This window comes from Sphingopyxis sp. SCN 67-31 (assembly GCF_001725095.1).
In genome coordinates this window covers 112065-168889 of sequence record NZ_MEFH01000056.1, presented here as the reverse complement: position 1 = coordinate 168889, position 56825 = coordinate 112065, and the positions used below count along the sequence as shown (strand labels likewise).

The following is a 56825-nucleotide window of genomic DNA, read 5'->3' as shown; positions in this document are numbered from 1 at the left end:
GATCACCGCGGACCTGCATGGCGAGAAATTCTTCGTGCGCGTGCCCGACGCCAAGACGGGGAAGGTCGTGCTGGCGGCGACGCCGCTGTTCCTTGCGCTCGTCGTCATCAACCTCGCCGATCTGGTGTTCGCGGTCGACAGCGTGCCCGCGATCTTCGCGATCACGACCGACACCTTCATCGTCTATACCTCGAACATCATGGCGATCCTCGGCCTGCGCGCGCTCTATTTCGCGCTCGCGGCGATGGTGCATCGATTCCACTATCTGAAATATGCGCTGGCGCTGGTGCTCGTCTTCATCGGGTCGAAGATATTCGTGGCCGATTTCCTGCTCGGCAGCGCGAAATTCCCGCCGCTGGCGAGCCTGGGAGTCACCGTCGCGCTGATCGCCGGGGGCGTGCTGTGGTCGCTCGTCATCAGTCGCCCGTCCGACTCGGCCGTGCGGTGACGGGCCGGCTGTCGCGGCCCGCCGCTCATACGGCGAGGAGAAGCGTGTCCTTGTCGCTCGGCGCGGCGGGCTGGAACATCGGGAGCGGCTCGAACGCCTCGTCGGTGACCTCGGTCTCGCCAAGCCCGTCGAGCTTGAACTGACCGAGGCGCTTTTCCTCGTCCGACCGCCAGTTCTTGTTGAGATTCAGCGCGCTGACGAACAGCGCCCCGTGCCGCTCGAACATCTGGTGCGGGGCAAGGGTCATGGCGTCGCCATTGTAGCGCGTGGACACGATGCGTCGCCGTGCGATCGCTTCCATCATTTTCAGTCGTGTATCGTTCATCGGCCCAGGGAGAGGTGGTTTCGTTGTGCGGTGCACCATACACCCGCCGCGGCGGACCTGGCAAGCATCGCTTGATCGCTCGTCCGCCCGGTCGCCCGCAGTTGCGGACGAATGCCGTTCGGATTGGCTTAACACCATATTAGCAAGGCCATATTTATGACAATCCGATGACCAGGAAGGGGCAGGGGGACCTGCTGACGTTGCTGCTTGCGGCCGTCACGACATTGTTGATCGAAATGGCGCTCGTCGAACGCAAGTTCGCGCTGTTCGGCGGCGGCTTCGGCCAGTCGCAAACGCTGGATACGCCGGCCGAGACCGTCCTGTTCCTGCTCGGTGCCGTCGGTGCGCATGCGCTGCTTTTCGGCCTGTTCTTCCTGTTGCTGCGCCGGCTGCACGGACGCGAATACGACCCGCTGATTTTCCGGTTCAACCTGCTGTTTTTCGGCGTCGCCGGCTTTCTCGCCGCGCTGACCGCCAAGTTCGAGCTTTTGTCCTATTTCAGCGATGCGGTCAGCTTCCAGTTGATCCGCAATCTGGGCGGGGGAAGCCTGTTCGACGCTTTCCTGTTCGTGTTGAATGAAGGCGCGCTGATGCTGATCGGCCTCGGCGGCGCGCTGATCCTCTATGGGATCGTCGTGGTCCGCCTGCGCCGTCGCGGCAATCGGACCCTGCTGCCGGCGGGTCGCTCGCAGCTGCGCTGGGCGGTGCTGGCGCTGGCGGTCGCGATGCCGGCGATCGCCGCGCAGGCCAACGGGGTGCCCGACGCGCGCGACGGCCTGCGCCGGATGACCGCCTATGGGCTGGTCAACCGGCTACTCGAACAACTGACCGATTTCGACCGCGACGGATATAGCTGGTATTCGGCGCAGATCGACCGGCATCCCTTCGATGCGTCGCGCCATCCGCTGGCGCTCGACATTCCGGGGAACGGGATCGACGAAGACGGCTTCGGCGGCGATTTCGTCTTTGTCGGCGCCGATCCGGCGACGCCCGCGCCGAAACTGCCGGCGAAGCGGAAGCATCTTGTCATCATCGTGCTCGAAAGCACGCGCGCGGACGCGCTGACGCAACGGGTGAACGGGCGGCCGGTGGCGCCGAACCTCGCGGCGCTGGCGCGCGCGGGAAGCAGCTTTCCGCACGCCTACAGCCACGTCGGCTTCACGACGGCGTCGCTCAAGAGCCTGTTTTCGGGCGCGCTCGATCCGCGGGTGGGAGACCCCTCCTTATTCTCCGACCTCAAGGCCAATGGCTATCGCATCGGCGTCTTTTCGGGCCAGCCCGAAAGCTTCGGCAATATTTCGGCGGTGGTCGGGATGCGCAAGGCGGCCGACATATTCGTCGACGCCGAAACGCTGGCGCACGAACGCGCCTTCGGCTTCGCCGCCAAGGGCTCGCTGCTCGTCGACGAGACGAAGATACTGGCGGAATTCGATCGGCGGATGGGCGATCCGGGACCGTGGGCGCAGCCGACCTTCGTCTATTTCAATTTCCAGTCGCCGCATTTCCCCTATCATCATCCGGGCATGCCCGACATGCTGGGTGTCGACCCGCTGCCGCGCGGCGACATTTCCGCGGCCAACGCCCGCCGCGTTCAGCAGACCTACTGGAACGCCGTCGCCTATGCGGATTCGCAGATCGGCGCGATCGTGGCTCGCCTGAAGGCGCTGGGGACTTGGGACGACACCGTGCTGATGGTCACCGGCGATCATGGCGAGGCATTGTTCGAAAACGGATTCCTGGGACATGGCCACGTGATCGAGCCCGCGCAAACCCATATCCCGTTCGTACTGAACGTGCCGGGCCTCTCCAGCGACCGGCCGCTCGGCCTCAGCGACATGCGGTCGATCCTGCTCCAGGCACTGGGCGGTGCGCCCGCGCCCGACAACGACGCTCCGGTTTTCCTGCACATCGGAGCGGTCGATACGCCCGCCGCGATCGGTATCGTCGAACCGGGCGGCGTCTTCACGACGCTCGCGCTCGGGACCGAGGAGATATGGTTTTCCGACAGCGGTCGGCGTGCGCGCTACGGCGATCTGAACGGTGCGGACAAGGCCCGCGCCGACCGGCTGGTCAACGAATGGGCGCGACAACGCTGGATGCGCCATCTGGCGACCCGCAAGGCGGCGCGAAGCTCGCCATAGCCGCGTAGCGCCGGGAGCGGGCGCGCACGGAGAAAACAATCGCGTATCGCATAAAAATGCCCGCCGGAGGTCGAACGACTTCCGGCGGGCAGGCTTTCCTCCCCAGGAAAGCTCGGGAGGCGCGGGGCGTTTGTGCAAGGCACCCCGCGCCGAGAAGGGTGGCGCGGGGGGCAACGAAAACCCCCGCGCCTAGAGCGGTTATCGATCCGATTGCATCGGATCGGCCGCTCTAGATTCTTGTTTTTCCGCATTTTCTGAATCGTCAGGCGATTCCACCTGACTGGAAAATGCTCTAGCTCGATCGTCAGGCGGCGAACTGGTTCATCGTATTGTCCTTGCCGCCCGCCTTCAGCGCGGCTTCGCCGGCGAAATAATCCTTGTGATCGTCGCCGATGTCGCTGCCGGCCATGTTCTGGTGCTTCACGCAGGCGATGCCCTGGCGGATTTCCTGACGCTGGACGTTCTTGACATAGCCCAGCATCGCTTCCTCGCCGAAATATTCCTTCGCCAGATTGTCGGTCGACAGCGCGGCGGTGTGATAGGTCGGCAGGGTGATCAGATGGTGGAAGATGCCGGCCCGCTTCGCGGCGTCGCGCTGGAAGCTGCGGATGCGGTTGTCGGCCTCGACCGCCAGCTCGGTGCCGTCGTAATCGACGCTCATCAGCTTCGCCCGGTCATAGGCACCGACATCCTTGCCGTCCGTCTGCCACGCGTCGAACACCTGCTGGCGGAAATTCAGCGTCCAGTTGAAGCTGGGCGAGTTGTTGTAGGCGAGCTTCGCATTGGGAACCGCCTCGCGGATACGGTCGACCATGCCGGCGATCTGCTCGATATGCGGCTTTTCGGTCTCGATCCAGATCAGGTCGGCGCCGTTCTGCAGGGCGGTGATGCAGTCGAGAACACAGCGATCCTCGCCGGTTCCGGGGCGGAACTGATAGAGGTTCGAGGGCAGGCGCTTCGGGCGCAGCAGCTTGCCGCCGCGGTTGATCAGCACGTCGCCCGGATTGCCCGCGCCCGTCACTTCCTCGCAATCGAGGAAGGCGTTGTACTGATCGCCGAGGTCGCCCGGTTCGCGGGTGAAGGCGATCTGCTTGGTCAGCCCGGCGCCCAGGCTGTCGGTGCGCGCGACGATCACGCCGTCGTCGACCCCCAGCTCCATGAAGGCATAGCGCAGCGCGCGGATCTTCTGCAGGAAATCCTCGTGCGGCACGGTGACCTTGCCGTCCTGGTGGCCGCACTGCTTTTCGTCCGACACCTGATTCTCGATCTGCAGCGCACAGGCGCCGGCCTCGATCATCTTCTTGGCGAGCAGATAAGTCGCCTCGGCGTTGCCGAAGCCCGCGTCGATGTCGGCGATGATCGGCACGACATGCGTTTCATGGTTGTCGATCGCGTGCTGGATCTGCTTCGCCTTGACCTCGTCGCCGGCTTCGCGCGCCGCGTCGAGCTCGCGGAACAGGCCGCCCAGTTCGCGGGCGTCGGCCTGCCGCAGGAAGGTGTAGATTTCCTCGATCAGCGCCGGAACGCTGGTCTTTTCATGCATCGACTGGTCGGGCAGGGGGCCGAACTCGCTGCGCAGCGCGGCGACCATCCAGCCCGACAGATAGATGTAGCGGCCCTTGACGGTGCCGAAATGCTTCTTGATCGCGATCATCTTCTGCTGCGCGATGAAGCCGTGCCAGCAGCCGAGCGACTGGGTGTAGTTGGCGGGATCGGCGTCATAGGCCGCCATGTCGGCGCGCATGATCCGCGCGGTGTAGCGGGCGATGTCGAGGCCGTTGCGGAACTTGTTCTGGGCGCGCATGCGAGCGACGTTTTCGGCGCCGATCGCATCCCAGCGGCCGTCCTGATCGCGGATGAGGCGGCCGGCCTGCGCCATGTCTTCGGTATAGCTCATCTTCACTGTCCTCGGCTGCGCCCCGGTGGGCGATGAATATGCCGCCCTTGTGCCGACCCGCCGCCCGGATTGGAAAAGCTTTGTGAATATTTCTTGTGAATAAAGCGAATGAAGTGCATTGCAGCGTGTAAATCAGTAAAGAAAGTTACATCATGGCGGAGCGGCGGGTGTTCGCGGGACCGGCGGTGCGCAAGTTGCGGCGCGATGCCGGGTTGACGCAGGCGGCGATGGCCGAGGCGCTGGGCATCTCGCCGAGCTACCTCAATCTGATCGAGCACGGCCAGCGCCCGCTGAGCGCGACGGTGATCGTCCGGCTGGCCGAGCGTTTCGGCTTCGACGCGGCGAAATTGGGGGCGGAGACGGTGCCGGGCGGGCTCGCCGCGCTGCGCCGCCGTCTGGCCGACCCGCGCTTCGCCGATCTCGACATCGGGTCGCGCGAGGTCGAGGAATGGCTGGAGAGCGCGCCGGCGACCGCGACCGCCTTCGTCCGGCTGTTCGACGCGGCGGGCGATGCGACCGCCCCCGCCGCCGCCGAAGCGCCCGAGGTCGACGCGGTTCGCCGCGCGATCGAGAAATGGCGCAACCACTTTCCCGATCTCGATGCGCGCGCCGAGGAACTGGCCGACGAACTGCGGCTCGCGGGGGGCGACCTCTATGGCACCATCGCCGAGCGGCTGCGCACGCGTCACCAGCTTGGCATCCGCATCCTGCCCGCCGACGTCATGCCCGACCGGCTGCGCTGGCTCGACTGGCATGCGCGGCAGCTGATGCTGAACGAGCTGCTGCGCCCCGCCTCGCGCACCTTTCAGGCCGCGGCGACGCTGGCGCAGATGGAGGCGAAGGACGAGATTTCCGCCCTTGTCGCGGGCGCAGAGTTCGCCGAACCGGCCGCCGCGCGCCTGTTCGAGCGGCATCTGATCCAATATTTCGCGGCGGCGCTGATGATGCCCTATGGCCGCTTCCTGCGCGCCTGCGACGCGACGGGTTACGACCTGCTGCTGCTCCAGCGGCGTTTCGGCGCCGGGTTCGAGCAGGTCGCGCACCGGTTGACGACATTGCAGCGCGTCGGCGCACGCGGGCTGCCCTTCTTCATGCTCCGCATCGACCGCGCGGGGCAGGGGTCGAAACGCTATGCGGGCGCCAGCCAGTCGCCGCTCGTCGATGGCGATGCGCGCTGTCCGCTGTGGGGCGTCCACGAAGCCTTCGCGCGCCCCGGCGAGGTGATCGCCGACCTTGTCGAGCTGGAGGACGGGTCGCGCTGGTTCACGCAGAGCCGCTCGGTCGCGGCGCCCGGCGCGACGGGAGGGGGCACGCCCGCGCGCTTCGCGGTGTGCATCGGGGTCGACGCCAAGGTCGCCGCGCCGCTGGCCGCCGCGCGCGGCATCGACCTGATGCGCAGTCCCGCGACCCCGATCGGCCTCGGTTGCCGCCGCTGCACGCGCAGCGGCTGCGTCCAGCGCTCGATGCCGCCGCTCGGCCGTCCGCTGCGATTCAGAGAGGGCGAGCGCGGTGTCAGCGCCTTCGATTTCGCGGGGGATTAGAGCATCGAGTCTTAAAATCTGACCCATCGTCCCGAACGGATAGGGGTGTTGCAGGTTTATGCACGGTTTCTCTTTTCCGTCTCCCTGACCTTGTCTGGCAATGATCCCTTTTCGACAAGTCACCGTCCCCGGCGAAAGCCGGGGTCCATGCGAGGTAGCGCTGTGTCATCTGGACCCCGGCTTTCGCCGGGGAACGGCTCCTGACTTGTCCGAATGGTATATATGCCGACTTGTTTCAGAGCCCGCCCCGGACCCGATCGGGGTCCATGGTCCGCCCTCGCCTGAAAGGCGGCGCAAAAGGAGAGGTCCGCCCATGGATGCTGAAACGAGTTCAGCATGACGAAGGATGTGGCAGCACGCCAAACCCCGAATCCCCACAGGTCTCAGGTCACGAACCGATAGACACGAACGGCTGAGACCGTGCGGTTCTTCAGGCCTTTTGCGCCGCCACCCAGCGGTCGATCATCGATCCGAGGACGTCGATCGGCATCGCGCCCGCCGCCAGCGCGGTGTCGTGGAAGGCGCGGATGTCGAACTTGTCGCCCAGCGCCGCGCGCGCCCTTTCGCGCGTTGCGACCCAGCGCGTCTGTCCGACCATGTAGCTCGTCGCCTGACCGGGCCACACGCAATAGCGTTCGACTTCGGTGACGTTCGAGGGTTCGGGCGTGCCGAGCGCCTCGTTCATATAGGAGATCGCCTTCTCGCGGCTCCAGCGATAGTGGTGCAGGCCGGTGTCGACGACGAGCCGCGCGGCGCGGAACATATAGGATTGCAGGTAACCGAGACGGCCGAAGAGGTCGCCGTCATAGACCCCCATTTCGTCGGCAAGCTGCTCGGCGTAGAGACCCCAGCCCTCGGTATAGACCGAATAGACGGGCAGGCGGCGCAGGCGTGGGATACCCGTCGCTTCCTGCGCCAGCGCGATCTGGTGATGATGGCCTGGCGTCGCTTCGTGATAGGTCAGCGTCGGCAGCGTCCATGATGGATTCTCCGCGGTATCGCGCAGGTTGATGTAATAGGCGCCGGGGCGCGAGCCATCGAGCGCCGGAATCTGGTAATAGCCGCCGGCGGCGCCGTCCTCGATCTCCGCCGGGACGCGACGGATCTCGACCTTCGCCTTGGGCAGGCGGCCGAACATCTCGGGCAGGCGGCGCTGCATCTCCTCGATCTGTTCGTTGAGCTTGGCGATCAGTTCCGTCTTGCCGGCGTCGGTGTTCGGATAGATGAAGCGCTTGTCCTCGCCGAGCGCGCGCAGCCGCTCGGCGACCGTTCCACCGGTCATGCCCTGTTCGCGGAAGATCGCGTCGGCGCGCGCGGTCAGTTCGGTCATGCGTTCGAGCCCGAGCTGGTGGATGGCTTCGGCCGACATTTCGGTCGTCGTCGCGAAGTTCAGCGCATAGGCGTAATATGCGTCGCCCTTCGGCAGCCGCCAGACGCCCGCGTCGTGGGTCGCCCGGGGACGGACGCGCGCCAGCTCGGCCGCCTGGCGGCGCATCGCCGGATAGATTTTGCCTGCGACGATCGCGGCGCAGCGGCGTGTCCAGTCGCCGGGGATATGTTTTGCGTCGGTCCTGGCCTTGAGATTGGCGGTGAGGCCGTTGGCCTCCGCGGCAGGCGCCATGATCTTTTCGTAGAGGCCGAGGGTGCGGTCGATGACGAAATCGGGCGGAATGATCCCCGCCGCATGGTCGGTCTTCATCCGGTTCGTCTCGTTGTCGAGCTGGACCGCGAAATCCTCGCAACGCGCCAGATAGGCCTCGGCATCGGCCGCATCGGCGATGCTGTGCTGGTTGACGAGGAAGTCGGGGATCGAGCGGTAGGTGCCGCTGAGCTGGGTGACCGGGTGCGGCTCCGGCCAGCTGTGCAGACCATAGGTGAAACTGTCATAGGCCTTCACATAATGGTCCCACGGTCCACGGAAGGTCTCGTAATTGACGAGGTCCATCCCCGACAGCTTCGCCGCGTCGATCTTCTCGAGCGCGGCAAGGCCGAAGCGATAGAGGTCGTGGCTGCGCTCGATCCCGGCGGGCGAACGGTCGGCGAGGCGCGACTTGGCCGCGGCGTGCGCGCCCTTGTCGAGCCCCAGCGCGGTGGCGAACTCGGGGTCGTTCTCGACCAGCATGTCGAACAGGCGCTCGTAGAGGGCGTTCAGCCGTTCGCCCTCGCTTTGCGCCGGATCGGCGAGCATCGCGCGGGCGGGGGAACGCGCGGCGCCGAGCGCGGAGGCGGCGGCGAGCGTGGCGATGAGCGTGCGGCGATCGAGCATGGAAATCTCCGGGAGAAAAAAGCGTCGGAGATCGTTCTAGCCGCCCCGGTCAGCGCTGTATTGTAATCAGTTGACGCGCGCGCCACCGGCCGGGCGTGACGCCGCTGATGCGCGCAACGGCCCTGGTCATGTGCGCCTGATCGGTGAAATGCAGCCGGTGCGCGATGGCGGCGAAGGATTCGCCGCTCGCCCGGGCGGCGGCGAGCGCCGCGCGGGCGCGGACGTCGGCGCGATAGGCCTTGGGCGTGCAGCCATAGGCGACGCGGAACCCCCGGCTCAGCGTTTCGGCCCGCACGCCGTGCATCTCCGCCCAATCGGCGAGTGCAAAAGGGGTGAGTGCCCGCAGGTCGCGAGCGAGCAGGTCGGGCCAGTCGCGCGCGGCCGCCGGCAGGGCGGTGAAATCCTCGACGAGCAGTGCCGCTGCCGCCGCGGCGTCGCGGCTCGCGAAACGAACCAGTGCATCGGGATCGCGCACCCGTCCGCGGACGTGCGGCGCGCCAGCGAGCGTGGGCGGCAGGTCGAGGATCAGCACGCGCGCGCCTCGCGCCTCGACCCGGTCCAGATGCGATTCGAAGTCATGGTGGATCAGCGCGTCGCCCGGCCCCACGTCGAAACGACCCTCGTCGCCGGCTTCCTGATAGCCGCCTTCGAGGACGATCGCGACATAGGCCGTGTCGTGACAATGGCGACCGCGCAGTTCGTTCGGTACGTGGGCGAGCAGGCCCAATGGTGCGGCGGCGAAGGATGGGCGCGCGATCATCGCTGCGGTCTATCGTTTGACGCATCGGCGGTCATCCCCGAATAGCCCGGCGACAAGTGTAAAATTAACCGACAGTTGACGCCTCTCCGCTAGAATCGCGCGACGAAAGGGTTCGCCGCACTCCATGTTCCGTCTGTTCAAGCATTATGTGCCGCATGCGGTCGTCTGGCTGGCGCTGATCGAGTTCCTGGCGCTGCTGGGATCGGCGGAGGCGGCGTGGCATCTCTATGCCCATTTCGCCGATTTTGACGCCGGGAGGCTGGCCGGACGGTGGCTGCCGCTGACGACCTTCGCGCTCGCCAACGCGCTCGCGCTGATGGCGACCGGGATGTACGGGTCGGAGGCGCTGCGATCGATGCGGTTCGCGACCGCGCGGCTGCTCGCGGCGATCTCGCTGGGGGTCATCTTCCTCTCGGTCGTCGGCTTCCTGCTGCCGACCGCGACGCTGTGGCGGGTGAACAGCCTGTATGCGATGGCGCTGGCGATCGCGGCGCTGTTCCTGATCCGCCTGGGCATGACGCGGGTGGCGGGCGCGGAGACCTTCAAGCGGCGCATCCTGGTGCTCGGCGCCGGCACTCGCGCGGCGCGGCTGCAGGCGCTGGCCGATGCGCCCGGCAGCGGCATCGCGATCGTCGGCTTCGTCGCCATGTCGGACATCGAGCGCAAGGTGAAGGACGCGGTGCCGCGCGAGGCGATCGACAATCTGTCGGAGCATGTCGTCGCGCTCGGCGCCGGAGAGGTCGTGCTGGCGATGGAGGAACGGCGCGGCGCGCTGCCGCTTGCCGACCTGCTGCGCGTCAAGACCGCGGGGGTCCATGTCAACGACATCGCGAGCTTCATCGAGCGCGAGACGGGGCGCGTCGATCTGGCGACGACCAACCCCAGCGCGCTGATCTTTTCCGACGGTTTTTCGGCGGGGCAGCGAATCTCGCGCGTCGGCAAGCGGATATTCGATATCATCGCTAGCATCGCGGTGCTGGTGGTCGGCCTGCCGCTGATCCTGATCGCGGCGATCGCGGTGAAGATCGACAGCCGCGGACCCGCCTTCTATGGCCAGTCGCGCGTCGGCCTGTTCGGCGAGCCGTACCGGATCTGGAAGATCCGGTCGATGCGCACCGATGCCGAGGCGGCGGGGCAGGCGGTCTGGGCGAGCGAGAACGACCCGCGCGTCACCCGCGTCGGGCATGTCATCCGCAAGCTGCGCATCGACGAACTGCCGCAGCTCTGGTGCGTGCTCAAGGGCGAGATGAGCATCGTCGGCCCGCGCCCCGAACGGCCGGGCTTCGTCGCCGAACTCGAACGCGAGCTGTCCTATTATGCCGAGCGGCACATGGTGAAGCCGGGGCTCACCGGCTGGGCGCAGATCAATTATCCCTATGGCGCGTCGGTCGAGGATGCGCGGGTGAAGCTCGAATACGACCTTTACTATGCCAAGAATTATTCGCCCTTCCTCGACCTGCTGATCCTGCTCCAGACGGTGCGCGTCGTGCTGTGGCCGGAGGGGGCCCGCTGACATGGGGGCGCTGTCGGCCCTGTCGGACCTGCTGGCGGGTCTGGCGCTGCTCGGCTTCGTCGGCGCGCTGATCTGGCTGCTGACGCGTCCGCGCGCGCGCATGGCGGTGCTGATGCCGGCGCCGGGGCGGCTGACGATCGCGGCGGCGGCGATGGCGCTCTGGTGCGCCGCGCTATATCTGTCGGGCGCGGGGTCGCCGCCGACGCTCGCGGCACAGGCGCTGCGCGACCTGGCGATCCTTGGCTGGCTCGCCGGGACGTTTCGGACCGCGGCGGCGCCGACCTCGCAAGCGCTGCGCCTGATCCAGCGGCTGCTTGCGGCGCTCTGTCTCGCGATGCTGGCGGGCGGCGCGGCCGCATGGCTCCACGACGGCGGCACCGCGGCGGCGTGGCTGAAGCCGACGCTGACGATCGTCGCGATGGTCGTGGCGTCGGGCGGGCTGCTGCTGATCGACGGCGGCGCCCGCCACGCCGGCGGCCGGATGCGGATGCCGACCCTTGCCGTCGCGGGGGGCTTCGCGATGCTGTGGGCCTATGAGCTCAATATCCAGTTGATCGGCACGCTGACCGGGCAGCGCGCCTCGACGCTGATCGCGCTCGTCCCGGCCGTAGCGCTGCTGATCCTGCCCACCTTCGTCATCGCCGCGATGGACATCGGGCGCGAGCGGATGCGGCTGTCGCGGCCCGCCGCGATGCGCGCCGTCCTGCTCGTCGGCGGCGCCGCCTATCTGATCCTGATCGCGCTGGCGGGCGCCGTGGCGCGGCTGGTCGGCGGGGATTATGGCGAGCTTGCGCAAAGCCTTTTCCTGCTCGTCGCGCTCGGCGCGGGCGGGCTGCTGTTCGCATCGGCGCGCGCGCGCGCGTGGCTGTCGGTCACGATCAGCAAGCATTTCTTCGAGCATCGCTACGACTATCGGTCCGAATGGATGCGCTTCACCGCGACGCTGGCGCAGGTCGAGGAGGGGGGCACCAGCCTGCATCGGCGCGTGGCCAAGGCGCTGGCCGAACTGACGGGAAGCCCGGCGGCGCTGCTGATGCTGCCCGACGCGCAGGGCGGCTTTCACGTCGCCGAGCATTGGGGCTGGCCCGTCGCGATCGACGAGGATGCACGGCTGCCGCTGCGCACCGCCTTCATGTTGCAGGAAACACAGCATATCGTCGACCTCGAAGCGGTGCGCCACGGGCGCGCCGACGATGCCGAGGCGCTGGCGATGCCCGACTGGCTGATCGCCGATGCGCGTGCCTGGGTCGTCGTCCCGCTGCTGCATTTTCAGCGCATGATCGCGGTCGCCGTGCTGCACCGCCCGCCCGCGCTGCGCGCGCTCGACTGGGAGGATTTCGACGTGCTGCGGATCGCGGGGCAGCAGGCGGCGAGCTACCTGGCCGAATCGCAGAGCCAGCAGGCGCTTTCCGAGGCGCGCCGCTTCGACGAGTTCAACCGCCGTTTCGCCTTCATCATGCACGACATCAAGAATCTGGCGAGCCAGCTTTCGCTGCTCGCGCGCAATGCCGAGCGCCACGCCGACAAGCCCGCGTTCCGCGCCGACATGGTCGAGACGCTGACAATCTCCGCGGGGCGGCTCAGCGATCTTCTGACCCGGCTGGCACCGCGCGAGCGCGCGCGGGCGGCGAGCGTCGAGCGCGTGCTGGTCGAGCCGATCCTGACCGATGTGGCGGCCGGGCTGCGGCCGCGCGGCGACCTGTTCGTGGGCTGCGATGCCGGGCTCGCCGCGCGCGGCGACGGCGCGGCGATCGCCCAGATCGTCGAGCAGCTCGCCGCCAATGCGCTCGACGCCTCGCCCAAGGGCGCCACCGTGCAGCTTGTCGCGGCGAGCGAGCAGGGGCGGGTGCGGATCGACGTGATCGACCGCGGCGCGGGGATGAGCCGCGCCTTCATCCGCGACGAACTGTTCAAGCCCTTCGTATCGACCAAGGAGGGCGGCTTCGGCCTCGGCGCGTTCGAGGCATTGCAGATCGCGCAGGCGATGGGGGGCATGATCGACGTTTCGAGCGAGCCGGGAGAGGGAAGCCGGTTCACGCTGTGGCTGCCGCTTGCCGGCGGCGCGGCGGCGGATGAAGCGACCGGAACGATGATGACGAAGGTGGCGACGCGATGAGCGACAGGGGGGGGGAGCCGCGTGCGCTGCTGGTGGTCGAGGACGATCCCGGCCTGCAGGCGCAGCTCAAATGGGCCTATGACGATTATCGCGTGCTGATCGCGGGCGATCATGACGCCGCGATCGACCTGCTGCGCGCCGAGGAGCCGGCGGTGGTCACGCTCGACCTGGGCCTGCCGCCCGACGCAGACGGCACGCGCGAGGGGTTTCGCCTGCTGAAAGCGATCCTCGAAATGAAACCCGATACGAAGGTGATCGTCGTGTCGGGGCACGGCGAACGCGCGAGCGCGCTGGCAGCGATTGCGAGCGGCGCCTGGGATTTCTATCAGAAGCCGATCGCCATAGAGGAACTGGGCCTGATCGTTCGCCGCGCCTTTCATGTCCACGATCTGGAGGCCGAGAATGCCCGGCTCGCGGGCGAGGGCGCGAACGACAACCGCGTCCTCGGCGGCATGATTACCGGCGCGCCCGAGATGCTGAAGGTCGCGCGCACGATCGAGCGCGTCGCCGGGCTCGACGTTTCGGTCATGCTGCTCGGCGCGAGCGGCACCGGCAAGGAGTTGCTGGCGCGCGGCCTGCACGAGGCGAGCCCGCGCCGCGACGGCGCCTTCGTCGCCATCAACTGCGCCGCGATTCCCGAGAATCTGCTTGAAAGCGAGCTGTTCGGGCATGAGAAGGGGGCCTTCACCGGCGCCGTCAAGACGACCGAGGGCAAGATCGAACTGGCGCACGGCGGCACCCTGTTTCTCGACGAGGTCGGCGACATCCCGCTGCCGTTGCAGGTCAAGCTGCTGCGCTTTCTGCAGGAGCGGACGATCGAGCGCATCGGCGGGCGCAAGCCGATCGCGGTCGACACGCGTATCGTCTGCGCGACGCACCGCGACCTCGACGCGATGATCGCCGCGGGCAGCTTTCGCGACGATCTCTATTACCGGCTGGCCGAGATGGTGGTGCGGATTCCCGCGCTCGCCGAACGTCCGGGCGACGCGGTGCTGCTCGCGCGGCATTTCCTCCACCAATATGCGCCGGCGATGAACTCGGGCGTCCGCGGCTTTGCGCCCGACGCGCTGCAGGCGATCGACGAGGGGCGGTGGCCGGGCAATGTCCGCGAGCTCGAAAACCGGATCAAGCGCGCCGTCATCATGGCCGACGGCAAGCTCGTCACCCGCGACGACCTTGACATGGCGGCGGCGGGCGACGGGGGCGAGGAGGCCTATCTGAACCTGCGCAGCGCGCGCGAGGCGGCGGACCGGGTCGCGATCCGCCGCGCGATGACGCAGAGCGAAGGCAATATTTCGCTGGCGGCGAAGCTGCTCGGGATCAGTCGTCCGACGCTCTACGACCTCCTCAAGCAATATCAGATGCAGGGGTGAATGCGCGTCCGGGGGGCCTGGATCGGCGCGCTGTGCGGGGCGGCGCTGCTCGCGGGGTGCGGGGGTCCGCGTCCGCAGGACCCGCGCGCGACGCTCGAGGAACGCCGCGCTGAGTTGCGCGATGCCATCGCCGATGACCCCGCCGCGCTCGACGCGCGGACCGAACTGGCGCGCGTCGCGATCGCGCTGCACGACGGCGTCGCCGCCGAAGCCGCGGTCAAGGCCGCACTCGCGGCGGGGGGCAATGCCGAGGTGCTGCGCCCGCTGCTCGCGCGCGCCTATGCGATGCAGGGCGACGGGCGGCGGGCGCTGCAGACGCTCGACGCCGGCCCGATCGCGCCCGAGGCGATCGGCGAGGCGGCGTGGGTGGCGGGCGACGTCCATCTCGACAATGGCGACCTGGGCGCGGCGCGCGATGCCTTCGACCGCGCGGTGCGCGAACTGCCGCGCGAATCGGCGCTGTGGGTCGACGTCGCGCGCTTTCGCGACGCCAATGCGGACACGCTCGGCGCGCGCGACGCGGTCGACTATGCGATCGAACTCGATCCGCAGAACAGCGGGGCGCTGGCGTTGAAGGCCAATCTGGTGCGCACGCAGCAGGGCCTGGTCGCCGCGCTGTCCTGGTACGACAAGGCGCTGGCGATCGACCCCGACAATGCCGGGGCGCTGATCGACCAGGCCGCGACCTTCGGCGATCTCGGGCGCTACCGCGACATGCTCGCGGCGCTGCGCCGCGCCGCGGCGGTCACGCCGGGCGATCCGCGCCTCTATTATCTGCAGGCGGTGCTGGCCGCGCGCGCCGACGATTACCAGTTGGCGCGCAGCCTGTTGCAGCGCACGCGCGGCGAGATGGACGATCAGCCCGGCTTCATGCTGCTCAGCGCGGTCGTCGAGTTGCAGCTCGGCGGCGAGGCGGTGGCGGCGAGCTGGGCCGAGCGCCTGCTGATGGCGCAGCCCGACAACGGGACGGCGCGGCGTATGCTGGCGGCGGCGAACTGGGCCGATGGTGATGCCGACGGCGCCGGCGAGGCGCTGGCGCCGCTGGTGGCGCGCGCCGATGCCGACAGCTGGTCGCTGCTGCTCGCGGCGCGCGTCGCCGCAGAGCAGGGCGCGCGCGCGGCATCGGCGGGCTATATGGCGCGCGCGGCCGCGCTGACGCGGGGCGATGCGGCGCCCTTTGCGGTCGACGACGACTATGGGCTCGTCGCGATGCGCGCCGACGCCGCGCCGCTCGACCCGGCGAAGGTGATCCCCGCCATCGGCGCGGACATCGAACGGGGGCGCGGCGGCGCGGCGATCAATCGCGCGCGGGCGCTCCGCGATGCGAATCGGGGGGTCGCCGACGCGCATATCCTGCTGGGCGACGCCGCGATGGCGGGCGGGCAATATGAGCTGGCGATCGAAGCCTATCGCAAGGCGCGCGACCTCGACGCGAGCGAGCGGACGACGCTGCGCCTCGCCAATGCGCTATACCGCGCGAACGATCCCGCGGGGTCGGGCGCCGCGATCCTCGCATTGCGCGACAGCCAGCCGTCGAGCATCGCCGCCGACCGGCTGGCCGGGCACCTTGCGATGGACCTCGAGCATTGGGACCAGGCGATCGCGCATTTCGAACGCGTCCGCCGGCGCATCGGCAATCGCGACGTCGTGATCCTGCGCGAGCTGGCGCGCGCGTGGGCCGCGAAGGACCGCGACGACCGCGCGCTGCCGCTGATCGCGCTCGCCTACCGGCTCCAGCCGCTGAACGGCGATATCATGCTGATCTATGCCGACCTGCTCAAACGCCAGGGCGACCGGCAGGCGGCGGAGGACCTGCGCGACAAGGCCGACCAGATCGGGCGCTGAGCATCGCGCCGCGACCGGCGAGCCGGCGAATCAGGCGTCGGTCAGGTCGAGCAGCGCGCGTGCGTCGAGGCCGATGCGGCGAATCTGCTGCGCGACCGGCGGCCAGATGTTGGTCAGGAAATCCTCGCGCATCAGGGTGCGCAGCCGGTCGGTCGCCCCCTCGGCGACGAACATGCCGACGCCGCGCTTCACCGTGACCAGCCCCTCGTCCTGAAAGGTCTGATAGGCCTTGGCGACGGTCAGCGGATTGGCGCCTTCCTCCGCCGCGAGCGAGCGGACCGACGGCAGCATGTCGCCATCGCGATAGGTGCCGTCGAGGATCGCGTTGGCGATGACATCGCGCAGCCGCTGGTAGACCGGTTTCGATTGATCGAGCATGCCGACTTAATGCCATAAGACAGCATCACAGTCAAATTGCGATCCTTGCGCGATGCTTTTCGATGGCGAAACTATATGTCCCAGTCGCGGACGACATCGCCATATTCCGGTCGCGGCCGTTCATCGAGCGGCCTGGCCGGCGTGCCCAGGAAGAAATAGCCGACGATCGTATCGCCCTCGCGCGCGCCGAACGCCGCCGCGACCGGCGGGGAATAGGCCGCCCAGCCGGTCAGCCAGCTTCCGACGAAGCCATGGGCATGCGCCGCGTGGAGCAGGTTCATGCCGACCGCGCCCGCCGACATCTGTTGTTCCCAGCGCGGAATCTTGCTGTCGGCGACCGGCGTGGAGAGCAGCACCAGCAACGTTGGCGCCTGATGCGCGAACTGGTCGAGCGCGGACAGGTCCATCCCCTCGGCGCCCGGATGCTCGTCGATCCACGCCCGCTTCAGCAGCGCCGCAAAGGCATCGCGCTGGCTGTCCGCCACGGTGACGATGCGCCACGGGGCGAGCTTGCCATGGTCGGGCGTGCGCAGGGCGAGCGACAGGATCGCGCGCAGTTGCGCGGCATCGGGACCCGGCGCGACCATGTCGCGCGCCTTGCCCGAACGGCGTGTCGAAAGATGGGCGAGCAGCGAGGAGGTGTCGTTGAACATGCCCGCGCATGTGGGCTTTTTGCGAAGCTTTCGCAAGAGCGCGCCACGGCCCGGACTGGTTACGCGCGCAATTAGATTCTTTCCATACGCAATTTTCGCGCTAGGTTGTCGCATTCGCGCGGCGGAGGGGCCGCGGTATACGAAACAGGGAAAAGGGACGCGCGCGCATGAAAGACATGGCCTTGTGGGACGAGGGGGACTGGATCGCGGTCATCGCGCTGGTCATCCTCGGCGTCTTCCTGAGCATCGGCGCGCTCATCGCGGGCAGCAGAAAGCCCGAGTTCGCCGGGCACCCGAAGGGCCTCTACATGCTCTTCTTCGCCGAGATGTGGGAGCGTTTCTCCTACTATGGCATGCGCGCGCTGCTGATCTTCTACCTGACGCAGCACTGGTTGTTCTCCGACGGCAAGTCGAACCTGATCTATGGCGCCTATACCGCGCTCGTCTATATCACCCCGGTGCTCGGCGGCTATCTCGCCGACCGCTATCTGGGGCAGCGCAAGGCGGTGCTGTTCGGCGGTGTCCTGCTCGCGCTCGGCCATCTCTTCATGGCGTTCGAAGGCGACCACGGCATCACCGACGCCGCGACGAAGCAGGCCGATTCCGCGATCAACATCTTCTGGCTCGCGCTCGCGCTGATCATCGTCGGCTCGGGTTTCCTGAAGGCCAATATCTCGGTGATGGTCGGCCAGCTCTATCGCCTGACCGACCTGCGCCGCGACGCGGCCTACACGATCTTCTATATGGGGATTAACGTCGGCGCCGCGCTCGGCACGATCCTCGTCGGCTATCTGGGGCAGAAGGTCGGCTGGTCCTATGGCTTCGGCCTCGCGGGCATCGGCATGATCGCCGGCCTGATCGTCTTCGTGCTCGGCAAGAAGGTGCTGCTCGGCGCCGGCGAGGCGTCCGCGCCGCTGTCGCGCCAGACCGAATGGACCGTCTATGGCGTCGGCCTCGCCGCGGTCGCGGTGATGTGGGCGCTCGTCCAGTATCAGGACGTCATTCAGACGCTGCTCGTCGTATCGGGCTTCTCGCTGCTCGGCTGGGTGCTGTTCCAGGCGTTCAAGCTCGACAAGGAACCGCGCGAACGCATCTTCGCCATCCTCTTCCTGATCGCGCTCAACCCGCTGTTCTGGGGCCTGTTCGAACAGGCGGGCGGCAGCTTCAACCTCTATACCGACCGCTATGTCGATACGGGCGGGGTGCCCGCGTCGGTGTTCCAGTCGATCAACCCGATCTACATCATCCTGTTCGCGCCGGTCTTTGCCGGGCTGTGGCAATGGCTCGGCAAGCGCGGGCTGGAGCCCTCGGCGCCCGCGAAGTTCGCGCTGGCGCTGGCGCAGGTCGGCGCGGGCTTCCTCGTCTTCGTCTGGGGCGCGAACAGCGTTGCGCCGGAAGTCGCGACCCCGGTGATCTTCGTCTTCCTGCTCTATCTTCTCCACACCACGGGCGAGCTTTGCCTGTCGCCGGTGGGGCTGAGCGCGATGAACCGGCTCGCGCCGTCGTTCATGGCGTCGCTGATCATGGGGGCGTGGTTCTACATGACTGCGGTGGGCAATTTCGTCGCGGGCAAGATCGGCGAGGCGACCGGCGGCGAAAGCGGCGACATGACCAAGGAAGCGACGCTCGGCATCTATTGGGAGATCGGCCTGATCACCATCGGCGCGAGCGTCGTCGTCCTCGCGCTGTCGCCGATCGTGAAGAAATGGATGCACCTCGACACGCTGCGCGATCGCGAAGGCGAACTGGCCGGCGCCGAGGAACTGGCCGAGCCGCAGGGCGCCGGCGTCCATCCTGTTACCAATCCGGGAGCATAATATGACAAGGGGCGTAAGGGGCAGCCTGCTGGCTGCGGTGTCGCTGGCGTTCGCGGGATGCGCGGCGTCGAACGGCACGGTGGAGTCGGCGAACGACAAGCCGGCGGCGACGGCGGACAAACCCGCCAAGTTCGACAAGGACCCCTATCCTTCGACCTACAAGCCCTATCCGGGGCAGGCGACCGCGGTGCGCAATGTCACGATCTTCGACGGCGAGGGCGGGCGGATCGACAACGGCACGGTGCTGCTGACCAACGGCAAGGTCGAGGCGATCGGCGGCGCCGACCTGCCGATTCCGGCCGACATCGCGGTCTATGACGGAACGGGCAAGTATCTGACCCCCGGCATCATCGACATCCACAGCCATCTTGGCGACTATCCCTCGCCCAGCGTTCCCGCGCATTCGGACGGCAACGAGGCGACCAGCCCGACGACGCCCGAGGTGTGGGCCGAGCACAGCGTCTGGCCGCAGGACCCGGGGTTCGGCCGCGCGCTCACCAACGGCGGCGTCACGACGCTCCAGATCCTGCCGGGCAGCGCCAACCTGATCGGCGGACGCTCGGTCGTGCTCAAGAACGTGCCCGCGCGGACCGTGCAGGGCATGAAATTCCCCGGCGCACCCTATGGGCTGAAGATGGCGTGCGGCGAGAATCCGAAGCGCGTTTATGGCGCCAAGGGCCGGATGCCGTCGACCCGCATGGGCAATATGGCGGTCGATCGCCAGACCTGGGCCAAGGCGGCGGCGTACAAGAAGAAGCTGGACGACGGCAAGACGGTCGACCGCGACCTGGCGATGGAAACGCTCGCGGGGGTGCTGTCGGGCGAGATCCGGGTACAGAACCACTGCTATCGTGCCGACGAGATGGCGCAGGTCATCGATATGAGCCACGAGTTCGGCTACAAGGTCGCGGCCTTCCACCACGCGGTCGAGGCCTACAAGATCGCCGACCTGCTGCAGCGCGAGGGAATCTGCGCCGCGCTGTGGGCCGACTGGTGGGGCTTCAAGATGGAAGCCTATGACAGCGTGCCGGAGAATATTCCGCTCGTATACAAGGCCGGCACCTGCACGATCGTCCATTCGGACGACGCGAACCAGATCCAGCGGCTCAACCAGGAAGCGGCGAAGGGCCTTGCCGCCGGGCGCCGCATGGGGATCGAGATCAGCGACGAGCAGGCGTGGACCTGGCTGTCCTACAACCCGGCGAAGGCGCTGGGCATCGAGGCGAAGACGGGCAGCCTGAAACCCGGCAAGATGGCCGATGTCGTGCTGTGGAACGGCAATCCGTTCAGCGTCTATACCCGCCCCGAAAAAGTGTGGGTCGACGGGGCGCTGCTGTACGACGCGATGGACCCCAAGCGGCGGCCGGTGAGCGATTTCGAGCTGGGCCAGCCGGGCGAGGGAGATGTGAAATGATGCGCGCGCTTCTGCTTTCCGTCGCCATCGTGGCGGCTTCGCCCGTCGCGGCGCAGGATGTCGCGATCACCAACGCCAAGCTCGTCGTCGGCGACGGCAGCGCGCCGATCGAGGGCGGCACCGTCGTCGTGCGCGCCGGCAAGGTCGTCGCGGCCGGCGCGGGTGTCGCCGTTCCCGCAGGGGTAGAGGCGGTCGACGCCGGCGGCCGCTATGTGACGCCGGGGATCGTCGCGGCGTTCAGCCGCGTCGGGCTGGTCGAGGTCGATGCCGTGCCGGGCACCAACGACCGCGCCGCGGCGCGCACGCGCTTTTCGGCCGGGCTCGACATTGCGCCCGCGCTCAACCCGATGGGCTCGCCGGTCGCGGTGAACCGCGCCGCGGGCGTCACCCGCGCGATCGTCGCGCCGAGCGGCAGCAGCAACCTGTTCGCGGGGCAGGGCGCCGTCGTCGACCTGGGCGATGACATGGCCATGGTGACGCGGCCCCGCGCCTTGCAGTTCGTCGCCTTCGGCGAGGATGGGTCGGCAAAGGCGGGCGGCAGCCGAGCCGCGACCTTCCTGCTGTTCCGCGAACAATTGCTCGCGGCGCGCAGCTATGCGCGCAATCCCGCGGCGCTCGCCGAATGGGGCAATGACGCGATGATCCAGCGCGCCGATGCCGATGCGCTGGTGCGGGTGATCGACGGCACGACGCCGCTGTTCGTGCGCGTCGACCGCGCCGCCGACATATTGAACGTGCTGGGGCTCAAGAGCGATTTCCCGGCGCTGAAGCTCGTCCTCGTCGGCGCGACCGAGGGATGGCTGGTGGCGCCGCAGATCGCCGCCACGAAGGTGCCGGTGATCCTGTCGCCGCTCAGCGACCTGCCCGACAGCTTCGAGCGGCTGGGCGCGACGCAGTCGAACGCCGGGCGGCTGAAGGCGGCGGGGATCGACGTGTCGGTCGGCGTGTTCGACGACGACGATGCGCACAAAATGGGGTATACGACGCAATATGCCGGCAATCTGGTGGCGCTCACCCGCCAGCCGGGAGCCAGCGGGCTGAGCTGGGACCAGGCCTTTGCCGCGATCAGCAGCGCCCCGGCGCGCGCGATCGGCATGGACGGCGCCATCGGGTCGCTGAAACCCGGCCGGGTCGGCGACGTGGTGATCTGGGACCGTGACCCGCTCGAACTCGGCAGCCGCCCGACGGCGATCTGGATCGACGGCAAGCGCCAGTCGTTGACGACGCGGCAGGACCGGTTGCGCGACCGCTATGCCACGCCGCAGGAAGGGGCGCTGCCCAAGGCCTACGATCGATGACGTAGCGCCGGCAGGGCGCGCAGGAGGGAGACCGACCCCGTGGAACCGATGTCGCTGTTGATCACGACCTGCGTGCTCTTCGTCGGTTCGCACCTCCTGCTCTCGCATCCGCTGCGCGACCCGCTGGCCGGGCGGCTCGGCCCGCGCGGTTTCCAGATCGTCTATTCGGTCGTCGCCTTCGCGACGCTGGCGATGGTCGTGCAGGCGTGGCGCGGCATGCCGCCCGAACCGCCGCTGTGGGCCGTCGACGATCCGCTGTGGGCGCTGGCGTCGCTGCTCGTGCTGTTCGCGAGCATCCTGTTCATGGGATCGCTGATCGGCAATCCGGCGCTGCCCGCGCCCGGCGCCGCCTTTGCCGCGCAGAAGGCGCCGCGCGGCGTCTTCGCGATCACCCGGCACCCGATGATGTGGGGCTTTGCACTGTGGGCGCTCGCCCATGCGCTCGTCATGCCGGCGCCGGGGCAACTCGTGCTGTCGGCGGCGATCGCCTTTCTCGCGCTCGTCGGTTCGGCGGGGCAGGATGTGAAGAAGGCGCGGCTGATGGGCGATGCGTGGCGGCACTGGGCGGCGCGCACCAGCTTCGTCCCCTTCGCGCGGCAGGTCGCGGGCGTCACCCCCTGGGGCGACGCGATCCCGCGCGCGCATGCGCTGGCCGGTGGCTTCGTGCTGTGGCTCGCCGCGACCTGGGCGCACGGCGCGCTCGGCTTCATGGCGGCGGGCATCTGGCGCTGGATCGGGTGAGGGCGCGGTGAACAGCGACGAAAGAATGTCCGACCTGTCGCTGCGCCTGCTCGGCTGCGCCTATGACGAACTCGACCGGGCCGAGCAGCGGGTGATCCGATCGATCGCCGAGCGCTCGCCGACGAGCCAGTCGATCGGCGAGGCCGACGACGGCGCGACGCGGCCGAGCTTCGGCGAACGGCTGGCCGACCGGGTCGCGGCGGTGGGCGGTTCGTGGCGCTTCATCATCGCCTTTTCATGCGTGCTGTTCGTATGGATGCTGATCAATTCGAAGGCGCTCGACCGGCTGGGGCTCGCCTTCGACCCCTATCCGTTCATCTTTCTCAACCTGATGCTGTCGATGCTCGCGGCGGTGCAGGCGCCGGTCATCATGATGAGCCAGAACCGGCAGGCGGCAAAGGACCGCCTCACCGAAAAGCTCGATTACGAGATCAACCTGCGCGCCGAGCTGGAGATCATGCGGCTGCACGAGAAGATCGACCAGATGCGCATCGCCGAGCTGATGGACAAGGTCGACGCGCTGACCGAACGGCTCGACACGCACCTGAAGGGGTTGGGGCGCTCCTAAAGCCGCACCATCCGCATGCCCTGTTCGCCGTAGCGCGGGCCGCTGGTGCCGCCGCGCGGCGCTGCTGCGGCGATGGCGGCGAGGTCGTCGGCGGTCAGCGTCAGGTCGGCCGCGCCGACGCTGTCCTCCATCGTCACGCGGCGCTTGGTGCCGGGGATCGGCACGATGTCGTCGCCCTGCGCGAGCAGCCAGGCGAGCGCGACCTGCGCGTTGGAGACGCCATGCCGCGCCGCGACCGCCGCGATCGCATCGACGATCCGCAGGTTCGCGGGCAGATTCTCGTCCGAATAGCGCGGGTCGTTGCGGCGCCAGTCCTGCTCGGGCAGGTCGTCGCGACTGCGCACGCTGCCGGTCAGGAAGCCGCGGCCGAGCGGCGAATAAGGGATGAAGCCGATGCCATGCTCACGGCAGATGGGCAGGATTTCCTCCTCCACGTCGCGCTCCCAGATCGAATATTCGCTCTGGAGGGCGGTGATCGGCGCGACCTTGGCGGCGCGGCGCAGCGTTTCGGGGCCGGCCTCGGACAAGGCGATGTGGCGGACCTTGCCTTCCGCCACCAGCTCCATCATGCCGCCGACGGTCTCCTCGATCGGCACGGCCGGATCGACGCGGTGCTGGTAGAAGAGGTCGATCGTGTCGATGCCGAGCCGTCGCAGCGATCCTTCGCAGGCGCGGCGGGCGTTGGCGGGGCTGCCGTCGACCCCGGTGATCCGCTGACCTTCGAAGCGGAAGCCGAACTTGGTCGCGATGACGAGTCCCTCGCGCTTGCCCCGGATCGCTTCGCCGAGCAGTTCCTCGTTGCTGAAGGGACCATAGATTTCGGCGGTGTCGAAGAAGGTCACGCCCAGGTCGATCGCGCGATGGATCGTCCGCGTCGATTCGTCGATGTCGGCATTCTCGCCGTAGAGGATGTTGCCGCCCTTGATCATCGGCATGCAGCCGATGCCGATGGCGGAGACGGTCAGGCCGTTGCCGAGCGTGCGGTATTTCATGGCGAAACTCCTTCTGCGGGTGCGTCGTCGACCCGGTCGGCGGCGAATTTGGTGGCGGCGACGTCGCCGACGACGTTGCCGATGGTGCGGAAGATGTCGGGGAAGGTCTCGACCGCGACGAGCAGCCCCAGCGGCGCGACGGGCACGCCCATCGACACCGCGATCGGGGCGATCGAGGTCACATAGCTGATCGACCCGGGCAGGCTGACCGACGACAGCGCCGCCGCCATCGCGACCGCAAGGCCGACCGCCATCGTCCACGGCGTCAGCCCGATCCCGAACAGCCAGGCGATATAGACGACGACCGCCAGGTTCATCGCGGTGCTGGTGAAGCGGAACAGCGCGACCGCGAGCGGCAGCACGATGTCGGCCTTTTTCGGCGGCACGCCCAGTTCGGCCGACGCCTGGAGCATCGCGGGCAGGCAGGCGAGCGAGCTTTGCGTGCTGATCGCCACCGCCAGCGTCGGCACCATCGCGCGGACGAAGCGCGGCAGCGGCACCCCGACGGCGAGCCAGGCGAGCAGCAGCCCCAGGACGACGCAGCATACCCCGATGCCCGACACGATCAGCACATAATGGACCAGCCCGCCGAACGCCGCGACCCCCGCCTTGACCGCGAGCGCATAGCCGAGTGCGAAGACGCCGAAGGGCGCGAGCGCGAGCACCCAGCCGATGACGACGAGCATCGCGTCGCCCAGCGCCTTGAACAGGTTCGACAGCAGGGCGCGCTGCGCTTCGCCGATGCGGGTGATCGCGAAGGCGAAGATGGTGGTGAAGACGATCAGCGGCAGCACCGCCGTCTCGGCCGCCGCCGCGATCGGGTTGGTCGGGATCAGCGACAGCAGGAAATCGCCGAAGGTCGGCGAGGGCGCGGTCTGCGCCGTGCCGCCGAGCCCGTGGCGAAGTGCCGCGGCGGCCTCTGCCGACAGCGGGAACAGCTCGATCAGCAACGGGGTCATGATCAGCGACATCAGCCCCGACAGGAAGATGGCGCCGAGGAAGGTCATCACCGCGCGCGCGGCGAGCGCCCCGGCGCGCGCGGCGTCGGCGGTCGCGGTGATGCCGGTGATCAGCAGCGCGACGATCAGCGGAATGATCGTCATTTTGAGCGCGTTGAGCCACAGCGTTCCGAACGGTTCGACGAACGGCAGCGACGCCTGCGCCGCCGACGGCGAAACGCCTTCGATGCCGATCCCCAGCAGCATCCCGGCGACCAGCGCCGAAAGGATGATCCATGCCGATTTCACGTTCAAACCCCCTGGCCCGCTTGCCAAGCAAAAATGGGTGACTTAGGGCCGTCCCGGTTGTGCGGGATGGGCTCGCATCTGATCCCGACGATTAGGAAGCGGAGGTGCCATGCGCAAGTTTTTCGGGACCGACGGCATTCGCGGGCTGACCAACCAGGTTCCGATGACCGTCGAGGTCGCGATGCGCGTCGGCATGGCGGCGGGGGCGCATTTCCTGCGCGGGACGCACAAGCACCGGGTGGTGATCGGCAAAGACACGCGCCTGTCGGGCTATATGCTGGAAAATGCGCTGGTCGCGGGATTCACCAGCGTCGGGATGGACGTGGTGCAGGTCGGGCCGATGCCGACGCCCGCGGTCGCGATGCTGACCCCGTCGATGCGCGCCGACCTGGGCGTGATGATCTCCGCCAGCCACAATCCGTTCCACGACAATGGCATCAAGCTGTTCGGCCCCGACGGCTACAAGCTGTCCGACGCCGACGAGGCGGCGATCGAACTGCTGCTCGCCAGCGAGCCGCCGCTCGCCGCGCCGGCGCACATCGGGCGCGCCAAGCGGATCGAGGACGCGCGGGGGCGCTATATCCACGCGGTAAAGAACAGTCTGCCGCCCGCGGTGCGCCTCGACGGGCTGAAGATCGTGCTCGATTGCGCCAATGGCGCGGCGTACAACAGCGCGCCGACGGTGTTCTGGGAGCTCGGCGCCGACGTGATCGCGGTCGGCGTCACCCCCAACGGCACGAATATCAACGACAAATGCGGTTCGACCGCGCCGGGTCTGTTGCAGGAAACGGTGGTGGCGAGCGGTGCCGACATCGGCATCGCGCTCGACGGGGACGCCGACCGGCTGATCGTCGTCGACGAAGCGGGCGCGATCGTCGACGGCGACCAGATCATGGCGCTGATCGGCGCGAGCTGGGCGCGGCAGGGGCGGCTGAAGGGCGGCGGCATCGTCGCGACGGTGATGTCCAACCTCGGCCTCGAGCGCTTCCTCGAAGGCGAGGGGCTGCGGCTCGACCGCACCAAGGTCGGCGACCGCTATGTCCTCGAAAGGATGCGCGAGGGCGGGTTCAACGTCGGCGGCGAGCAGTCGGGGCACATGATCCTGTCGGACCATGCGACGACCGGCGACGGCACGCTCGCCGCGCTTCAGGTGCTGGCGGAACTGGTCACGAGCGGCAAGCCGGCGAGCGCGCTGCTCCACCAGTTCGACCCGGTGCCGCAATTGCTGAAGAATGTGCGCTTCGCGGGTGGCAAACCGCTCGAGGATGCGCAGGTCGCGGCGGCGATCGCCGAGGGCGAGGCGATGTTGGTGGACAGGGGCCGGCTGGTGATCCGCGCCTCGGGCACCGAACCCGTCATCCGGGTGATGGCCGAGGGCGACGACGCCGGACAGGTGGAGCGAGTCGTCGACATGATCTGCGACGCGGTGCGCGTCGCGGCGGAATAGAAGCTTTTTTGTTTCCGTTCGTGCCGAGCTTGTCGAAGCACCGTTCTTCTCTCTAAGAGCAGGGAAGGAAAAATGGCCCCCTTCGACAAGCTCGGGGCAAACGGAAGTTAAGGAACAATCATATGCTGGAAATGCGCCCCGATTGCGAACGCTGCGGCCGCGACCTGCCCGCCGATATCCACGGCGCGTTCATCTGCTCGTTCGAATGCACATTCTGCGCGACCTGTGCCGATAAACTCGACGAGCGCTGTCCCAATTGCGGTGGCGACCTGCTCGACCGGCCGCTGCGCGAAGGGGCGGCACTGGCGAAGTTCCCGGCCTCGACCGAGCGGCGGCATCCGGGCGCAAGATGATTTCGATATTCGGGTTCGTCCGATGACCGCGCGCGTCCTGATCATCGCCGGTTCCGACAGCGGCGGCGGCGCCGGGATTCAGGCCGATATCAAGACGGTGACGATGCTCGGCGGCCATGCGATGACCGCGATCGCCGCGATCACCGCGCAAAACACGATGGGCGTGCAGGGCGTCCACGCGGTACCGGCCGAGATGGTGCTGATGCAGATCGACAGCGTCGCGGCCGACATCGGCGTCGATGCGGTCAAGATCGGCATGATCGGCAGCGCACAGACCGCGGCGGCGGTTGCCGACCGGCTTGCGCGGCCCGACCTCGCCGGTGCGGCGGTGGTCTTCGATCCGGTGATGGTCGCGACAAGTGGATCGGCGCTCGCCGATGCGGCGACGATTCGCGCCTTCGAGGCGCTGCTCGATCGCGCGACGGTCGCGACGCCGAACCGCGATGAACTGGCGGCGCTCGGCGGTGAGGCGGCGGTGCTCGCGCACGGTTGCGCGCTGCTCGCCAAGGGCGGTCATGGCGACGGCGACACCGTGACCGACCGCCTGATCGAACCCGACGCCGGCGAGGTCGCGCGCTGGGAGGCGCCGCGGATCGACACGCCGCACACCCATGGCACCGGCTGCACGCTGGCGAGCGCGATCGCGACGGGGCTGGCGCAGGGCATGCCGCTGGAGCCCGCGATCGCGCGCGCGCGCGATTTCGTGCGCCTGTCGCTGCTCGCCGCGCCCGGATTGGGCGAAGGCCATGGCCCGATGGGGCAGCAGGCGGTGCGCAACGACGGGCTGTTCACCGGCCCCGCGCTCAATCAGTTCATGCTGCCGGCGCGGGATTATGCGGCCTCGGTCGCCTTCTACAAGCTGATGGGCCTGACGCAGATCGTCGACAGTCCCGCGAACGGCTATGCACGCTTCGAGGCGGTGAACGGCGTTACCCTGTCGATCCATGTCGGGGAGACCGCGGCAGCGGGCGGCGCGACGGCCTATCTCGAAAGCGGCGCGCTCGACGCCTGGGTTGCCTATCTCGCGCGGCGCGGGGTGCGCTTCGACCACATGCCGCGCGACGAGGAATGGGGCTGGCGCGAGGCGCGGCTGACCGATCCCGCCGGTAATAGCCTGTGCCTCTATCAGGCGGGCGAGTATCGGAGGTATCCGCCGTGGCGGCTATGAGCCTCCTTTCCGCAAGCGGGCGGGGGTGGGTGCGAGCGAAGCGAGTTTTCGCCACCGAGATGGCCCACCCCGCTGCGACTGGCGAGCAAGCTCGCAAGTCTCGCTGCCCATCCCGCAAGCGGGAGGGGGCATGCTGATCGTCGGCGTCGACGAGGCCGGGCGCGGGCCGCTCGCGGGGCCGGTGGTCGCGGCGGCGGTGATCCTGTGCGACGGCGGCATCGTCGGGCTCGACGATTCGAAAAAGCTCAGCGCGAAGCGGCGTGGCGAGCTGGAGATCCAGATCAAGGCGCGCTGCCGCTGGGGCGTCGGCGAGGCGAGCGTCACCGAGATCGACGCGATCAATATCCTTCAGGCGACGCTCCTTGCGATGACGCGCGCGGTCGAATCGCTCGGCTGCGACCCGCACGAGGTGCTGGTCGACGGCAACCGGCTGCCGCGATGGCGCTATCGCGCGCACGCGGTGATCGGCGGCGATGCGCTGCATCCGTGCATCTCCGCCGCGAGCATCATCGCCAAGGAGCATCGCGACCGCATCATGGTCGCGGCGGCGCGCGACTTTCCCGGCTTTGGCTGGGAACGCAACATGGGTTATGGTACCGCGGAGCATCTCGCGGCGCTGCGCCGGCTGGGCGCGACGCCGCATCACCGCTCCAGTTTCGCGCCGGTCGCGCAACTGGCGCTGATCTGACGGCGGGAGAGGGCGATGGGCAGCGGATTCACGGCCGACAATGTGTCGGCCCAGACCGGGCGTGTCTTCCTGATCACCGGGGCCAATGCCGGAATCGGCTTCGAAACCGCAAAGCTGCTGGCCGCGCGCGGGGCGCATGTGATCCTCGCCTGCCGCGATGCTGCGCGCGCCGAGGCGGCGATGGCGCACATCCGTGCCGAGGTGCCGCAGGCCGACCTGACGTTCCAGCCGCTCGACCTCGCCGACCTCGACCGGGTGCGCGAGGCGGCGGCGGCGGTGCTGGACGGCCCGCGCCTGCACGGGCTGATCAACAACGCCGGGGTGATGATCCCGCCACGGACGCTGACGAAGCAGGGCTTCGAACTGCAATTCGGGGTGAACCATCTCGGCACCTTCGCCTTCACCGGCCTGCTCCATCGGCATGTCGACCACCGTATCGTCATCACCGCGAGCCTCGCGCACAAGGAAGGTCAGATCGATTTCAGCGACCTGTCTGCGACGCGCGGCTATTCTCGCTGGCCGCGCTACCAGATGAGCAAGCTTGCCAATCTGCTGACGATGTTCGAGCTCGACCGGCGGCTGCGCGCGGCGGGGCGGGCGACCGAGGCCGTCGGCTGCCATCCGGGCGTCGCGCTCACCGAATTGACGCGGCACCTGCCGTGGCCGCTGCGCTCGATGACGCCGCTGGCGACCCCTTTCTTCAACAGCGCCGCACGCGGTGCCTGGCCGACGCTGCAGGCGGCGACGGGCCCCAAGGTGCGCGGCGGCGATTATGTCGGGCCGCAGGGGCTGGGCGAGATTTCGGGGCCGTCGGGCGCGGCGCGCGCGACCGGCCGCGCGCGCGATCCCCGGCTCGCCCGCGAATTGTGGGACCGCTCGGTCGAACTGACTGGCGTCGATCCGGGGCTCTAGGTCACAGACCCATAATTTACGGGTTCGAGGTTTGAAGCGATTTTGCTCAGGGCGAGGAGGCAAGGCGCAGGAATATGTCGATATTTCAAGACTTGCCGACGAAGCCATGGGCAAAATCGGTCAAATCGCGAAGCGACGCCGAAATGGCTTCGATCTCAGGCTCGTGCGGCCTTGCGGGTAGCGATGCTACCCGCTGCATCCGCCCAAGCCCGATATCTTCGCCATTTCGACGCCTCGAACCCGTAAATTATGGGTCTGTGACCTAGGATGACGATGCAACACAGGATGGGCGAGGGCCCGCTCCACGATGCCGCGGGGCGGCTGATCGACCCCGGCTATGCGACGCGCGAGGTCCGCCGTTACGACCGCGCGGCGATCGGCGCGGAGCCGGTGCGGATCAAGGAATGGGACTATTATTGCGTGCTCGATGGCGAGTTCGGGCTCGCGCTGACCGTTGCAGACAATGGCTATGCGGGTTTTCTGGGCGTGTCGTGGATGGATTTGCGCGGGCGGCGCTTCGTCAACCACGGCGCCCTGATCGCCGAGCCGATGGGCAGCATGGCGCTTCCCGCCAGCGCCGACCGCGGCGACATCGTCCAGGCGCAGGACGGTCTCGAACTCGCCTTTCGCCACGAACCGGGCGGGCGGCGGCTGACGGTCCATGCGCCGGGCTTCGACGATGGGCGCGGACTGTCGGGCGAGGTCTGGCTCGACCAGCCGCCCATGGACCGGATGGTGATCGCGACGCCCTTCGCCGACGATCCGCACGCCTTCTATTATAACCAGAAGATCAACTGCATGCCGGCGCGAGGCCGAGTGAGGGTCGGAACGGAAAGCCATGATTTCGTTCCCGAAAGCGCCTTCGCGGTGCTCGACTGGGGGCGCGGCGTCTGGACCTATGACAATGTCTGGTACTGGGGATCGGCGTCGGGACTGGTCGACGGCCGGCCGTTCGGCTTCAACATCGGCTATGGCTTCGGCGACACCTCGGCGGCGAGCGAGAATATGCTGTTCGTCGATGGCCGCGCGCACAAGCTCGACCGGGTGACGTTCCACATGCCCGACGGCGCGCCCGACAGCGCGCCGTGGCGCTTCACCAGCAATGACGGGCGCTTCGAGATGGATTTCGCGCCGGCGGTCAACCGCTGGGCAAAGGTCGATGCGGGGATGGTCAAGACCGAGCAGGACCAGGTGTTCGGCTGGTTCTCGGGCCGCGTGATCCTCGACGACGGCACGCCGATGACGGTGCGCGACCTGCCCGGCTTCGCGGAGAAGGTCTGGAACCGCTGGTAGCGCCGCGCCATTCGAAAAAATTTTTTGCAGGTGAGTCCGCGCGGCCACACCACCAGTGGTTGAGTCTGCGAGTCGCGGCGGACTCCATATGTCGTGGCAGACTCCTTTCGTTCTCGTCACGCCGCGCCGCGCCGATGGCGGATTCCTCGGAATCCCGGGCTTGACGGCGGACTCCGCGGGACTCATCAAGGCCTTCTTTCGAACGGAAGCAGGGGCGGATCATGGGTGTGATGGAACGGGTCGAGGGTCCGGTCGCGAAGCAGCGTGCGGCAGCGAAGGCCGTCGCGGACCTGCCGCTCGACAGCATCCTGCAGGGCGATTGCATCGCGATGATGCGTTCGCTGCCCGCCGCGTCGATCGACATGATCTTCGCCGACCCGCCGTACAACCTCCAACTCGGCGGCGACCTCCATCGCCCCGACGGCAGCCAGGTCGATGCGGTCGACGACGATTGGGACAAGTTCGACAGCCTCGGCACCTATGACCGCTTCACCCGCGCCTGGCTCGCGGAGGCGCGCCGCATCCTGAAGCCCAATGGCAGCGTCTGGGTGATCGGCAGCTACCACAACATCTTCCGCGTCGGCACCGCGCTGCAGGATCAGGGTTATTGGATCCTCAACGACATCGTCTGGCGCAAGGCAAACCCGATGCCCAATTTCAAGGGTACGCGCTTTACCAACGCGCACGAAACGCTGATCTGGGCGTCGATGGGCGAAAAGGCGCGCTATACCTTCAATTATCGCGCGATGAAGACGCTCAACGACGAATTGCAGATGCGGTCGGACTGGCTGATCCCGATCTGCGGCGGCCAGGAACGGCTCAAGAAGGGCGGGCACAAGGTGCACCCGACGCAGAAGCCGGAGGCGCTGCTCTATCGCATCCTGCTCGCCTGCTCGAACCCCGGCGACGTCGTTCTCGACCCCTTCTTCGGCACCGGGACGACGGGCGCGGTCGCGAAACGCCTCGGCCGCCATTTCATCGGCATCGAGCGCGAGGACGGCTATATCGCCGCGGCGAAGGAGCGCATCGAAATGGCGCTGCCGCTCGACGAAAGCACGGTGCGGACGATGATGGCGCCCAAGGCGGCGACGCGCGTCGCCTTCGGGACGCTCGTCGAATGCGGGATGATCGCGCCAGGTTCGCGGCTCACCGATGCCAAGCGGCGCTGGAAGGCGACCGTCCGCGTCGACGGCAGCCTCGATTGCGACGGCCAGCCCGCGGGCTCGATTCACAAGGTCGGCGCGGCGGTGCAGGGCGCGCCGAGCTGCAACGGCTGGACCTTCTGGCACCTCGACAATGGCCGGGAACTGCGCGTGATCGACGCGGTGCGGCAGGACTGGCTGCTCGCAAACGAGGCGTAGCCATCCTCCAAATCCGTTCGCCCTGAGCTTGTCGAAGGGCGGTCCTTCTCTTCAACCCCACAAAGGAAGAACGGTGCTTCGACAAGCTCAGCACGAACGGAGAAGGGGAGGCGGATGTTCGCTCCATTGACCAAGCCCGACCTCGGCGCGACGGGGGAGGGCGCTCGCATCTATCTGCGCCCCGCCTGCTTCATCGACCGGCCGCACGAACTCGGCGACGGCTGTCTGCGCATCGCCGACACGATGCTGTGGTTCGCCGCGTGGCATGTCAGCCTGCGCGACGGCGATGCCGTCCGGTCGGCGATCGTTCCGGTCCCCGAACTGGACGACTGGATCGCCGCGATGCCCGACCGCCTGGCCGAGGCGGCGACCGCGCAGCGCGCCGCCACCTGTCGGCCCCGCGCCGTGCTGGCGCTCGGCGAACGCACGGTGCGGCTGAACGAGCCGCAGATCGTCGGCATCCTCAACGTCACCCCCGACAGCTTTTCCGACGGCGGCAAGCATGTCGATGCCGCCGCCGCGACCGATGCCGGTTTCGCCATGGCGTCGGCAGGCGCCGCGATCGTCGACGTCGGCGGCGAATCGACGCGCCCAGGCGCGCCGCTCGTCTGGGAAGGCGACGAGATCGGGCGCATCGAGGGCGTCGTCGCCGCGCTGGCGAAGGGCGGTGTCGCGGTATCGATCGACACGCGCAAGGCCGCGGTGATGGAGGCGGCGCTCGCCGCGGGTGCCGGCATCGTCAACGATATTTCGGCGCTGCGCTACGACGACCGCGCGATGGAGGTCGTCGCGCGCGCCGGCTGCCCGGTGGTGCTGATGCACGCGCCCTCGGCGAAGAGCGACCCGCACGAGGGCGCCCGCTATGACCACGTCCTGCTCGACGTCTACGACATGCTCGCCGACCGCGTCGCGGCGTGCCGTGCGGCGGGGATCGACCCCGCGAGGATCATCGTCGATCCGGGCATCGGCTTCGGCAAGGGGGTCGCCGACAATCTGGCGCTGGTGGGCGGGCTGGCGCTGTTCCACACGCTCGGCTGTCCGATCCTGTTCGGCGCCAGCCGCAAGCGGATGATCGGCGCGCTCGACAATGAAGCCGCCGTCGATCAGCGGCTCGGCGGCAGCATCGCGCTCCACTATCAGGCGGCGGCGCTAGGCGCGCAGTTGCTGCGCGTCCATGACGTTGCGGAAACCCGGCAGGCGCTGCGCGTCTGGCGCGGGCTCAGGGATGCGGCGCTGACGGGGTGACGGTTCGCTAAAATGCGCTCCAGCGGATGCGCTTCTTGCCTTGCTTCTTGCGAAGAGATTTGCGTTCGATCAGCTTTGAATGAATTTTAAAATTCTCATCGATTTTGACGATGAGAACCTTGCTGAAATTTCGGCTGAAATTCAATTCGATAACATTCGTCGATTTGATTGGGCTAATGGTCTTGATCTCGATCAGGTCATTTCCCAATCGACCATCTGAACCCTGCGCATAGTTCCGGTGAAGCCGGATTCCATATTTTATTGCGCCATGTAGCTCGCCGAGATCGCCATAAACTTGCAGATGCTTACCGGTGAGGTTGTGATAATCCCTTGCCGTATCGAGTAATTGGTCGAAGATTTCTATGAGACGGGGATCGGGATCAGAAAGTGCTTCGCGCGCTTCAGATTGTTCAAGATCTTCGTCGAATTCTTCATCTTCGCCGAAGTCTTCCCAACTCATCCACTCGCCATCGCCCAGATATAAGGCGTCGCTGCTCGGCGGATTGTCATATCTCATCTCTGGTTTCTCACGCCGCCGTGTCGATCCCCAGATCGCTCAGCTTGCGATAGAGCGTCGAGCGCCCGATCCCGAGCCGACGGGCGACTTCGCTCATCCGGCCGCGGTAGTGGCCGATGGCGAGGCGGATGACGTCGGCCTCGATTTCTTCGAGCGGGCGCAGGTTGCCGTCGGGCAGATAGAGGGTGATGCCGATTGCCTCGCCGTTGATCGCGACGTCGCTGCCGCTTGACGCGCTGCCGCCGAGCGCCGCCTCGATCGCCTTGAAATCGGCGCTTGTCAGCACGTCGGTCTCGCTGGCGACCGCGGCGCGGAACAGCACGTCCTGCAACTGGCGGACGTTGCCCGGCCACGCATAGGCGGCGAGCAGGCGCAGCGCGTCGTCGGTGACGCCGATCGGCCCCATGCCGGGCAGGCCGCCAATGCGGGCGAGCAGGTGGCGGGCAAGCGGCCCGACGTCGCCGCGCCGCTCGGACAGTGCGGGCAGGGTGAATTGCGCCGCCGACAGCGCATAGAACAGGTCCTCGCGGAAATGCCCCGCCTCGATCAGCTTGTCGAGCGGGCTCGCGCTGGTCGAAATGATGCGCACATCGACGCTCTGGCGGATCGAGCCGCCGATCATCTGCACTTCGCCGCTGTTCAGGAACTCGACGAGCTTCGCCTGCGTCTCGAGCGGGATGCATTCGACATGATCGATGATCAGGCTGCCGCCGTCGGCCTGGACCAGCCGGCCGACCTGACGGTCGAACGCGCCGGGAAAGGCGCCGCGCTCGTGCCCGAACAGGCCCGATCCGATCAGCCCTGGCGATACCGCCGAGCAGTCGACCATGACGAGCGGGCCGCGGGCGCGCGGCGAGGCGCCGTGGATCGCGCGGGCGAACACTTCCTTGCCGGTCCCGGTGCGGCCGTTGATCATCACCGGCACGCGCGCGCGCGCCGCCTTGGCGGCGATGGCGAGCGCGCTGCGGAAATTGGGCGCCGAGCCGATGATTTCCTCGAACGCCAGCGGCGCGCGCAGCTTTTCGGTGAGCGGACGAAGCTCGCCCTGCGGACCGCCGGGCGAGGCGATGCGGTCGAGCGCGCCGAGCAGGCGGTCGGGGGCGATCGGCTTCTGCACGAAATCGCTCGCGCCCGCGCGCATCGCGGTGACCGCCGCTTCGACTCCGTTGCGCATCGTGATGACGATCAGCGGCAGCGCGGGCCGCCAGCGGCGCAGTTCGCCGACGAACTCGCCGAGCGGCAGGCCGGGCACGCCCTGATCGACGAGCACCGCGTCGAGCGCCATCCCGTCCTGCGTGCCGAGCCGGGCGAGCGCGGTGTCGGTATCGGCGGCGATGACGCTGCGCCAGCCGCCGCGCGACGCCAGCGCCGACAGAAAGCGCTGTTGCGCCGGCTCGCTGTCGACGATCATCACCGTTCGCGTGTCGCGCGTGCTTGCCATCGCCCTCGAATCCGTCCTTTGCCGCCGGTCCCCGCGGAAGTGTTCCGCTTTGATGCAGGCTTGTAGCGGACAGGAGTAAAGGGGCGATTAAGGGCTTTCGGGCGTGCCGCAAGGTGCCATGATGGCAAAGCGGGCCTTGAGCATCGCGAAAGGCGTGGCTAAGACCGGCGCGAGACCCGATTCTGGGCCGCATTTCCGCGCGCCTTCGACGGGGAAGAGGCAAGGGGAAAAGCCATGGCGGAACAGCAAATGCAGGCGGCGAACGAAACCTATTCGGGCTTCCTCAGCCTGTTCAAGGTCGGCGCGATCGCCACCGGCATCGTGGCCATCGTCGTCGTCCTGCTGATCTCCTGACGCACGACCGCATGCGCATTGCTGTCCTGAGGGAGCTCGCCCCCGGCGAGTCCCGTGTCGCCGCGACCCCGGAAACCGTGAAGAAATTCATCGGCCTGGGCGCTGAAGTTGCCGTCGAGACCGGGGCAGGGGAACGGGCTTCGATCGCCGACGCCGACTATGCCGCCGCCGGTGCGAGCGTCGCATCGCGTGCCGACGTGTTGAAGGGCGCGGGGATCATCCTCGCCATCCAGGGGCCCGATCCGCAGGGTCTGTCGGGTTTCGCCGATGGCGCGTGGCTCGCCGCCGGGCTGAACCCGTTCGGCGAGCGGGCGCGGGTCGACGAATATGCCAGGCTCGGACTCGAGGCGCTGGCGATGGAGTTCATGCCGCGCATCACCCGCGCGCAGTCGATGGACATCCTTTCCAGCCAGGCGAACCTTTCCGGTTACAAGGCGGTGCTGATGGCGGCGAACGCCTATGGCCGCGCCTTTCCGATGATGATGACCGCCGCTGGCACGGTCAGCGCCGCCAAGGCCTTCATCATGGGCGTCGGCGTCGCGGGGCTTCAGGCGATCGCGACCGCGCGCCGCCTGGGCGCGCAGGTCAGCGCGACCGACGTGCGCTCGGCGACGAAGGAACAGATCCTCTCGCTCGGCGCCAAACCGATCTTCGTCGAAAGCGTGGCGGGGATCGAGGGCGAAGGCGCGGGCGGCTATGCGACCGAAATGTCCGACGAATATAAGGCGGCGCAGGCCGAACTGGTGTCGTCGCATATCGCCAAGCAGGACATCGTCATCACCACCGCGCTGATCCCGGGACGCCCGGCGCCGCGCCTGATCAGCGACGCGCAGCTCGCGACGATGCGCACGGGCAGCGTGATCGTCGACATGGCGGCCGAAAGCGGCGGCAATGTCGAAGGATCGGTGTCGGGCGAGACGAAGCGGATTCACGGGGTCACGGTGATCGGCGCGCAGAATATCGCCGCGCTGATGCCCGCCGACACCAGCGCGCTGTTCAGCCGCAACCTGTTCAACTTCCTTTCCGCCTTCTGGGACAAGGAACAGGGAAGGCCGGTACTCGACGAAGAGATCGGCAATGCCGTCCGCTTGACGCAGGGCGGCAAGGTCGTGAACGAGCGGTTGCTCGGGTAGTCAAGGAAGATCGGGAGATATAACATGGATTTCATTGCGATTTTCTCGATTTTCATCCTGGCCTGCTTCGTCGGTTATTTCGTGGTCTGGTCGGTGACGCCGGCGCTGCACACGCCGCTGATGAGCGTCACCAACGCGATTTCCTCGGTCATCATCGTCGGCGCGCTGATCGCCAGCGCCGCGGCGGGATCGCCGCTGTCGAAATGGCTGGGCCTTGCCGCGGTGGTGATGGCGAGCATCAATATCTTCGGCGGCTTCGCGGTCACCGGGCGCATGCTTGCGATGTACAAGAAGAAGGAGCGCTAAGGCGCTGCAATCCATGGATTTGATGACGAGGCGGGGACGGCCGGCTCGGCAGGGGAATTAGCATGCACGAACTCGCACCGATCAATCCCTGGGTGGCGCTGGCCTATCTGGTTTCCGGGGTCTTCTTCATCCTTGCGCTGCGCGGCCTGTCGTCGCCGGCTTCGGCACGGCGCGGCAATCGTTTCGGCATGGCGGGCATGACGATCGCGGTCGTCACCACGCTGGTGACGCACGAACTCGCCAACCCGGTCGAGGTGCTCGGCGCGATCGCGATCGGCGCCGTCATCGGCATCGTGATGGCGCGCAAGATCGCGATGACCGCGATGCCGCAGCTCGTCGCGGCGTTCCACAGCCTCGTCGGCCTCGCCGCGGTGGCGGTGGCCGCCGCCGCCTATCTGAACCCGGGCGCGTTCGGCATCGCCGACGAACTGGGCCAAATCTTCACCGTCAGCCGGGTCGAGATGGGGCTGGGTGTCGCGATCGGCGCGATCACCTTTTCGGGATCGGTGATCGCCTTCCTGAAGCTCAACGGCAATATGTCGGGCGCGCCGATCATGCTGCCGCTGCGCCATCTGATCAACCTTGGCACGCTCGCCGCGATCCTCGGCCTGATCGGCTATTTCCTGACCGACCAGTCGGGCTGGGTGTTCTGGACGATCACGGGCCTGAGCTTCCTGATCGGCTTCCTGCTCATCATCCCGATCGGCGGCGCCGACATGCCGGTCGTCGTCTCGATGCTCAACAGCTATTCGGGCTGGGCGGCGGCGGCGATGGGCTTCACGCTCGGCAACACCGCGATGATCATCACCGGCGCGCTCGTCGGCTCGTCGGGCGCGATCCTGTCCTACATCATGTGCCGCGCGATGAACCGCAGCTTCATCAGCGTGATCGCCGGCGGCTTCGGCGCCGACACCTCCTCGGCGGGCGGCGCCGCGAAGGAACAGCGGCCGTGGAAGCCGGGCAGCGCCGACGACGCGGCCTTCCTGATGAGCCAGGCCGACAATGTCATCATCGTCCCCGGCTACGGCATGGCGGTCGCGCAGGCGCAGCACGCACTGCGCGAGATGGCCGACCTGCTCAAGAAGGAAGGCGTCAACGTCAAATATGCGATCCACCCGGTCGCGGGGCGCATGCCGGGCCACATGAACGTCCTGCTCGCCGAGGCGAACGTCCCCTATGACGAGGTGTTCGAACTGGAGGACATCAACAACGAATTCGCCCAGTGCGACGTCGCCTTCGTCATCGGCGCCAACGACGTGACCAACCCGGCGGCGAAGACCGACAAGACGTCGCCGATCTACGGCATGCCGGTGCTCGACGTCGAGAAGGCGAAGACGGTGCTGTTCGTCAAGCGCTCGATGGGCGGCGTCGGCTATGCCGGGGTCGACAACGACGTTTTCTACATGGACCAGACGATGATGCTGCTCGGCGATGCGAAGAAGATGGCCGACGATATCGTCAAGGCGCTCAGCGGCAGCGGCCATTGACCTCGACCGTCGCGGCGGCGAAAGCGGGATCGTTATCGGTTTGAAACCGTTATCGATCCCGGCGTCGCCAGGATGACGAAAGAGGGACAATATTCACGATGCGCAAGATCGGCCTGATCGGTGGAATGAGCTGGGCCTCCACCGAGCTCTATTATCGCCACCTCAACAAGGGACTGCAGAAACGCATCGGATCGAGCTGTTCGGCGCCAATCCTGTTGGAGAGCCTCAACTATTGCGACCTGTCGCGGCTGACGACGCCCGAACAGTGGGCGCACGCGCAGGAGGTGCTGATCGCCTCGGCGCGGCGGCTGGAAAAGGCGGGAGCGACGGCGCTGATGATCGCCGCCAATTCGATGCACAAGGTCGCCGAAGAGGTCGCGGCGGCGATCGCCATCCCGCTGATCCACATCGTCGACGAAACGGGCGCGAAGATGCGCGCCGACGGCATCCGGACCGCGGCGGTGATCGGCACGCGCAACGTGATGACCGAGCCGTGGTTCCGCCAGCGGCTGGTGCGGCACGGGCTGACGCTCGCGCCCTATGACGCGGACAGCGCCGACGCGGTCGACCGCATCATCTATGACGAACTGATGCAGGGCCGCGTGACCGAGGATTCGCGGCGGACGATGCGCACCATCATCACCGACATTGCGAAGCAGGACGTGCAGGCGCTGGTGCTCGCCTGCACCGAACTGGTCATGCTCGTCGATCCCGACGCCAATGTGCTGCCGATCTACGACACGACGCGCATCCACGTCGCCGCCGGCATCGACTGGATTCTGGGCGACGAACCGTAGGCCGCCGCCGCGCGACAGTATCGGATTCTTAAGGCCGGACCGCTAGAGTGTTTTCAAGTCAGGCGGAACCGCCTGACGGCTCGGAAAACGCGGCAAGACAAGAATCTGGAGTGCCGGTTTTGATTCCATCAAAACCGAACGCACTCCAGGGCCGATCGGGACCGGTTGTGGGTGGGGGTGTTTCGAACGCGTGCGGGTTGCTCTGGCTCTTGTCTACATCGCGGTCCTGCACGGGATCGTGGCGCTCGCGCTGCTGCGCCCCGACCTGATCGACGCGCAGCGCTGGCGCGCGTCGTGGCTCCAGCCCGAACCGAGCGCCTATGGCGCGCAAAGCCACCGCCTGTTCCGTGCCATCGACGCCGACGCGGCGCCGGGCCGGTTGCTGCTGGCCGGCGACAGCCAGTTGCAGCGGCTCGACACCGCGGCGCTCGATATGCCCGCCTATAATTTCGCCGCGGGCGGCGACACGATGCGCGACGTCGCGCGGCGCATCGCCGACTATCGCCAGCCGGGCGAGGCGAAGGCGGTGGTGCTGTGGGCCGGCGTTAACGACCTGCTGCGCGGCCGCGACCCCGAAGCGGTGCGCGCGGCGTTCGAGCAGGCGGAGGCCGCCATCCCGGCCCCGACTCCGATCCGGCTCGTATCGATCGCACCTGTTGGAGCGAAGCCGCCCCGGCACGACCTGCAGCGCGCCATTGCGCGGACCAATGCGCTGCTGGCGCAGGCGTGCCGCGCGCGCTGCCGCTTCGTCGACGTGACCGCCGGGCTTGCCGGTGCCGACGGCGCACTCCGGCCGGCCTACGACAGCGGCGACGGCCTGCACCTGAACCGTGCCGGCGGACTGGTGGTGGCGGCTGCGATCAACGGCCTGCCGGTGGCGGCGCGATGAGCGGTGAGGCGCCGAAAATCCGGCTCCAGAGCCTCGACATCATGCGCGGCCTCGCCGCGCTCGCGGTGCTGCTGTTCCACTACAGCGTCATCCTGCCGCGCTTCGCCCCGGCAGCGCGGCCGATCCCCATCGCCTTCGAAGCGGGCGGCTATGGCGTCCACCTGTTCTTCGTCGTGTCGGGCTTCGTCATCCTGATGTCGCTCGAACGCAGCAGTGCGTCGCAATTCCTGATCTCGCGCTTCACGCGGCTCTATCCCGTCTATTGGCTCGCCTGCCTGCTGACCTTCGCGGTGCTGACCTCGTCGCACTGGATTGCCTACAGCGTCAGTGCGGGCGAATTCCTGATCAACCTGACGATGATGCAGTCCTTCGTGCGGGTCGGGGCGGTCGACGGCGTCTACTGGAGCCTTGCCTATGAGCTGGGTTTCTATGCCTTTCTCTTCACCGCCCTGCGGCTCGGCGGCGCGCGGATCGTTTCGATCCTGCCGCATTACATGGTGGCGGGGGCGGCGCTGTTTTCGGTCGCCGCGCCCTATATCCCGCATCCGCTGCACCTGTTGCTGATGCTCAACCAATATGCCGACCTGTTCGGCTGCGGTCTGGCACTCTACCTGCTGCGCACGCGCGGCTTTTCGCTCGCGCAGGCGGCGATCCTGCCCGCGACGCCGCTGGTCGAGGCGCTTTACGATGGCTGGCACGGGCTGATCGTCGTCGGCCTGATCGTGCTGGCGATGAGCTTCGCCTGCCTGACCCGCTGGCAGCCCGGACGCCTCGCGAGACCGCTGACCTGGCTCGGCGGCATTTCCTATGCGCTCTATCTGACGCACCAGATGCTCGGATACGCGCTGATCGCGCACCTGCAGGAGCTGGGGGTCGGACCCTGGGTGTCGTTCGCGGTCGCGCTGGGCTGTGCGCTGCTGCTCGCGCATCTGCTGACCCATTATTGGGAGCGCCCGGTGTCGGCGTGGATGAAGCGCCGGCTGACGGCGTGGGCCGCGCGCGTCCGCACTCCGCTTGCCGCGCGGGCGCCGTCCGGCTGATCCGCCGCCACCGGGCTTGGCAGCGCCGCGCGATTGTCCCATGATCGGCGTGAGAGGATGGGAGAAAGAGATGCGAGTCCACCAGCTGCCGCACGCCCTTGGCCTTGGGATCGCCGCCGTGGCGATGCTCGCGGCCTTCCCCGCGGGGGCAAAGACCATATCCGTCGCGCCCGGCGGCCCCGACGCCAACGAGGCTTTGCAGGAAGCGCTGATCCTGGCCGAGCCCGGCGACATCGTCGAACTGGGCGCCGGGGTGTGGAAGCTGACCGACGGGCTCTCGCTCGATGTCGACAAGGTCACGCTGCGCGGCGCGGGGACGAAGGAGGGCACCGGCTCGATCCTCGATTTCTCCGACCAGCAGGGGGCGGGCGAGGGGCTGCTCGTCACTTCCGACGACGTGTATCTGACGAATTTCGCGGTGCTCAACACCAAGGGCGACGGAATCAAGTCGAAGGGCGCCGACCGCATCGTCTATCACCGGCTGCGCGTCGAATGGACCGCGGGGCCGAAGGAGACCAACGGCGCCTATGGCATCTATCCGGTCGAGAGCAGCGACGTGCTGATCGACAGCGTCTATGTCCGCGGCGCGTCGGACGCGGGCATCTATGTCGGCCAGTCGCGCAATATCGTCGTGCGCGATTCGATCGCGACCGAGAATGTCGCGGGGATCGAGATCGAGAACAGCTTCGACGCCGACGTCCACGACAATGTCGCGACGAAGAACACCGGCGGCATCCTTGTCTTCGACCTGCCCAGCCTGCCGCAGCAGGGTGGGCACAATGTCCGCGTCTTCGACAATGTCGTCAACGACAACAGCACCCCCAATTTCGCACCGAAGGGCAATATCGTCGCGAGCGTCCCCACCGGCACCGGCGTGCTGGTGATGGCGAACAGCCGGGTCGAGATATTCGACAATGTGTTCGAGAACAACGGCACCGCCAATGTGATGATCGTCGGCTATCGCTATCCCTATCAGGACGACAAATATCAGCCGCTGCCCCGCGACATCGCCGCGTGGAACAACGAGCATGGCAAGGCCGGGTTCGCACCGGCGTTTCCGGGCGGGGCGGAGATCGCGGCGGCGATGGGCGGCGCGATCCCCCCGGTGCTGTGGGACGGTGCGGGGAGCGCGATCGTCAACGACGACGTCGCCGTGCTGTCGCTGAACCTGCCCGACGTATCGACGCCGCAGAGCGAGGCGAAGCCGTCGCCCGCCGACCTGAAAGGCGAGGCGCCGACGCCGCTTCCCGGCATCACGCTGCCCGCGGCGATGGAGGCGAAGGTCCGGTGAGGCGCGTCGCCGCCGCGCTGGCCGCCGCGCTGCTGTGTGCGAGCGGCGCGGTCGCGGTGTCCGAACCGGGGCCGCAGCAGGCGGTGATCGACGGCGATACGATGCCGCGCAAACTGTCCGAATTCGGCCTGTTTCGCGTCGGCACCAGCGAGCCGGTCGGCGGTCTGCTGCCCTATACGCTGCACACCCCGCTGTTCAGCGACTATGCCGAGAAGCACCGGCTGATCTGGATCCCGCCGGGCCAGCATGCCGAGGTGGCCGACGATGGCGCGATCGCCTTTCCGCTCGGCACCGTGATCGTCAAGAGTTTCGGCTGGCCCGACCGGGCGGGCGGCGCTCCGCTCGAGACGCGGCTGCTGATCCACCGTGCGGACGGCTGGGCGGCGCTGCCCTATATCTGGGACGCCGATGGGAAGGACGCGACGCTGGCGCTGGCCGGGCGGCGGGTTCCGGTGACGTTCCGGAGCCCCGACGGCGAGGCGCACAGCATCCGGTACGCGGTGCCCAACAAGAATCAGTGCAAGGAATGCCACAGCAAGGCGGGCGCGATCGTCCCGATCGGGCCGAAGGCGGCGAACATCGATTTCGGCGCGGCGGCGGCGCGCGGCGATGTCGCGCGGTTCCTGACCGGCCCGGCGCGGCCGGTCGCGCCGATGCCGCGCTGGGACGATCCGGCGAGCGGATCGCTCCATGACCGCGCGCGCGCCTATCTCGACGCCAATTGCAGCTATTGCCACAACCCCGAGGGTAGCGCGTCGAACAGCGGGCTGTTCCTGCGCTGGACCGACCCGGTGGGCGTCAATTACGGCGTCGGCAAGCGCCCGACCGCCGCGGGACGCGGCAGCGGCGGGATGGAGTTCGCGATAAAGCCCGGCGATCCCGACCACAGCTTCCTCATCTACCGCCTCGAAAGCCTCGACCCCGGCATCGCGATGCCCGAGATCGGGCGCTCGACCGTGCACAGGGAAGGCGTGGCGCTGCTGCGGCAATGGATAGCGGAGATGCCGAAAGGCGAGTGATGGCCGGACATACCGTCCGCTGCTTTTCGCCGGATGCTTGCCAAGAGCGCCAAACTGACCCTAGGTCGGGCCATGACCTCGCTCGTCCTCCACGATTATTTCCGCTCCTCGGCCAGCTATCGCGTCCGCATCGCGCTGAATCTGAAGGGACTCGCCTATGAGCGCGTCGAGATCAGCCTGATCGCGGGCGAGCAGAAGAGCGACTCCTATCTCGCGCAGAATGCGCAGGGCTTCGTGCCGCTGCTCGTCGCCGACGGGCAGACGATCATCCAGAGCCTCGCGATCATCGACTGGCTCGACCGCGCCTTTCCCGAACCGCGGCTGATCCCCGATGACGCGATGCCGCGCGCGGTCGCGCTCGCGCAGGCGCAGGTCGTCGCCTGCGACATCCACCCGCTCAACAATCTGCGCGTGCTCAAATATCTGAAGCGCGACCTCGGGCTCAACGAGCAGACCAAGGACCGCTGGTATCGCCACTGGATCATCGAGGGCTTCGACGCGCTCGAGGCGATGGCGGGCGACGGCCGCTATCTTGGCGGCGAAACGCCCGGAATCGCCGACTGCTGCCTGGTGCCGCAAATGTACAATGCGCGGCGGTTCGATGTGCCGCTCGATGCCTATCCGCGGCTCGTCGCCATCGACGCGGCGTGCACGGGGCTGGACGCGTTCCAGCGGGCGCACCCCGACGCGGTGAAGGCGGCATGATCCGGCTCCTCGCGGGGGTCGCGGCGCTGGCGCTGCCGGTGACGGCGCTGGCCGAGGAGACCGGCGACCAGGACATCGTCGTCACCGGCGCGGGATTGCTGCGACCGGCGCCGGGCGACGGGGCGCAGGGCGTGGCGGTGCTGCGCGATCTCGACCCCGGCCTCGGCTCGCGCATCGAAAACCGGCTGCGCGACGAGGCGGGGATCGTCCAGTTCCGGCGCTCCGACGGACGCACCGCGCATCCGACGAGCCAGGGCGTGACGCTGCGCGGGCTCGGCGGCAATGCGTCGAGCCGCGCGCTGGTGACGCTCGACGGCGTGCCGCAGGCCGACCCCTTCGGCGCCTGGGTCGCGTGGAGCGCCTATGACGCGATCCGGCTCGGCGGCATCGTCGTCGCGCGCGGCGGCGGCAGCGGCGCCGACGGGCCCGGCGCGCTCGCCGGCACGATCGGCCTCTATTCCGAAATGGCGGACGGCATCGAGGCGAGCTTCGCCCACGGCAGCCGCGACGGCTGGGACGCGACGCTCAGCGCCGGAGCGCGGCTCGGCGCCGGGCAGGTCGCGATCGACGGGCGCTACAGCCGCGGCGACGGCTTCGTGCCCGTAACGGCGGGACAGCGCGGCGCGGTCGATCGGGCGGCGCCTTATGAGCAGGGTGGGCTCGGCGTGCGGCTGCGGTTCGACGCGGGCGCCGACAGCCGGGTCGAGGCGAGCCTGCGCGGCTTTTCCGACCGGCGCGACCGCGGCGTCGATTTCACCACCAGCCGGATCGATGGGGTCGATGCCAGCCTGCGCTTCGTCCACGACCCGGCGGGCGCGACCCAGTGGCTGGCGCTCGCCTATGTCCAGCAGCGCGATTTCGACAGCGGTTTCGCCAGCGTCGCGGCGGATCGGAACAGCGTCGCGCCGGCGCTGTTCCAGCGCGTGCCCGCGACCGGACTCGGCGGGCGCGTCGAATTGCGCCCGGCGATCGGCGACGCCAATCCGCTGCGGGTCGGCGTCGACTGGCGTCGGACCGTCGGACGTACCGAGGAGGATTATTTCTTCACCGGCCTCGTCCCCGGCCGCCATCGCGTCGCGGGCGGCAGCAGCGACACGCTCGGCACATTCGCCGAATGGACCTCCGGCGATCCGCACGAAGCTTTCCTGTGGACCGTCAGCGGACGCCTCGACCGCTGGTGGCTCGCGGCGGGCTATCGGCACGAGTATAATTTCGGCGGCCCGCCGATCAGCGATGCGACCTTCGCGGCGCGACAGGGATGGGAAGGCAGCGGGCGCATCGGGCTGCGCTGGACCGCGAACGGCTTTTCGCTGCGCGCCGCGGGTTATCGCGGCTGGCGCCTGCCGACGCTTAACGAGCTCTATCGCCCCTTCCGCGTCGGCGCCGACGCGACCGCTGCGAACGAACTGTTGAAGCCCGAGCGATTGTGGGGCGGCGAAGTCGGCGCCGATTGGCAGGGCGGTGGAACGAAGCTGTCGGCGACGCTGTTCGCGAACCGGCTGTCGAATGCGATCGCCAACGTCACGCTCGCCACCGGTCCCGGCAATTTCCCCGGCGTCGGCTTCGTCGCGGCGGGGGCGACTTACAGCCAGCGGCAGAATCTCGACGCAATCGACAGCAAGGGGGTCGAGGTCAGCGCCGAGCAGGCGATCGGCCCCGCGGTGCTGCGCGCAACCTGGGCCTATACCGACGCGCGCGTCGATGCTTCCGGAGCAGCCGCGGCGCTCGACGGACGGCGCCCGGCGCAGATCGCGAGGCACGGCGCCAGCCTGTCGCTGCGCGACAATGGCGGCGGCCCCTTCGGCGGCTTTGCGACACTGCGCTATATCGGCGCGCAGAATGAGGACGACCTCGGCCTCCAGCGGCTGGGCGACGCGCTGACGCTCGACGCCGGGCTGTCGTGGCGGCTTTCCGGCGTGATCGGGATCGAGGCGCGCGGCGAGAATCTGTTCGACGAGCCGGTGCCCGCCGCCATCTCCTCCTCGGGGATCGTCGAGCGCGCGACGCCGCGCACCTTGTGGATCGGCACGCGCATCAACTTCTGATCGTCACGGTAACTTCGGACCTTCACAGCGCCGGGTTTGGCGATAAGAAAGGGCATGCCACCCAAGACCCTCAACCTCGACCAGTTCCTGCCGTATCGGCTGTCGATCGCGTCCAATTCGCTGTCGAGCCGGATCGCGGCCGAATATCAGAGCCGGTTCGGCCTCAAGATTCCCGAATGGCGGCTGATGGCCGTGCTCGGCGAAGGGCGGCCCAAGACGCAGCGCGAGCTGGTCGCGGCGACGCGGATGGACAAGGTGACGGTCAACCGGGCGGCAAAGGCGCTCGCCGATCGCAACCTGATCGCGCGGCAGGCGCACGAGGCCGACGGGCGCTCGCATCATCTGGAACTGACCGAGACCGGCCGCTCGCTTTACGATGCGATCGTTCCCGCGGCGCTGGCGACCGAGGCGCGGCTCGAATCGCATATCAGCGCCGCCGAGCGCGCGACGCTGATGACGATCCTCGCCAAGCTGACCGCCGCCGCCGAAGATTATGGCTGATCGGACCTATCGCGCCGCGCCTCCCGACGCGCTGCGCGTCGAACCGCTCGGCGACCTCACCCTGATCTTCGACCGGCGCTCGACGCAGACGCATATCGTGGTTTCGCCGATGCCTGAGATATTGGCGGCGATGGGTGCCGACGGCTGCAACGCCGCCGCGGTCGCCGCGCGGCTGGCAGCAGCATTCGACCTCGGCGACGCGGACGGCGCGCAGGCGCTCGTCGCCGAACGGCTCGTCGAACTGGCGGAACTGGGGCTGGTGGCGCCGGTGTGAGATATGGAACGCGCCTCGCGGTCGGCCCGGTGCAGTTCCGCATCGGCAGCGACTGGGCGGCGCCGATCGCCGCGCTGAACCGTCTCTACGCCGGCTATCCCGGCGACGAAGACCGCCCTGCCGACGCCACCGTGCGGCTGTTCGCGGCGCGGCCGTGGCGGCGCTGGCTGCGCCCATCGGTGCAGATCGGCGGCGACTTCACCGTTCCCGATGCGCTGCCGCTGCCCCTGTCGATGGGGCTGCTCGCGGCGGAGATGGGGATGAACCTGCAGGTCGCGCTCGGCTGGCGCCGCCACCTGCTGCTCCATGCGAGCGCGGTGGCGAAGGACGGACGCGCGGCGATCCTGTCGGGCGAATCGGGATCGGGCAAATCGACGCTCGCGGCGCTGCTCGGCGAGGACGGTTGGCGGCTGATGGGTGATGAATTCACACTGGTCGATCCCGCGAGCGGCGACGCGCTGGCGTTCCCGCGCGCCGTCAGCCTGAAGAACGCGGCGATCGCCGAGGTTGCGGCGCGGGTCGATCGCGCGCGCCTCGGCCCGTTGCTCGCGGGCACCCCGAAGGGCGACATCCGCCACCTGATACCGCGTGCCGACGCCGTCGCGGCGATGCACGATCCGGTGCGCCCGGCGCTGCTCCTCTTCCCGCGCTTCGGCGGCGAGGCGGCGGTCGAGCCGATGGGCGAGGGGGAGGCCTTCGTGCGCCTGACCGAAGCCTCGACCAACTATGTCGCGCTCGGCGAAACCGGTTTTGCCGCGCTGCTGCGGCTGGTGCGCGAGACGCCGGCCTTTGCCGTCTCCTATCCCGACAGCGCCACCGGCATGGCGCTCGTCGACCGGCTGTGGGCGGAGGCGGCGCGGTGAGCGCGGTGCGCGATCTCGTCGCGTTGCTTGCCGGGCGGCAGGACCCGGCGGCGCTGGCGCCGCGCGCGTGGGACGGGGTGATCTCGGTGGCGCGGGCAGAGGCCTTGCTGGGCACGCTGGCCTGCCGGCTCGCCGATGCGCCGCTGCCGCCGCCGGTCGCCGCGCTCTTTGCCGACCAGCGCGCGGCCGTCGCGGTCGCGCAGGCCCAGGCATTGTGGGAAGCCGAAATGGCGCGCCGGGCGCTGACGTCCGAACGGCTCGAATTCGTGCTGCTCAAGGGTACCGCCTATGCGGCGGCGGGGCTGTCGTGCAGCGAGGGGCGGCAGATCGGCGACCTCGACATATTGATCCCGTGGCACGAGGTCGGACGAGTCGAGAACGAACTGCTCGAATCGGGGTGGGAATGGGTGAAGTCGGACCCCTATGACGATGCCTATTATCGCGAGCATATGCACGAACTGCCGCCGATGATCCATCGCAGCCGCGACCGCATGATCGACGTCCACCACACCATCCTGCCGCGCACGCACCGCCGGACGCCCGATCCGCTGGTGCTGGTCAGCGAGGCGGTCGCCACGGCGGACGGTTTCACGGTGCTGTGTCCGGTCGACATGGTGTGTCACTGCGCCGCGCACTTGCTGGCCGACGGCGACCTGCAGGGCGGTCTGCGCAACCTGTGGGATTTCCACTGCCTGACGCGCGATTTCGCGGCCGCCGATCCGGATTTCTGGGACCGGCTCGCGGCGCGCGCGGACAAACACGAACTGGGGCCCGAGGTCGCCCGCGCGGCGCGGCTGGCGCATGCGCTTTACGGCGCGACGCTTCCGGCCGGGTGGAGCCAGCCGCGCGCGGCGGACCGCCTCTATGTGCGCCGCCTGCTCGCGCGCGACGATTGGGGACGCCCCACCGACTTTCTATTGCAGCAGGCCTTCTATATCCGCTCGCACTGGATGCGCATGCCGCCGGTCCTGCTCGCGCGGCACCTGTGGACCAAGTGGCGCCGCAATCAATAGGGTCTGTCCCTGTTCATCGGATGCCGGCGAGCAGCGGCACCAGTTCGGCATAGTCGTCGATCACATGATCGGCGCCCAGTTCCTCGACCGGCTGGTGCAGGAAGCCGAAGCTGACCGCGACGCTGGTCGCGCCCGCGCCGCGCGCCGCCATGACGTCGAAGATGCTGTCGCCGACAAAGGCGGTGCGCCCGCCGCCGCATGCTTCGATCATCGCGCGGATCGGTTCGGGCGACGGCTTGCGCTTTCCGGGCCCCAGCGTGTCGCCGCCGATGATCGTCGCCATGCGATCGGCGAGCCCCAGGTCCCCGAGCAGTTGGCGTGCGAGGTCTTCGGCCTTGTTAGTCATCACCGCGGTCCGGACGCCGAGCGCGTCGAGGCGGTCGAGCGCCGCGAGCAGGCCGGGGAAGGGACGGCTGTGGACCGCGATGTGCGCCCGGTAATAGGCGATCAATTCGTCGTAGAGGCGCGGTGAGGCATCGGCGGGGACGCCGCCGGTCGCCGCGAGTCCCTGTTCGAGCATATGCGCCGCGCCCAGCCCGACCATCGGCCGCACCGCCGCGACATCCTGCGGCGGCCGCCCCGCGACGCCCAGCGCGTGGTTGAGCGCGGCGGTCAGGTCGGCCAGCGTGTCGATCAACGTGCCGTCGAGATCGAAGCCGACGATGCGAAAGGGAAAGTCGCTCATGCGCGCTGCCATGGCGCGACGGTCTGGAAACCGCAATGATTTGCTGGCATGGCGGGGCGCATGAGCAACGCCTCCCTCCCGCCCGTCGCGGCCGTCATCCTTGCCGCCGGCAAGGGCACCCGCATGAAGTCCGACCTTCACAAGGTGCTCCACCCGATCGCGGGGCGGCCGATGCTGCTTCACCTGATGGACAGCTTTGCCGCGCTGGCCCCGGCGGCGACCGTGGTCGTCGTCGGCGACAAGCGCGAACAGGTCGAATCCGCGCTGGCCGGCACCGGTGCGGTGACGGTCGTTCAGGATCCCCAATTGGGGACCGCGCACGCGGCGCTACAGGCGCGTGAGGCGCTTTCCGGGTTCGGCGGCATGATTCTCGTCTGTTTCGGCGATTGTCCGATGCTGGCCGCCGATACCGTGCTGCGCTTGTGCGCGGCGCTCGACGCGGGCGCGCGGGTCGCGGTGCTCGGGTTCCGGCCCGCCGATGCCGCGGCCTATGGACGCATCATCGCCGATGCCGACGGAACGGTCCGCAAGATGGTCGAATATAAGGACGCCACCGCCGAGGAGCGCGCGGTCGATCTGTGCAATTCGGGAGTCATCGTCGCGCGTGCGCCCGATATGTGGCGCCTTCTCGACGCCGTCGGCAACGACAACGCGCAGGGCGAATATTATCTGCCCGACGTGGCGACGGGCGCGATCGCCGAAGGAGCCCGTGTCGTCGCGATCGAGACCGGCGCCGACGAAGTCGCCGGCATCAACAGCCGCGCCGAACTCGCCGCCGCCGAGGCGCAGTGGCAGGCGTTCAAACGGGAGGAGGCGATGGCGGCTGGCGTGTCGCTCAAGGCGCCCGACACCGTCTGGTTCTCGTGGGATACCGAAATCGGCCGCGACGTGACGGTCGAACCCAATGTCTTCTTCGGCCCCGGCGTGCGGATCGCCGACGGCGCGACGATCCGCGGCTTCAGTCATATCGAGGGCGCGGAGATCGGCGCGGGCTGCGAGGTCGGGCCGTTCGCACGGCTGCGCCCCGGAACCGTGCTCGACGAAAAGGCGAAGATCGGCAATTTTGTTGAGACCAAGAAGACGCATCTGGGCAAGGGCGCCAAGGCGAATCATCTGACCTATCTGGGCGATGCGACGGTCGGCGCGGGGGCCAATATCGGCGCGGGCACGATCACCTGCAACTATGACGGCTATTTCAAATATCGTACCGAGATCGGCGAGCGCGCCTTTATCGGATCGAACAGCGCGCTGGTCGCGCCGGTGCGGGTTGGTGCCGACGCGATCGTCGGTGCGGGCAGCACGGTGACGCGTGACGTCGGTGACGGTGAACTGCGCTTGGTGCGCGCCGAACAGTCGGTCAAGCCCGGCTGGGCCGACCGCTTCCACGACGCGATGCGCAAGAAGAAGGCGGCGGAGCAGAAAACATGAGCGACCGGTACGAGAACAAGCCCTTCCTGCGCTTCGTCGACGCCTGGGTGCTGAAGGCGATCGGCCACCTCGACCAGGCGACCGAAGCCTATTGCACCGCGATGGAGCCGCAGCTTCATCAGAGTTTCAACACCACCGGCCGCTGGCCGGAGATCGTCGCGAAGCAGATGAACTTCACCCCCGAGCTTCCGGCGCAGATCCGCAAGATATGGACCGACGGCAAGGCGCGCTTCGAGGCGGGAAACGGCGAGGCGGCCGACCCCGTGCAGTTCGCGATGATTTTCGTCGACCGGACCATGGGCGGCGGAGCGCAGGGTTGGCATGATATCATGATATGATATCAGTATATCATGACTCGCATACTCGCCGATTTGCCTGATGAGGATATCAAATGGCTCGACCAGCTTGCTGTCGAGCAGGGGAAGTCCCGCGCGGCGATCCTGCGCGAAGCGGTGGCGGCTTATCGACCGCAAACGCCGCTGGACTGGATCGAGGCCGGTTTCGGGGCGTGGAAGGATCGGACCGACATCGGCGACGCCGTTGAGTGGCAGCGGCGTGAGCGCGCCGGATCGACACGACCTTGGGACCCGGATTATCCGGAAGTGCGGGCGGAATTTCCCGATCTGTTCGACGAGCAGGATGATCGCGAATATGAAATTCACACAGCCTGGCTGGCCGAACAGGGAATAAAGCCCGGCGAAACCCATCCCGATCCGGCAAAGGCGATGCAGACCCGGCTGGGCACCAAAGCGAAACCGAAGAAGCGCGCGAAGAAGTGAGCGGCTTTGCTTTCGACAGCAATATCGTCATCGACTTGCTGCGCGGGTTTCCCCAGGCGCGCGCCGAGTTGGAACGCGCCGCGCAAAGGGGGCGGGTCTGGATCAGCCGGGCGGTGTGGATCGAGGTCATGTCCAAAGGCGAGGGCGACGGTCTGCGGCGCGCGGAAATCCTGCTGTCCGGTTTCGGGGTTGATGAAATCGACGCCGAAATCGGGGAGCGCGCCGCTGCGCTGCGGCGTGAGCGGTTTCGGCTCAAAGCCATGGATGCGATCATACTGGCGACCGCGCTTACGCGCGGTCGTGTTCTGGTCACGCGAAATATAAAGGATTTTCCGGCGGCGATGCCGGGCATCCGTGTCCCCTACACCCTATAGAAAGACTGTCGCCCATGTGCGGAATCATCGGAATTATTGGCAAGGCCCCCGTGGCGGACCGCCTTGTCGACGGACTCAGGCGGATGGAATATCGCGGTTATGACTCGGCGGGCGTCTGCACGGTCGAGGGCGGCGAACTGATCCGCCGCCGGGCCGAAGGCAAGCTGGGCGGACTCGTCAAGGAACTGGCCGCGCATCCGGCGCCGGGGACCGTCGGCATCGCCCACACACGCTGGGCGACGCACGGCGCGCCGACGACGAACAACGCCCACCCGCACGCGACGGGCGAGGTGGCGCTCGTCCACAACGGCATCATCGAGAATTTCCGGCCGCTGCGCGAGGCGCTGACCGCGCGCGGGCGCCGCTTCGAGAGCGATACCGATACCGAGGTCGTCGCGCATCTGGTCTCCGAGCGGATCGAGGCGGGGCAATCGCCCGAAGAGGCGGTGAAGGCGGTGCTCCCCGAACTGCGCGGCGCCTTCGCGCTCGCCATCGCATTCCGCAACCATCCCGACCTGCTGATCGGCGCGCGGCTCGGCTCGCCGCTCGTCGTCGGCTATGGCGACGGCGAGACCTATCTCGGTTCCGACGCGCTGGCGCTGGCGCCGCTCACGCAGAAGATCGCCTATCTGGAGGAAGGCGACTGGGTCGTCATCACGCGCGACGGCGCGCGGATTTTCGACCGCGACAACAACCCCGTCGAGCGCGACATCACCACATCGGGCGTCACCGCGACGGCGATCGAGAAGGGCAACTACCGCCACTTCATGCAAAAGGAGATTTTCGAGCAGCCGACCGTCGTCGCGCAGACGCTCGCTTCCTATATCCGCCCGCTCGAACAGACGGTGGCGCTGCCGCAGATGGATTTCGACCTGTCGCGGATCGACCGCATCACCATCGTCGCCTGCGGCACCAGCTTCTACGCCGGCATGGTCGCCAAATACTGGTTCGAGCAGTTCGCGCGTGTGCCCGTCGACATCGATGTCGCGTCGGAGTTTCGCTATCGCGACCCGGTGCTCCAGCCCGGCGGGCTCGCGCTCTTCATCTCGCAGTCGGGCGAGACAGCCGACACGCTCGCGGCGCTGCGCCATTGCAAGGCGCAGGGGCAGACGATCGCGGTCGTCGTCAACGTCCCGACCAGCAGCATGGCGCGCGAGGCAGACCTGCTCCTCCCGACCCATGCGGGGCCGGAGATCGGGGTCGCGTCGACCAAGGCCTTCACCTGCCAGCTCGCGGTGCTTGCCGCGCTCGCGGCGCATCTCGCGCTGCGCAAGGGGAAGCTCGACGCTGCGCAGGAACGCGAGATCGTCCGGCATCTGATCGAGGCGCCCGCCGCGCTCAACGCCGCGCTCGCCCACGACGAGGAGATCGCAGAAATGGCGCCGCTCGTCGCGCCGGCGCGCGACGTGCTCTACCTCGGCCGCGGCCCTGACTATCCGCTCGCGCTCGAGGGCGCGCTCAAGCTCAAGGAAATCAGCTATATCCACGCCGAAGGCTATGCCTCGGGCGAGATGAAGCACGGGCCTATCGCGCTCATCGACGAAGCGGTGCCGGTGATCGTCCTCGCCCCCTCCGGCCCGCTGTTCGAAAAGACCGTCAGCAACATGCAGGAGGTGATGGCGCGCGGCGGCAAGGTCGTGCTGATCAGTGACGCCGAAGGCCTGGCCGAAGCGGGCGAGGGCTGCATGGCGACGATCGAGATGCCCAAGGTCCACCCGCTGATCGCACCGCTCGTCTACGCCGTGCCGGTGCAATTGCTGGCCTATCACGTCGCGGTCGCCAAGGGGACGGACGTGGACCAGCCGCGTAATCTGGCGAAATCGGTCACGGTGGAGTGACGGGAGTTTTCGTCGCCCGCAATTCGCGATGGCGGCTCCTGCTGCTGCTCTTGGGGGGCGTCGCGTTTGTCGTCCTCGGCATCTGGCTGGCGGGGATCGCGAGGCAACCGCTCAAGCCGGGCGTGGAATGGATCGGCTGGCTGTCGGTCCTGTTTTTCGGTGCCTGCTCAATTCTGATATTCACGCGGTTGTTCGACAATCGCGACCAGATCAGAATTTCGTCCAGTGGCCTCTATTATCGCCAATGGTCCGAACAGACGATTCCGTGGGAGGAGATCGTCGAGATTTCCGTCTGGCAGTTCCGGCGTCAGAGGTTCATCGTTCTCCGCCTCGTCCGGCCGGATCGATATCCGTCGACCAATTTCACCGGAAAGATGGCGGGAGCGAACCGAATGCTCACCGGCGGTGACATCACCGTTAATCTGACCGGGCTGGATCGCGGGTTCGACGAGGCTTGGGCCGCGATCGAATATTATCGCGGCGCATGCCGTCGCCCCGCTTCCCCACCATTGGCCTTGGAGGGCTTCGGACGCCACCGTGTATAGCGCCGTCATCTTCGATTTCGACGGCGTCATCGCCGACAGCGAGGTGCGCGCGAACCGGACGCTTGCCGAAAGCCTGACCGCCATCGGGCTGCCAACGACCTATGAAGAATGCCTGCGCGACTATTGCGGGCATAATTGGCAGGAGACCGAGCGCCGGATCGTCGTGCGGCTCGGGCGGCCGTTGCCGCACGATTTCCGCGAGAGGCATCGCGAGCGGGCGCAGAAGCGTTTTGCCGAAGGTTTCGCGCCGGTGCCGGGGGCGCCCGAATTCCTCGAATCGCTGGGCTGCCTGCCGCGCGCTATCGCTTCGTCGAGCAGCCCCGCCTATATCGCCGCGTCGCTCGATCGCTTCGGACTCGCGCGCCATTTCGGACACCACGTCTACAGCGCCGACGGCTGGGCCCGCGGCAAGCCGCATCCCGACATCTATCTCGCCGCCGCGAACGGGCTGGGCATAGATCCCGCGGCCTGCCTCGCAATCGAGGATTCGCCGACCGGTGCGCGGGCGGCGCTCGCGGCGGGGATGACGGTGATCGGCTTCTGCGGCGGCGGCCATATCCTCGACCGCGCGGCGCACGGGGACGTGCTGCGCGGCGTGGGCGTGCATCATGTCGCGCATGGCTATGACGAGGTGCTGTTGCACGCCTGCTGCCTGCTCCCTTCGGGGGGAGGGTATTCGCACCACCCTTTCCTATTATCCGTGGCCGTGCTTAGCTGCCCGTGTAACCATTGGCCTCCGCCACGCGATTTCAGAGCGAAGTTGCGCAGTTTTTCGCGCCTTTCGGAGAATCGCTTTACGCGGCCGCAGCCTTTGGCGCTCCGGCGCGTATCGGCGCCGGGGAAGAGAGAGGGAAGAGGAGAGAGCCATGTGCGACGAATTCACCGAAGCCGATCTCGACCGCGCCGGGCTTCCCGTCCGGCGGCGCGCGTTCGGCGCCCTGATCGGGGCGGGAGCGGTGGCCTCGATGCTGCCGGCGGCCGCCTGTGCCGCGGGGTCCGTGAAGGGGCGCGACGTGACGATTGCGACCGACGACGGCACCGCCGATGCCTATTTTACCGCGCCCGGAGAGGGCCGGCATCCGGGCGTGCTGATCTGGCCCGACATTCGCGGCCTGCGCCCGGCTTTTCGCCAGATGGCCGACCGATTGGCGGGCGAAGGCTATGCGGTGCTGTGCGTGAATCCCTTCTATCGCTGGGCCAAGGCGCCGGTCGTCTATCCCGGCCATGATTTCGACGACCCCGGCGTGCGCGACGCGCTGTTCGGCTATCTGAGACGGTTCGATCGTGCGACGGTGCAAACGGATGCGAAGGCGCATCTCGCCTTTCTCGATGCGCAGGCCGAGGTCGATACGGGGCGGGGCATCGGCACCGCGGGCTATTGCATGGGTGGGCCGATGGTCATCTACACCGCGGCGCTGAACCCGGGGCGCGTCAAGGCAGCAGCCAGCTTCCACGGCGCCTCGGTCGGGACCGACAAGCCCGACAGCCCGCATCTGCTGATTCCCGAAACGCAGGCCGGCTTCCTGTTCGCGATCGCCGACAATGACGATCAGAAGGACCCGGAAGAAAAGGTCCGGCTGAACGCGGTGCTCGATCCGCGCCCCCAATGGCACGAGGTCGAGGTCTACAAGGGCGCGATGCACGGCTGGTGCCCGCCCGACGGCCGCGCCTATGACGAAGCGGCGGCGGAGAAGGCGTGGG

General features: G+C 67.8%; 52 protein-coding genes and 1 pseudogene (2 of these 53 cut by a window edge). 42 read left to right on the top strand and 11 right to left on the bottom strand.

The window, feature by feature from the left end:
* On the top strand, window positions 1-448 hold the final stretch of the coding sequence (locus ABS88_RS10250) for a TerC family protein (RefSeq protein WP_286749679.1). Its footprint begins 536 nt before the window's first position; 448 of the gene's 984 nt are visible here — the last part of the coding sequence; its start codon lies off the left edge, out of view; its stop codon occupies window positions 446-448.
* Window positions 449-473: 25 nt separating this feature from the next.
* Here ABS88_RS10250 and ABS88_RS10245 read toward each other — a convergent pair whose 3' ends face one another.
* Window positions 474-752: a WYL domain-containing protein gene (locus tag ABS88_RS10245; protein WP_311880701.1), complete on the bottom strand. Its 279-nt coding sequence runs from the start codon at window positions 750-752 to the stop codon at window positions 474-476.
* A 188-nt stretch (window positions 753-940) separates the two neighbouring features.
* On the opposite strand from ABS88_RS10245, the gene ABS88_RS10240 reads away from it, so the two are divergent.
* The gene (locus ABS88_RS10240) at window positions 941-2914 is read left to right on the top strand and encodes an LTA synthase family protein (RefSeq protein WP_076075132.1); all 1974 of its coding nucleotides are present in this window, start codon (window positions 941-943) and stop codon (window positions 2912-2914) included.
* Between the two features lie 304 nt (window positions 2915-3218).
* Here the strand turns inward: ABS88_RS10240 and ABS88_RS10235 are convergent, their stop codons facing one another.
* Complete coding sequence (locus tag ABS88_RS10235; protein ID WP_076075135.1) at window positions 3219-4811, bottom strand: isocitrate lyase; 1593 nt, start codon at window positions 4809-4811, stop codon at window positions 3219-3221.
* A 152-nt stretch (window positions 4812-4963) separates the two neighbouring features.
* Between ABS88_RS10235 and ABS88_RS10230 the strand changes: the two genes are divergently transcribed.
* On the top strand, window positions 4964-6352 hold the full coding sequence (locus ABS88_RS10230) for a helix-turn-helix domain-containing protein (RefSeq protein WP_076075138.1): 1389 nt from the start codon (window positions 4964-4966) through the stop codon (window positions 6350-6352).
* Between the two features lie 430 nt (window positions 6353-6782).
* Here the strand turns inward: ABS88_RS10230 and ABS88_RS10225 are convergent, their stop codons facing one another.
* Window positions 6783-8618 carry a DUF885 domain-containing protein gene (locus tag ABS88_RS10225; RefSeq protein WP_076075140.1) on the bottom strand — a complete coding sequence of 612 codons (1836 nt, stop codon included), beginning with the start codon at window positions 8616-8618 and terminating at the stop codon, window positions 6783-6785.
* Window positions 8619-8667: 49 nt separating this feature from the next.
* A complete protein-coding gene (locus ABS88_RS10220) occupies window positions 8668-9378 on the bottom strand; it encodes a helix-turn-helix domain-containing protein (RefSeq protein WP_083675073.1) in 711 nt (236 codons plus the stop codon).
* Window positions 9379-9502: 124 nt separating this feature from the next.
* Here ABS88_RS10220 and ABS88_RS10215 point away from each other — a divergent pair, with 124 nt between their 5' ends.
* The 4 genes from ABS88_RS10215 to ABS88_RS10200 are packed head-to-tail and all read left to right on the top strand — an operon-like array spanning window position 9503 to window position 16225.
* On the top strand, window positions 9503-10891 hold the full coding sequence (locus ABS88_RS10215) for a TIGR03013 family XrtA/PEP-CTERM system glycosyltransferase (protein WP_067107056.1): 1389 nt from the start codon (window positions 9503-9505) through the stop codon (window positions 10889-10891).
* A gap of 1 nt (window position 10892) precedes the next feature.
* Window positions 10893-13007, top strand: a complete 2115-nt coding sequence (gene prsK / locus ABS88_RS10210) for an XrtA/PEP-CTERM system histidine kinase PrsK (RefSeq protein ID WP_076075146.1) — start codon at window positions 10893-10895, stop codon at window positions 13005-13007.
* Window positions 13004-14380 carry a PEP-CTERM-box response regulator transcription factor gene (prsR, locus tag ABS88_RS10205; protein ID WP_076075148.1) on the top strand — a complete coding sequence of 459 codons (1377 nt, stop codon included), beginning with the start codon at window positions 13004-13006 and terminating at the stop codon, window positions 14378-14380. Before prsK ends, prsR begins: the two co-directional genes overlap by 4 nt.
* Window positions 14381-16225, top strand: a complete 1845-nt coding sequence (locus ABS88_RS10200; RefSeq protein WP_076075151.1) for a tetratricopeptide repeat protein — start codon at window positions 14381-14383, stop codon at window positions 16223-16225.
* Window positions 16226-16255: 30 nt separating this feature from the next.
* Here the strand turns inward: ABS88_RS10200 and ABS88_RS10195 are convergent, their stop codons facing one another.
* Complete coding sequence (locus ABS88_RS10195; protein ID WP_067183371.1) at window positions 16256-16603, bottom strand: GntR family transcriptional regulator; 348 nt, start codon at window positions 16601-16603, stop codon at window positions 16256-16258.
* 71 nt (window positions 16604-16674) lie between these two features.
* Window positions 16675-17256 (bottom strand): nitroreductase family protein, encoded by a 582-nt coding sequence (locus tag ABS88_RS10190; protein WP_076075154.1) that lies wholly within the window; start codon window positions 17254-17256, stop codon window positions 16675-16677.
* Window positions 17257-17423: 167 nt separating this feature from the next.
* Here ABS88_RS10190 and ABS88_RS10185 point away from each other — a divergent pair, with 167 nt between their 5' ends.
* Genes ABS88_RS10185 through ABS88_RS10165 form a run of 5 tightly spaced genes read left to right on the top strand, consistent with a single transcriptional unit; the run spans window position 17424 to window position 23094 of the window.
* The gene (locus ABS88_RS10185) at window positions 17424-19073 is read left to right on the top strand and encodes a peptide MFS transporter (RefSeq protein WP_067107034.1); all 1650 of its coding nucleotides are present in this window, start codon (window positions 17424-17426) and stop codon (window positions 19071-19073) included.
* Between the two features lies 1 nt (window position 19074).
* A complete protein-coding gene (locus tag ABS88_RS10180) occupies window positions 19075-20487 on the top strand; it encodes an amidohydrolase (RefSeq protein WP_083675074.1) in 1413 nt (470 codons plus the stop codon).
* A complete protein-coding gene (locus tag ABS88_RS10175) occupies window positions 20484-21785 on the top strand; it encodes an amidohydrolase family protein (RefSeq protein ID WP_076075159.1) in 1302 nt (433 codons plus the stop codon). Before ABS88_RS10180 ends, ABS88_RS10175 begins: the two co-directional genes overlap by 4 nt.
* A 39-nt stretch (window positions 21786-21824) precedes the next feature.
* On the top strand, window positions 21825-22526 hold the full coding sequence (locus tag ABS88_RS10170; protein WP_083675076.1) for an NnrU family protein: 702 nt from the start codon (window positions 21825-21827) through the stop codon (window positions 22524-22526).
* A gap of 25 nt (window positions 22527-22551) precedes the next feature.
* Window positions 22552-23094: a DUF1003 domain-containing protein gene (locus tag ABS88_RS10165; RefSeq protein ID WP_076077809.1), complete on the top strand. Its 543-nt coding sequence runs from the start codon at window positions 22552-22554 to the stop codon at window positions 23092-23094.
* Here ABS88_RS10165 and ABS88_RS10160 read toward each other — a convergent pair.
* A complete protein-coding gene (locus ABS88_RS10160; protein WP_076075162.1) occupies window positions 23091-24086 on the bottom strand; it encodes an aldo/keto reductase in 996 nt (331 codons plus the stop codon). The two genes, ABS88_RS10165 and ABS88_RS10160, sit on opposite strands and share 4 nt — an antisense overlap.
* Window positions 24083-25333 (bottom strand): dicarboxylate/amino acid:cation symporter, encoded by a 1251-nt coding sequence (locus ABS88_RS10155; RefSeq protein ID WP_067107073.1) that lies wholly within the window; start codon window positions 25331-25333, stop codon window positions 24083-24085. The genes ABS88_RS10160 and ABS88_RS10155 overlap by 4 nt, the downstream gene beginning before the upstream one ends.
* A gap of 109 nt (window positions 25334-25442) precedes the next feature.
* Between ABS88_RS10155 and glmM the strand changes: the two genes are divergently transcribed.
* The 8 genes from glmM (at window position 25443) to folP (ending at window position 33800) form a co-directional block, all read left to right on the top strand.
* Window positions 25443-26780, top strand: a complete 1338-nt coding sequence (glmM, locus tag ABS88_RS10150; RefSeq protein ID WP_076075164.1) for a phosphoglucosamine mutase — start codon at window positions 25443-25445, stop codon at window positions 26778-26780.
* A 122-nt stretch (window positions 26781-26902) separates the two neighbouring features.
* Window positions 26903-27133 carry a DUF1272 domain-containing protein gene (locus ABS88_RS10145; RefSeq protein ID WP_067107017.1) on the top strand — a complete coding sequence of 77 codons (231 nt, stop codon included), beginning with the start codon at window positions 26903-26905 and terminating at the stop codon, window positions 27131-27133.
* A gap of 22 nt (window positions 27134-27155) precedes the next feature.
* Entirely contained in the window at window positions 27156-28301 is a 1146-nt protein-coding gene (gene thiD, locus ABS88_RS10140; RefSeq protein WP_076075167.1) for a bifunctional hydroxymethylpyrimidine kinase/phosphomethylpyrimidine kinase, read from the top strand.
* 130 nt (window positions 28302-28431) lie between these two features.
* The gene (gene rnhB, locus ABS88_RS10135; RefSeq protein ID WP_076075169.1) at window positions 28432-28989 is read left to right on the top strand and encodes a ribonuclease HII; all 558 of its coding nucleotides are present in this window, start codon (window positions 28432-28434) and stop codon (window positions 28987-28989) included.
* Window positions 28990-29004: 15 nt separating this feature from the next.
* A complete protein-coding gene (locus ABS88_RS10130; RefSeq protein ID WP_076075172.1) occupies window positions 29005-29901 on the top strand; it encodes an oxidoreductase in 897 nt (298 codons plus the stop codon).
* Window positions 29902-30174: 273 nt separating this feature from the next.
* The gene (locus ABS88_RS10125; RefSeq protein ID WP_104960351.1) at window positions 30175-31194 is read left to right on the top strand and encodes a DUF2804 domain-containing protein; all 1020 of its coding nucleotides are present in this window, start codon (window positions 30175-30177) and stop codon (window positions 31192-31194) included.
* A 221-nt stretch (window positions 31195-31415) separates the two neighbouring features.
* Window positions 31416-32555: a site-specific DNA-methyltransferase gene (locus tag ABS88_RS10120; protein ID WP_076075175.1), complete on the top strand. Its 1140-nt coding sequence runs from the start codon at window positions 31416-31418 to the stop codon at window positions 32553-32555.
* Window positions 32556-32669: 114 nt separating this feature from the next.
* On the top strand, window positions 32670-33800 hold the full coding sequence (gene folP, locus ABS88_RS10115) for a dihydropteroate synthase (protein ID WP_076075177.1): 1131 nt from the start codon (window positions 32670-32672) through the stop codon (window positions 33798-33800).
* Between the two features lie 7 nt (window positions 33801-33807).
* On the opposite strand, the gene ABS88_RS10110 is transcribed toward folP, so the two are convergent.
* On the bottom strand, window positions 33808-34317 hold the full coding sequence (locus tag ABS88_RS10110; RefSeq protein ID WP_158682220.1) for a hypothetical protein: 510 nt from the start codon (window positions 34315-34317) through the stop codon (window positions 33808-33810).
* 10 nt (window positions 34318-34327) lie between these two features.
* Window positions 34328-35758, bottom strand: coding sequence for a sigma-54-dependent transcriptional regulator (locus ABS88_RS10105; protein WP_067106997.1), 1431 nt, complete (start codon window positions 35756-35758; stop codon window positions 34328-34330).
* Window positions 35759-36123: 365 nt separating this feature from the next.
* Here ABS88_RS10105 and ABS88_RS10095 point away from each other — a divergent pair, with 365 nt between their 5' ends.
* From ABS88_RS10095 to ABS88_RS10030, 14 genes are all read left to right on the top strand, one after another.
* A complete protein-coding gene (locus ABS88_RS10095; RefSeq protein WP_076075180.1) occupies window positions 36124-37245 on the top strand; it encodes an NAD(P) transhydrogenase subunit alpha in 1122 nt (373 codons plus the stop codon).
* A gap of 24 nt (window positions 37246-37269) precedes the next feature.
* Entirely contained in the window at window positions 37270-37551 is a 282-nt protein-coding gene (locus tag ABS88_RS10090; protein WP_067106989.1) for a proton-translocating transhydrogenase family protein, read from the top strand.
* Window positions 37552-37613: 62 nt separating this feature from the next.
* A complete protein-coding gene (locus ABS88_RS10085; protein ID WP_076075184.1) occupies window positions 37614-39038 on the top strand; it encodes an NAD(P)(+) transhydrogenase (Re/Si-specific) subunit beta in 1425 nt (474 codons plus the stop codon).
* Between the two features lie 98 nt (window positions 39039-39136).
* Window positions 39137-39835, top strand: a complete 699-nt coding sequence (locus tag ABS88_RS10080) for an aspartate/glutamate racemase family protein (RefSeq protein WP_067106984.1) — start codon at window positions 39137-39139, stop codon at window positions 39833-39835.
* Window positions 39836-40025: 190 nt separating this feature from the next.
* Window positions 40026-40724, top strand: coding sequence for a GDSL-type esterase/lipase family protein (locus ABS88_RS10075; RefSeq protein WP_076075187.1), 699 nt, complete (start codon window positions 40026-40028; stop codon window positions 40722-40724).
* Window positions 40721-41764, top strand: coding sequence for an acyltransferase family protein (locus tag ABS88_RS10070; protein WP_076075189.1), 1044 nt, complete (start codon window positions 40721-40723; stop codon window positions 41762-41764). Before ABS88_RS10075 ends, ABS88_RS10070 begins: the two co-directional genes overlap by 4 nt.
* A gap of 70 nt (window positions 41765-41834) precedes the next feature.
* The gene (locus tag ABS88_RS10065) at window positions 41835-43055 is read left to right on the top strand and encodes a parallel beta-helix domain-containing protein (protein ID WP_076075193.1); all 1221 of its coding nucleotides are present in this window, start codon (window positions 41835-41837) and stop codon (window positions 43053-43055) included.
* Complete coding sequence (locus ABS88_RS10060) at window positions 43052-44074, top strand: SO2930 family diheme c-type cytochrome (RefSeq protein ID WP_076075196.1); 1023 nt, start codon at window positions 43052-43054, stop codon at window positions 44072-44074. The genes ABS88_RS10065 and ABS88_RS10060 overlap by 4 nt, the downstream gene beginning before the upstream one ends.
* Before the next feature lie 72 nt (window positions 44075-44146).
* Entirely contained in the window at window positions 44147-44779 is a 633-nt protein-coding gene (maiA, locus tag ABS88_RS10055; RefSeq protein WP_076075198.1) for a maleylacetoacetate isomerase, read from the top strand.
* Window positions 44776-46824 (top strand): TonB-dependent receptor, encoded by a 2049-nt coding sequence (locus ABS88_RS10050; protein ID WP_076075201.1) that lies wholly within the window; start codon window positions 44776-44778, stop codon window positions 46822-46824. The genes maiA and ABS88_RS10050 overlap by 4 nt, the downstream gene beginning before the upstream one ends.
* Before the next feature lie 54 nt (window positions 46825-46878).
* The gene (locus ABS88_RS10045) at window positions 46879-47325 is read left to right on the top strand and encodes a MarR family winged helix-turn-helix transcriptional regulator (RefSeq protein WP_067183428.1); all 447 of its coding nucleotides are present in this window, start codon (window positions 46879-46881) and stop codon (window positions 47323-47325) included.
* Window positions 47318-47599 carry an HPr-rel-A system PqqD family peptide chaperone gene (locus ABS88_RS10040; RefSeq protein ID WP_083675078.1) on the top strand — a complete coding sequence of 94 codons (282 nt, stop codon included), beginning with the start codon at window positions 47318-47320 and terminating at the stop codon, window positions 47597-47599. The genes ABS88_RS10045 and ABS88_RS10040 overlap by 8 nt, the downstream gene beginning before the upstream one ends.
* Complete coding sequence (locus tag ABS88_RS10035) at window positions 47596-48462, top strand: HprK-related kinase A (protein ID WP_076075210.1); 867 nt, start codon at window positions 47596-47598, stop codon at window positions 48460-48462. Before ABS88_RS10040 ends, ABS88_RS10035 begins: the two co-directional genes overlap by 4 nt.
* A complete protein-coding gene (locus tag ABS88_RS10030; protein WP_083675211.1) occupies window positions 48459-49475 on the top strand; it encodes a nucleotidyltransferase domain-containing protein in 1017 nt (338 codons plus the stop codon). The genes ABS88_RS10035 and ABS88_RS10030 overlap by 4 nt, the downstream gene beginning before the upstream one ends.
* 13 nt (window positions 49476-49488) lie before the next feature.
* Here the strand turns inward: ABS88_RS10030 and ABS88_RS10025 are convergent, their stop codons facing one another.
* Window positions 49489-50160 carry an HAD-IA family hydrolase gene (locus ABS88_RS10025; protein ID WP_076075213.1) on the bottom strand — a complete coding sequence of 224 codons (672 nt, stop codon included), beginning with the start codon at window positions 50158-50160 and terminating at the stop codon, window positions 49489-49491.
* 48 nt (window positions 50161-50208) lie between these two features.
* Between ABS88_RS10025 and glmU the strand changes: the two genes are divergently transcribed.
* From glmU to ABS88_RS09990, 8 genes and pseudogenes are all read left to right on the top strand, one after another.
* Entirely contained in the window at window positions 50209-51588 is a 1380-nt protein-coding gene (gene glmU / locus ABS88_RS10020; protein ID WP_076075215.1) for a bifunctional UDP-N-acetylglucosamine diphosphorylase/glucosamine-1-phosphate N-acetyltransferase GlmU, read from the top strand.
* Window positions 51585-51926, top strand: coding sequence for a hypothetical protein (locus ABS88_RS10015; RefSeq protein WP_286749675.1), 342 nt, complete (start codon window positions 51585-51587; stop codon window positions 51924-51926). Before glmU ends, ABS88_RS10015 begins: the two co-directional genes overlap by 4 nt.
* A gap of 12 nt (window positions 51927-51938) precedes the next feature.
* Entirely contained in the window at window positions 51939-52367 is a 429-nt protein-coding gene (locus ABS88_RS10010) for a ribbon-helix-helix domain-containing protein (RefSeq protein WP_083675079.1), read from the top strand.
* On the top strand, window positions 52364-52741 hold the full coding sequence (locus ABS88_RS10005; RefSeq protein WP_067106948.1) for a type II toxin-antitoxin system VapC family toxin: 378 nt from the start codon (window positions 52364-52366) through the stop codon (window positions 52739-52741). Before ABS88_RS10010 ends, ABS88_RS10005 begins: the two co-directional genes overlap by 4 nt.
* 14 nt (window positions 52742-52755) lie before the next feature.
* Window positions 52756-54579: a glutamine--fructose-6-phosphate transaminase (isomerizing) gene (gene glmS, locus ABS88_RS10000; RefSeq protein WP_076075220.1), complete on the top strand. Its 1824-nt coding sequence runs from the start codon at window positions 52756-52758 to the stop codon at window positions 54577-54579.
* Window positions 54576-55124 (top strand): STM3941 family protein, encoded by a 549-nt coding sequence (locus ABS88_RS09995; RefSeq protein ID WP_104959692.1) that lies wholly within the window; start codon window positions 54576-54578, stop codon window positions 55122-55124. Before glmS ends, ABS88_RS09995 begins: the two co-directional genes overlap by 4 nt.
* Window positions 55117-55659: pseudogene (locus ABS88_RS25030) on the top strand (HAD family hydrolase); the annotation flags it as partial. The gene ABS88_RS09995 and the pseudogene ABS88_RS25030, both read left to right, overlap by 8 nt.
* 331 nt (window positions 55660-55990) lie before the next feature.
* Window positions 55991-56825, top strand: the 5' portion of a protein-coding gene (locus ABS88_RS09990) for a dienelactone hydrolase family protein (RefSeq protein WP_076075224.1). It continues 35 nt past the right edge of the window; 835 of the gene's 870 nt are visible here — the first part of the coding sequence; the start codon lies at window positions 55991-55993; the stop codon falls past the right edge of the window.

Excerpts from the sequence above, each read along its gene's own strand:
- ABS88_RS10215 (WP_067107056.1), top strand. The coding sequence starts at position 9,503 with ATGTTCCGTCTGTTCAAGCATTATGTGCCGCATGCGGTCGTCTGGCTG.
- ABS88_RS10065 (WP_076075193.1), top strand. The coding sequence starts at position 41,835 with ATGCGAGTCCACCAGCTGCCGCACGCCCTTGGCCTTGGGATCGCCGCC.
- ABS88_RS10200 (WP_076075151.1), top strand. The coding sequence starts at position 14,381 with ATGCGCGTCCGGGGGGCCTGGATCGGCGCGCTGTGCGGGGCGGCGCTG.
- ABS88_RS10050 (WP_076075201.1), top strand. The coding sequence starts at position 44,776 with ATGATCCGGCTCCTCGCGGGGGTCGCGGCGCTGGCGCTGCCGGTGACG.
- ABS88_RS10145 (WP_067107017.1), top strand. The coding sequence starts at position 26,903 with ATGCTGGAAATGCGCCCCGATTGCGAACGCTGCGGCCGCGACCTGCCC.
- ABS88_RS10235 (WP_076075135.1), bottom strand. The coding sequence starts at position 4,811 with ATGAGCTATACCGAAGACATGGCGCAGGCCGGCCGCCTCATCCGCGAT.
- ABS88_RS10080 (WP_067106984.1), top strand. The coding sequence starts at position 39,137 with ATGCGCAAGATCGGCCTGATCGGTGGAATGAGCTGGGCCTCCACCGAG.
- glmS (WP_076075220.1), top strand. The coding sequence starts at position 52,756 with ATGTGCGGAATCATCGGAATTATTGGCAAGGCCCCCGTGGCGGACCGC.
- prsR (WP_076075148.1), top strand. The coding sequence starts at position 13,004 with ATGAGCGACAGGGGGGGGGAGCCGCGTGCGCTGCTGGTGGTCGAGGAC.
- ABS88_RS10070 (WP_076075189.1), top strand. The coding sequence starts at position 40,721 with ATGAGCGGTGAGGCGCCGAAAATCCGGCTCCAGAGCCTCGACATCATG.
- thiD (WP_076075167.1), top strand. The coding sequence starts at position 27,156 with ATGACCGCGCGCGTCCTGATCATCGCCGGTTCCGACAGCGGCGGCGGC.
- ABS88_RS10105 (WP_067106997.1), bottom strand. The coding sequence starts at position 35,758 with ATGGCAAGCACGCGCGACACGCGAACGGTGATGATCGTCGACAGCGAG.
- ABS88_RS10245 (WP_311880701.1), bottom strand. The coding sequence starts at position 752 with ATGATGGAAGCGATCGCACGGCGACGCATCGTGTCCACGCGCTACAAT.
- ABS88_RS10175 (WP_076075159.1), top strand. The coding sequence starts at position 20,484 with ATGATGCGCGCGCTTCTGCTTTCCGTCGCCATCGTGGCGGCTTCGCCC.
- folP (WP_076075177.1), top strand. The coding sequence starts at position 32,670 with ATGTTCGCTCCATTGACCAAGCCCGACCTCGGCGCGACGGGGGAGGGC.
- rnhB (WP_076075169.1), top strand. The coding sequence starts at position 28,432 with ATGCTGATCGTCGGCGTCGACGAGGCCGGGCGCGGGCCGCTCGCGGGG.
- ABS88_RS10165 (WP_076077809.1), top strand. The coding sequence starts at position 22,552 with ATGTCCGACCTGTCGCTGCGCCTGCTCGGCTGCGCCTATGACGAACTC.
- ABS88_RS10095 (WP_076075180.1), top strand. The coding sequence starts at position 36,124 with ATGCGCATTGCTGTCCTGAGGGAGCTCGCCCCCGGCGAGTCCCGTGTC.
- ABS88_RS10230 (WP_076075138.1), top strand. The coding sequence starts at position 4,964 with ATGGCGGAGCGGCGGGTGTTCGCGGGACCGGCGGTGCGCAAGTTGCGG.
- ABS88_RS10195 (WP_067183371.1), bottom strand. The coding sequence starts at position 16,603 with ATGCTCGATCAATCGAAACCGGTCTACCAGCGGCTGCGCGATGTCATC.
- ABS88_RS10025 (WP_076075213.1), bottom strand. The coding sequence starts at position 50,160 with ATGAGCGACTTTCCCTTTCGCATCGTCGGCTTCGATCTCGACGGCACG.
- ABS88_RS10180 (WP_083675074.1), top strand. The coding sequence starts at position 19,075 with ATGACAAGGGGCGTAAGGGGCAGCCTGCTGGCTGCGGTGTCGCTGGCG.
- ABS88_RS10125 (WP_104960351.1), top strand. The coding sequence starts at position 30,175 with ATGCAACACAGGATGGGCGAGGGCCCGCTCCACGATGCCGCGGGGCGG.
- ABS88_RS10225 (WP_076075140.1), bottom strand. The coding sequence starts at position 8,618 with ATGCTCGATCGCCGCACGCTCATCGCCACGCTCGCCGCCGCCTCCGCG.
- ABS88_RS10220 (WP_083675073.1), bottom strand. The coding sequence starts at position 9,378 with ATGATCGCGCGCCCATCCTTCGCCGCCGCACCATTGGGCCTGCTCGCC.
- ABS88_RS10160 (WP_076075162.1), bottom strand. The coding sequence starts at position 24,086 with ATGAAATACCGCACGCTCGGCAACGGCCTGACCGTCTCCGCCATCGGC.
- prsK (WP_076075146.1), top strand. The coding sequence starts at position 10,893 with ATGGGGGCGCTGTCGGCCCTGTCGGACCTGCTGGCGGGTCTGGCGCTG.
- ABS88_RS10085 (WP_076075184.1), top strand. The coding sequence starts at position 37,614 with ATGCACGAACTCGCACCGATCAATCCCTGGGTGGCGCTGGCCTATCTG.
- ABS88_RS10040 (WP_083675078.1), top strand. The coding sequence starts at position 47,318 with ATGGCTGATCGGACCTATCGCGCCGCGCCTCCCGACGCGCTGCGCGTC.
- ABS88_RS10090 (WP_067106989.1), top strand. The coding sequence starts at position 37,270 with ATGGATTTCATTGCGATTTTCTCGATTTTCATCCTGGCCTGCTTCGTC.
- glmU (WP_076075215.1), top strand. The coding sequence starts at position 50,209 with ATGGCGGGGCGCATGAGCAACGCCTCCCTCCCGCCCGTCGCGGCCGTC.
- maiA (WP_076075198.1), top strand. The coding sequence starts at position 44,147 with ATGACCTCGCTCGTCCTCCACGATTATTTCCGCTCCTCGGCCAGCTAT.
- glmM (WP_076075164.1), top strand. The coding sequence starts at position 25,443 with ATGCGCAAGTTTTTCGGGACCGACGGCATTCGCGGGCTGACCAACCAG.
- ABS88_RS10120 (WP_076075175.1), top strand. The coding sequence starts at position 31,416 with ATGGGTGTGATGGAACGGGTCGAGGGTCCGGTCGCGAAGCAGCGTGCG.
- ABS88_RS10130 (WP_076075172.1), top strand. The coding sequence starts at position 29,005 with ATGGGCAGCGGATTCACGGCCGACAATGTGTCGGCCCAGACCGGGCGT.
- ABS88_RS10185 (WP_067107034.1), top strand. The coding sequence starts at position 17,424 with ATGAAAGACATGGCCTTGTGGGACGAGGGGGACTGGATCGCGGTCATC.
- ABS88_RS10015 (WP_286749675.1), top strand. The coding sequence starts at position 51,585 with ATGAGCGACCGGTACGAGAACAAGCCCTTCCTGCGCTTCGTCGACGCC.
- ABS88_RS10110 (WP_158682220.1), bottom strand. The coding sequence starts at position 34,317 with ATGAGATATGACAATCCGCCGAGCAGCGACGCCTTATATCTGGGCGAT.
- ABS88_RS10240 (WP_076075132.1), top strand. The coding sequence starts at position 941 with ATGACCAGGAAGGGGCAGGGGGACCTGCTGACGTTGCTGCTTGCGGCC.
- ABS88_RS10045 (WP_067183428.1), top strand. The coding sequence starts at position 46,879 with ATGCCACCCAAGACCCTCAACCTCGACCAGTTCCTGCCGTATCGGCTG.
- ABS88_RS10010 (WP_083675079.1), top strand. The coding sequence starts at position 51,939 with ATGACTCGCATACTCGCCGATTTGCCTGATGAGGATATCAAATGGCTC.
- ABS88_RS10190 (WP_076075154.1), bottom strand. The coding sequence starts at position 17,256 with ATGTTCAACGACACCTCCTCGCTGCTCGCCCATCTTTCGACACGCCGT.